53 protein-coding genes, 1 tRNA gene and 5 pseudogenes are annotated in these 55552 nt (G+C 50.9%); 42 read left to right on the top strand and 17 right to left on the bottom strand.

Annotated elements, in window-relative coordinates:
- Positions 1-129 precede the first annotated feature (129 nt).
- The 5 genes from BSZ32_RS20145 to BSZ32_RS12350 all read left to right on the top strand — a co-directional run bounded on the left by BSZ32_RS20145 (position 130) and on the right by BSZ32_RS12350 (position 4581).
- Positions 130-252 carry a hypothetical protein gene (locus BSZ32_RS20145; protein WP_276308435.1) on the top strand — a complete coding sequence of 41 codons (123 nt, stop codon included), beginning with the start codon at positions 130-132 and terminating at the stop codon, positions 250-252.
- A 181-nt stretch (positions 253-433) separates the two neighbouring features.
- Entirely contained in the window at positions 434-637 is a 204-nt protein-coding gene (locus tag BSZ32_RS12360) for a hypothetical protein (protein WP_165788820.1), read from the top strand.
- A gap of 7 nt (positions 638-644) precedes the next feature.
- Positions 645-833, top strand: a complete 189-nt coding sequence (locus BSZ32_RS18450; RefSeq protein WP_129589740.1) for a hypothetical protein — start codon at positions 645-647, stop codon at positions 831-833.
- Entirely contained in the window at positions 799-2394 is a 1596-nt protein-coding gene (locus tag BSZ32_RS12355; protein ID WP_105043698.1) for a phospholipase D family protein, read from the top strand. Before BSZ32_RS18450 ends, BSZ32_RS12355 begins: the two co-directional genes overlap by 35 nt.
- A 636-nt stretch (positions 2395-3030) precedes the next feature.
- Entirely contained in the window at positions 3031-4581 is a 1551-nt protein-coding gene (locus BSZ32_RS12350; protein ID WP_105043697.1) for a hypothetical protein, read from the top strand.
- A gap of 179 nt (positions 4582-4760) precedes the next feature.
- Here the strand turns inward: BSZ32_RS12350 and BSZ32_RS12345 are convergent, their stop codons facing one another.
- The 3 genes from BSZ32_RS12345 to BSZ32_RS12330 all read right to left on the bottom strand — a co-directional run bounded on the left by BSZ32_RS12345 (position 4761) and on the right by BSZ32_RS12330 (position 9147).
- Positions 4761-7058 carry a DUF6288 domain-containing protein gene (locus BSZ32_RS12345; protein WP_129589739.1) on the bottom strand — a complete coding sequence of 766 codons (2298 nt, stop codon included), beginning with the start codon at positions 7056-7058 and terminating at the stop codon, positions 4761-4763.
- A gap of 471 nt (positions 7059-7529) precedes the next feature.
- Complete coding sequence (locus BSZ32_RS12335) at positions 7530-8573, bottom strand: hypothetical protein (RefSeq protein WP_105043694.1); 1044 nt, start codon at positions 8571-8573, stop codon at positions 7530-7532.
- On the bottom strand, positions 8548-9147 hold the full coding sequence (locus BSZ32_RS12330; protein WP_129589738.1) for a DUF6036 family nucleotidyltransferase: 600 nt from the start codon (positions 9145-9147) through the stop codon (positions 8548-8550). Before BSZ32_RS12330 ends, BSZ32_RS12335 begins: the two co-directional genes overlap by 26 nt.
- Before the next feature lie 527 nt (positions 9148-9674).
- Between BSZ32_RS12330 and BSZ32_RS20625 the strand changes: the two are divergent.
- A pseudogene (locus BSZ32_RS20625) lies at positions 9675-9839 on the top strand (transposase); the annotation flags it as partial.
- A gap of 15 nt (positions 9840-9854) precedes the next feature.
- Complete coding sequence (locus BSZ32_RS12320) at positions 9855-10187, top strand: substrate-binding domain-containing protein (RefSeq protein ID WP_105043691.1); 333 nt, start codon at positions 9855-9857, stop codon at positions 10185-10187.
- 382 nt (positions 10188-10569) lie between these two features.
- Here the strand turns inward: BSZ32_RS12320 and BSZ32_RS19830 are convergent, their stop codons facing one another.
- From BSZ32_RS19830 to BSZ32_RS19825, 4 genes and pseudogenes are all read right to left on the bottom strand, one after another.
- Complete coding sequence (locus tag BSZ32_RS19830; RefSeq protein WP_240610723.1) at positions 10570-10920, bottom strand: c-type cytochrome; 351 nt, start codon at positions 10918-10920, stop codon at positions 10570-10572.
- Between the two features lie 8 nt (positions 10921-10928).
- Complete coding sequence (locus BSZ32_RS18445; protein WP_129589737.1) at positions 10929-13787, bottom strand: PVC-type heme-binding CxxCH protein; 2859 nt, start codon at positions 13785-13787, stop codon at positions 10929-10931.
- A gap of 80 nt (positions 13788-13867) precedes the next feature.
- Entirely contained in the window at positions 13868-15340 is a 1473-nt protein-coding gene (locus tag BSZ32_RS12305; RefSeq protein ID WP_206018834.1) for a sialate O-acetylesterase, read from the bottom strand.
- Positions 15337-16245: pseudogene (locus BSZ32_RS19825) on the bottom strand (sialate O-acetylesterase). Before BSZ32_RS19825 ends, BSZ32_RS12305 begins: the two are co-directional and overlap by 4 nt.
- Positions 16246-16523: 278 nt before the next feature.
- Between BSZ32_RS19825 and BSZ32_RS12290 the strand changes: the two are divergent.
- Positions 16524-17342 (top strand): NTP transferase domain-containing protein, encoded by an 819-nt coding sequence (locus BSZ32_RS12290; RefSeq protein WP_105043686.1) that lies wholly within the window; start codon positions 16524-16526, stop codon positions 17340-17342.
- Here the strand turns inward: BSZ32_RS12290 and BSZ32_RS12285 are convergent.
- The 3 genes from BSZ32_RS12285 to metK form a co-directional block, all read right to left on the bottom strand.
- The gene (locus BSZ32_RS12285; protein ID WP_105043685.1) at positions 17339-18133 is read right to left on the bottom strand and encodes an HAD family hydrolase; all 795 of its coding nucleotides are present in this window, start codon (positions 18131-18133) and stop codon (positions 17339-17341) included. The two genes, BSZ32_RS12290 and BSZ32_RS12285, sit on opposite strands and share 4 nt — an antisense overlap.
- 311 nt (positions 18134-18444) lie before the next feature.
- Positions 18445-19875 carry an adenosylhomocysteinase gene (ahcY, locus tag BSZ32_RS12280; protein ID WP_105043684.1) on the bottom strand — a complete coding sequence of 477 codons (1431 nt, stop codon included), beginning with the start codon at positions 19873-19875 and terminating at the stop codon, positions 18445-18447.
- Positions 19876-19908: 33 nt separating this feature from the next.
- Positions 19909-21081 (bottom strand): methionine adenosyltransferase, encoded by a 1173-nt coding sequence (gene metK, locus BSZ32_RS12275; protein ID WP_105043683.1) that lies wholly within the window; start codon positions 21079-21081, stop codon positions 19909-19911.
- Positions 21082-21145: 64 nt separating this feature from the next.
- Between metK and BSZ32_RS12270 the strand changes: the two genes are divergently transcribed.
- The 12 genes from BSZ32_RS12270 (at position 21146) to BSZ32_RS12215 (ending at position 31131) form a co-directional block, all read left to right on the top strand.
- Positions 21146-22069 (top strand): metalloregulator ArsR/SmtB family transcription factor, encoded by a 924-nt coding sequence (locus tag BSZ32_RS12270; protein WP_105043682.1) that lies wholly within the window; start codon positions 21146-21148, stop codon positions 22067-22069.
- A 10-nt stretch (positions 22070-22079) separates the two neighbouring features.
- Positions 22080-22889: a phosphodiester glycosidase family protein gene (locus BSZ32_RS12265; protein ID WP_165788816.1), complete on the top strand. Its 810-nt coding sequence runs from the start codon at positions 22080-22082 to the stop codon at positions 22887-22889.
- Complete coding sequence (locus BSZ32_RS12260; protein WP_105043680.1) at positions 22886-23494, top strand: hypothetical protein; 609 nt, start codon at positions 22886-22888, stop codon at positions 23492-23494. Before BSZ32_RS12265 ends, BSZ32_RS12260 begins: the two co-directional genes overlap by 4 nt.
- A 95-nt stretch (positions 23495-23589) precedes the next feature.
- Positions 23590-23874 carry a hypothetical protein gene (locus BSZ32_RS12255; protein ID WP_105043679.1) on the top strand — a complete coding sequence of 95 codons (285 nt, stop codon included), beginning with the start codon at positions 23590-23592 and terminating at the stop codon, positions 23872-23874.
- Positions 23875-23923: 49 nt separating this feature from the next.
- Positions 23924-24721 (top strand): TatD family hydrolase, encoded by a 798-nt coding sequence (locus tag BSZ32_RS12250; RefSeq protein ID WP_105043678.1) that lies wholly within the window; start codon positions 23924-23926, stop codon positions 24719-24721.
- An 87-nt stretch (positions 24722-24808) separates the two neighbouring features.
- Entirely contained in the window at positions 24809-25666 is an 858-nt protein-coding gene (locus BSZ32_RS12245) for a carbon-nitrogen hydrolase (RefSeq protein WP_105043677.1), read from the top strand.
- Between the two features lie 6 nt (positions 25667-25672).
- Entirely contained in the window at positions 25673-26731 is a 1059-nt protein-coding gene (locus BSZ32_RS12240; RefSeq protein WP_105043676.1) for an agmatine deiminase family protein, read from the top strand.
- Positions 26732-26750: 19 nt separating this feature from the next.
- Positions 26751-27650 (top strand): ADP-ribosylglycohydrolase family protein, encoded by a 900-nt coding sequence (locus BSZ32_RS12235; protein ID WP_105043675.1) that lies wholly within the window; start codon positions 26751-26753, stop codon positions 27648-27650.
- A 95-nt stretch (positions 27651-27745) separates the two neighbouring features.
- Positions 27746-28408 (top strand): alpha/beta hydrolase family protein, encoded by a 663-nt coding sequence (locus BSZ32_RS12230; RefSeq protein ID WP_105043674.1) that lies wholly within the window; start codon positions 27746-27748, stop codon positions 28406-28408.
- 15 nt (positions 28409-28423) lie between these two features.
- On the top strand, positions 28424-28780 hold the full coding sequence (locus BSZ32_RS12225) for a hypothetical protein (protein ID WP_105043673.1): 357 nt from the start codon (positions 28424-28426) through the stop codon (positions 28778-28780).
- 55 nt (positions 28781-28835) lie between these two features.
- Positions 28836-30221 (top strand): dihydrolipoyl dehydrogenase family protein, encoded by a 1386-nt coding sequence (locus tag BSZ32_RS12220; protein ID WP_105043672.1) that lies wholly within the window; start codon positions 28836-28838, stop codon positions 30219-30221.
- A 187-nt stretch (positions 30222-30408) separates the two neighbouring features.
- On the top strand, positions 30409-31131 hold the full coding sequence (locus BSZ32_RS12215; RefSeq protein WP_105043671.1) for an AIM24 family protein: 723 nt from the start codon (positions 30409-30411) through the stop codon (positions 31129-31131).
- 12 nt (positions 31132-31143) lie between these two features.
- On the opposite strand, the gene BSZ32_RS12210 is transcribed toward BSZ32_RS12215, so the two are convergent.
- From BSZ32_RS12210 to sucC, 3 genes are all read right to left on the bottom strand, one after another.
- Positions 31144-31773, bottom strand: a complete 630-nt coding sequence (locus tag BSZ32_RS12210; RefSeq protein ID WP_105044848.1) for a MarC family protein — start codon at positions 31771-31773, stop codon at positions 31144-31146.
- A gap of 351 nt (positions 31774-32124) precedes the next feature.
- Positions 32125-33018, bottom strand: a complete 894-nt coding sequence (gene sucD / locus BSZ32_RS12205) for a succinate--CoA ligase subunit alpha (protein ID WP_105043670.1) — start codon at positions 33016-33018, stop codon at positions 32125-32127.
- Between the two features lie 34 nt (positions 33019-33052).
- Entirely contained in the window at positions 33053-34237 is a 1185-nt protein-coding gene (gene sucC / locus BSZ32_RS12200; protein WP_105043669.1) for an ADP-forming succinate--CoA ligase subunit beta, read from the bottom strand.
- A 224-nt stretch (positions 34238-34461) separates the two neighbouring features.
- On the opposite strand from sucC, the gene BSZ32_RS12195 reads away from it, so the two are divergent.
- The 10 genes from BSZ32_RS12195 (at position 34462) to BSZ32_RS12150 (ending at position 43074) form a co-directional block, all read left to right on the top strand.
- On the top strand, positions 34462-34740 hold the full coding sequence (locus BSZ32_RS12195; protein WP_105043668.1) for a BrnT family toxin: 279 nt from the start codon (positions 34462-34464) through the stop codon (positions 34738-34740).
- Positions 34741-34749: 9 nt separating this feature from the next.
- Positions 34750-35034 carry a CopG family antitoxin gene (locus BSZ32_RS12190; RefSeq protein ID WP_105043667.1) on the top strand — a complete coding sequence of 95 codons (285 nt, stop codon included), beginning with the start codon at positions 34750-34752 and terminating at the stop codon, positions 35032-35034.
- A gap of 14 nt (positions 35035-35048) precedes the next feature.
- Positions 35049-35492, top strand: coding sequence for a VanZ family protein (locus BSZ32_RS12185; RefSeq protein ID WP_105043666.1), 444 nt, complete (start codon positions 35049-35051; stop codon positions 35490-35492).
- Positions 35493-35599: 107 nt separating this feature from the next.
- On the top strand, positions 35600-35851 hold the full coding sequence (gene rpsU / locus BSZ32_RS12180; protein ID WP_105043665.1) for a 30S ribosomal protein S21: 252 nt from the start codon (positions 35600-35602) through the stop codon (positions 35849-35851).
- 141 nt (positions 35852-35992) lie between these two features.
- A complete protein-coding gene (locus tag BSZ32_RS12175) occupies positions 35993-36745 on the top strand; it encodes an ABC transporter permease (RefSeq protein WP_105043664.1) in 753 nt (250 codons plus the stop codon).
- Positions 36746-36754: 9 nt separating this feature from the next.
- Positions 36755-38362 (top strand): motility-associated ABC transporter substrate-binding family protein, encoded by a 1608-nt coding sequence (locus BSZ32_RS12170; RefSeq protein ID WP_105043663.1) that lies wholly within the window; start codon positions 36755-36757, stop codon positions 38360-38362.
- 18 nt (positions 38363-38380) lie between these two features.
- Positions 38381-40324 carry a DUF4340 domain-containing protein gene (locus BSZ32_RS12165; RefSeq protein ID WP_105043662.1) on the top strand — a complete coding sequence of 648 codons (1944 nt, stop codon included), beginning with the start codon at positions 38381-38383 and terminating at the stop codon, positions 40322-40324.
- 114 nt (positions 40325-40438) lie between these two features.
- A complete protein-coding gene (locus tag BSZ32_RS12160; protein ID WP_105043661.1) occupies positions 40439-41653 on the top strand; it encodes an aminotransferase class V-fold PLP-dependent enzyme in 1215 nt (404 codons plus the stop codon).
- Between the two features lie 164 nt (positions 41654-41817).
- Complete coding sequence (lpxA, locus tag BSZ32_RS12155) at positions 41818-42591, top strand: acyl-ACP--UDP-N-acetylglucosamine O-acyltransferase (RefSeq protein WP_105043660.1); 774 nt, start codon at positions 41818-41820, stop codon at positions 42589-42591.
- 300 nt (positions 42592-42891) lie between these two features.
- The gene (locus BSZ32_RS12150; RefSeq protein ID WP_105043659.1) at positions 42892-43074 is read left to right on the top strand and encodes a hypothetical protein; all 183 of its coding nucleotides are present in this window, start codon (positions 42892-42894) and stop codon (positions 43072-43074) included.
- 52 nt (positions 43075-43126) lie between these two features.
- Here BSZ32_RS12150 and BSZ32_RS12145 read toward each other — a convergent pair.
- Positions 43127-44567 (bottom strand): annotated as a pseudogene (locus BSZ32_RS12145) (FAD-dependent oxidoreductase).
- A 128-nt stretch (positions 44568-44695) separates the two neighbouring features.
- Here BSZ32_RS12145 and BSZ32_RS18910 point away from each other — a divergent pair.
- The 12 genes and pseudogenes from BSZ32_RS18910 to lpxA (BSZ32_RS12095) all read left to right on the top strand — a co-directional run bounded on the left by BSZ32_RS18910 (position 44696) and on the right by lpxA (BSZ32_RS12095) (position 52948).
- Positions 44696-44872, top strand: coding sequence for a hypothetical protein (locus BSZ32_RS18910; protein WP_165788815.1), 177 nt, complete (start codon positions 44696-44698; stop codon positions 44870-44872).
- Positions 44873-44875: 3 nt separating this feature from the next.
- Complete coding sequence (locus tag BSZ32_RS12140) at positions 44876-45124, top strand: hypothetical protein (RefSeq protein WP_105043658.1); 249 nt, start codon at positions 44876-44878, stop codon at positions 45122-45124.
- Between the two features lie 66 nt (positions 45125-45190).
- Positions 45191-45700 carry a peptidylprolyl isomerase gene (locus BSZ32_RS12135; protein WP_105043657.1) on the top strand — a complete coding sequence of 170 codons (510 nt, stop codon included), beginning with the start codon at positions 45191-45193 and terminating at the stop codon, positions 45698-45700.
- 162 nt (positions 45701-45862) lie between these two features.
- Positions 45863-45949: transfer RNA gene (locus BSZ32_RS12130), tRNA-Leu, on the top strand.
- Between the two features lie 109 nt (positions 45950-46058).
- Positions 46059-47509 (top strand): annotated as a pseudogene (locus BSZ32_RS12125) (protein adenylyltransferase SelO).
- 392 nt (positions 47510-47901) lie between these two features.
- A complete protein-coding gene (locus BSZ32_RS12120; protein ID WP_105043656.1) occupies positions 47902-49128 on the top strand; it encodes an MBL fold metallo-hydrolase in 1227 nt (408 codons plus the stop codon).
- Positions 49129-49145: 17 nt separating this feature from the next.
- Complete coding sequence (locus tag BSZ32_RS20620; protein WP_425500429.1) at positions 49146-49256, top strand: hypothetical protein; 111 nt, start codon at positions 49146-49148, stop codon at positions 49254-49256.
- A 111-nt stretch (positions 49257-49367) separates the two neighbouring features.
- A complete protein-coding gene (locus tag BSZ32_RS12115; protein ID WP_105043655.1) occupies positions 49368-50192 on the top strand; it encodes an FKBP-type peptidyl-prolyl cis-trans isomerase N-terminal domain-containing protein in 825 nt (274 codons plus the stop codon).
- A gap of 94 nt (positions 50193-50286) precedes the next feature.
- Complete coding sequence (locus BSZ32_RS12110; protein ID WP_105043654.1) at positions 50287-50967, top strand: metal-dependent hydrolase; 681 nt, start codon at positions 50287-50289, stop codon at positions 50965-50967.
- A 14-nt stretch (positions 50968-50981) separates the two neighbouring features.
- On the top strand, positions 50982-51467 hold the full coding sequence (gene ispF, locus BSZ32_RS12105) for a 2-C-methyl-D-erythritol 2,4-cyclodiphosphate synthase (protein ID WP_105043653.1): 486 nt from the start codon (positions 50982-50984) through the stop codon (positions 51465-51467).
- Positions 51468-51471: 4 nt separating this feature from the next.
- Positions 51472-52170 carry a RadC family protein gene (gene radC / locus BSZ32_RS12100; RefSeq protein ID WP_105043652.1) on the top strand — a complete coding sequence of 233 codons (699 nt, stop codon included), beginning with the start codon at positions 51472-51474 and terminating at the stop codon, positions 52168-52170.
- A 7-nt stretch (positions 52171-52177) separates the two neighbouring features.
- The gene (gene lpxA, locus BSZ32_RS12095) at positions 52178-52948 is read left to right on the top strand and encodes an acyl-ACP--UDP-N-acetylglucosamine O-acyltransferase (protein ID WP_105043651.1); all 771 of its coding nucleotides are present in this window, start codon (positions 52178-52180) and stop codon (positions 52946-52948) included.
- 131 nt (positions 52949-53079) lie between these two features.
- On the opposite strand, the gene BSZ32_RS12090 is transcribed toward lpxA (BSZ32_RS12095), so the two are convergent.
- The 3 genes and pseudogenes from BSZ32_RS12090 to BSZ32_RS12080 form a co-directional block, all read right to left on the bottom strand.
- Positions 53080-53853, bottom strand: a complete 774-nt coding sequence (locus tag BSZ32_RS12090; protein WP_105043650.1) for a hypothetical protein — start codon at positions 53851-53853, stop codon at positions 53080-53082.
- 194 nt (positions 53854-54047) lie between these two features.
- Positions 54048-54365: pseudogene (locus BSZ32_RS20615) on the bottom strand (hypothetical protein); the annotation flags it as partial.
- Between the two features lie 287 nt (positions 54366-54652).
- On the bottom strand, positions 54653-55552 hold a 900-nt coding region (locus tag BSZ32_RS12080; RefSeq protein ID WP_105043648.1), incomplete at its 5' end, for an IS630 family transposase.

Genomic DNA, 55552 nt, shown 5'->3' with positions numbered 1-55552 from the left:
GACTCCTATATTATCACCTAACTCATCCTCCCATCATAACTTAATAGCTAAATCTAACAGACGGAGAACGGGGTCCACCTCAATATTGGAATTCTTGTGGTATCGTCAATGTTGACCAGCTGCGGCGCCATGTGTGGCGCTTTAGTCGGTGGCGGTATAGGTGCCGGTATCGGCGCACTCGCTGGGGACACAGAAGCGGGCGCACTCATCGGTGCCGGTCTCGGTTTTGGTGCCGGATTGACCGGTCAGTGATCATCTTGAGTGCCGTCTCGGTCGTGGCCACACCTGATGCGCTCCATTTTCATGGTGGCCTTGACGCCCCGCAACCGCGCTCGATGCTCCATCGTCGGGAGTGAAGGAAAGTAAGCTCCGATCTCCCCTTTCCGATCTCCTCAACAACGTCCTCAGGGACACCCCTAAAAAAATCCTAACAATGCAATACGCCCTAACATTGAAGCATTTCACTGATATTGATGAGACTGGTTCTCTTGATCCTTGGCCGGTTGATGACTTCGCCTGTTCTGATGCGGCTCATCATCGTGTGACCGATATCCACAATCAGATGGAGAAACGATACGGCGACGAGCTTGATAGTCCGCAGGTGACAATCTCAACATCTCAGCTAGTAAAAAAATGATGATGAATTGGCATCTACACAATCATTCTTGTATTGGCAGATCGCTGCTGAGGGTGACACTTGCCGCAGTGCTTCTGTTATCGTCAAGTTGCATCAGTTTGCAGCCCCACGCGCACAGGTGTTGGACTTCCCATCCACCTGCAATCCGGTGATCACAGCGTATGTCTTCTGGACCAAGGAAGCGAAGCTCTACTAGCCCACGTTCACCTGATCCGCGAAGCGCAAACATCAGTAGACCTGCAAACATCTATCTACAACAACGACCGCTCGGGAAGGCTTATCACATACGAACTGTTGATGCTGCACTGCGCGGCGTCCGATGCCAAATTCTGGTGGATCAAATATTCTCAGAAGCAGATGCGGACCTGCTAGCCTATGTCGCGGGCCTCCACCCCAATCTCATCTTCAAAATTTATAACCCGGTGAGCCATCGACTTTCGCCCAACCTCGCTCAGTCATTTGGCGAAAGTCTGTTCAATCCTCATCGGCTTAATCAACGCATGCACAACAAAGTAATGATTGTTGATGGTAAGACCGCCATTGTTGGCGGTCGCAATATCGAAGATGCCTATTTTGACCTGGCCAAAGGGATGAATTTTCGAGATCGAGAACTGGTTGTCCGCGGTCCAGTTTTGGATGATATTCGGCGCTCGTTTGATAACTACTGGAAGCATCCCTTGGCTGTCGCCTGCATGGATCTCATCGATGTGCGTAAAAAAATGGTAGCTGGCGCTAGCCGTCCCAAAGACTTACCAGACAGTAGCAATAGTCCGCTGCGCCAGTTGGTCAGCACTAGGCTGCAGGGCTTTGACCGACAGTTTGAGGCAAAATTCCGGAGGGTCGAGCGCATTGCCTTTCTGACGGACGAGCCCGGCAAGAATGACGGCAATGGCTTTGACGATAGTGGCCGAATGAACGAGCAACTCGTGGGCTTGGCCCTAACAGCGAAGAAAGAGCTCCTCATACAGAGCCCCTATTTTGTTCTCACCAAGCGTGCAACAAAACTGTTCACGCAATTGAATCAAAAGGGGATTCGTATGACAGTTTCCACCAATAGTCTGGCCGCCACTGACAATTGGACCACCTACGGGATTTTTCACCGTCAGAAGCGCCGTCTCGTTCACAATCATGATCTACAACTTTACGAGTATAAACCCCTGCCGGATGACCTGCGAAACCTTTGGCCCGATTACGATAGCATCAAACAACAGATGCAAGCGCACAGCAAAAAAGGGAGGCCTAGTAATGTGTCATCGAGAGCCTCCTCGGATTTGACTAAAGTTCCCTATTTTTGTCTGCACGCCAAGTCGCTGGTGATTGACGGCAAGATTGCCTGTGTCGGCTCCTACAATTTGGACCCACGTTCAGCTAATTTGAACACCGAAGTGGCCCTTGTTGTTGAAGACGAAGCCTTTGCTGAAGAATTGACTGCAGTTATCCATAGCGACATAGCCGGCGGCAATAGCTGGCTCGTGGCCAAGCAGTATTGGCCGCGCCCCTTAAAACCCGCGGTCCAATTGCTTGAGCACAGCAACGAGTTGGTTTTTCGCATGACGACAATTGACCTGTTACCAAACTTCTACACAACGAACTACGCACTAAGAGATGGCCAATCACCTGTCCCCTGTAACCATGCCGATTTTCATACCTGCTACCACAGAGTGGGTAGCTTTCCCATGGTGCCCAGTTTCCAAGCGAAGTCGGTACTGGCAAGCCTCACACGCATATTCGGCAGTGTCTTAAAGCCCCTACTTTAAGTGGCGGCAGACTGCCCATATTTGCGACCAAATAAATTAATAGACAATTCATGAACGAGACTCTCAAGCTGAAAATCAGGCCCCTTGTTTGACGTGTTTTCAGCTTCACAGTTTCATATTATACCATTTGAACAGTCAGATTATCGTAATGACGTCGAATGATTGGATTGTAGCAAGGCGCAAGGAAGGAGCATAGCGAGCTATGTGACAATCGAGCGGAGCGAGATAGCCAATCCCGCAGGGGCCGAGCAGCAAACGCCGACGCCGCTAGAATCCAATCATTCGGCGCCCCTTCGGCCTCAGCTCCGCTGACTATCTCACCCAACCTTAAAAACCTATCATTATGGTAAGATGACTGTTCAGTTGGTATAACCACTCCCCTACCTCTCAGACCACACAATCAGCAACAGGCTTCATCCTATCGGTCGGAACACGGAAAGCTGAAATCCTCCTACCCCATGTGTCAAGCCACAGCCTCACCAGAGCTGCGTCAAGCCCCAGTACTCCGTGGTTTTGTCACACTGAGCGATCACATTGATTGTAGAATCCAGTGCTTAGATTTTTGTCGTGTAGTGTGATACTCCATGTAAGATATCCCTCATCTAAAGTGAATGAAACTGCTGCCATCTACATCTCATGAAATCGATCAAATCTCAATCCCGCTTACCATCCCACTCTCGATCCAAGTTCACCGCCGCTCGTCAATTGAGTGACAAAATGCAAACTGCCAAGGTGAAACTTCCACAGAAATTGGCATTCTTTTTTTTAATGATCACTCTCTCCCTTGGCGTTATGCTACCGATCCAGCTACAAGCAGGAGTGAATGTCCTTTTGATTGGTTCTAGTTATCACTTCGATCAGAAAGAAGGGGGGAAGCAAGGGAAGCGGCTCGATCCAAAATCAGTGGCTGAGGAGTTGGCCAAAATCCTCAATAAAGGTAAGAGAGATGGGTCATCCAAGGTCAAGTTTGAGGACATTTACCGCACCAAGGAGACGCCAATCGCTTTGGGCGCTGGTGGGAGAGTGGTTCCAACTGAGTTTCATTGTCACAGTCTAGCGCAGTATTATTTTTGGCCAGAGGGACGAGAGGCTCGCTTAAAGCAACTCAAAGGAGATGCTGGAACCAACTGGGATTATGCAGTGATTGTTGGGGATCCTTATTTGATCGATAAAATGCCCGGAATTTTTGCTGAAGGTGTGCACCTCATTGCAAACGATTTAATGGCCAATGGCAAAACCAAGACTGTACTACTTGCTCCATGGCTGGAAAATGCAGACGCCACGAGCCACCTCAGTGAGGTCGTTTATAGAGTCGGACAAGGGTTAGATATCCCAGTGGCGCCTGCTGGCGAGACTGTCACCAAAGCTGGCGCGATCGGTAGGGGTGATTCTGCATACCTCGCGGCAGCATCAGTATTCAGCACCCTCAGTGGCAGGGAATCATGGGGTAGTCGAGCCAACGCTAAGAGGGCCATGGCCACGATTCTTAAAAACCGATCCAAACCCGTGTTCACAAATCCATACTCGAAGCCTACTCCCTTCACCATGGAGTTTATGGACAAGTCTGTTCTCACATTTAATCAAACGGGTAGTAGCTCGGAACAGGGTATCAAGGGCGGTATTATCAATGCCATGAAACAATGCAAAATCACCCCGCAAGAGGTCAAAAATCTAGATCAAGGGCTGATCGATTTCAACTACGGCCGAGCCAATAGTAATTTTGAATCCAACAAGCGTTATAAAGTTGATCCCAGAAAATTCCATCGATCCTATGGATTCCCGATGCAGGAAGCAAAAGGAACTGCTGCGGTCTCTATGCTTTATGGAATTGATAAACGCTACTTTAACAAACAAAGTTATGATGATGGAACAGACCTTGGGGTTGCGTATGATATGTGTCGTGACAAAGAAGTTGAGAAAAATATCCGAGCAGTTCCGATTCGTCTAATGTGGGCAAAAATCCAGGACCTCGATCCAGTGCTGCGGCCGCTCCGTGATAATTGGCATATGAGCCGACTCGCCGACGCCGCAAGTGGTACATTTATCGTGACTCTCATTACAGGGAAAGATCCGCGCGGCGATGAGCCTAAGGATAAAGCTGCGCCAGAATGGAAGAGCTGGAAGGCGAGAGCGATTGGTTACGAGACGGCTATGCGGATGGGTCTTAATTTTGATTTCCAAAAGTAGTTAGCAACAGCCGTCGGTCCCACATAAATCGTTGAGGTCCAAGGACTCCCCCTAAAATGTAGTGTGTGTCAGCCACCCTTCCCCTCTCCGATCTCCTCAACAACGTCTTCAGGGGCACCCAGCAAAAAGCAAATTTCTAGCAATCTCTGTCTTCCTATTGTTAGTTTTTCGAAGCCTAGTTACTTGGCGAGCTTGCCCTTCTTTGCCTCTTCGAAGGAAATCATCGGCTTGGCTCCCTTGCCGGACTCGACTGCTTTCACCGCCGCGTTCCAGCCCTTGGACCAGCGGCCTCCCGACAACCACCCCAACAATTTTGGGTCAGCCTTGATCTCCTCGATCGTCTGCTTGGCATTGGCGCCGTAGGCATTGAGAACGCTGTTGACCGCGATGGCCTTGAAGCTGCCCTTGCCATCCTCGGTGCGCAACACTTCCAGGGCCCATTCCGGCCCCTCCTTGATGCCGAGGCGGGCCAGCAATTGGCCTCCGGGCAGCAGGGTCGAGCGCGGATTACTGTAAGAATGGGAGGACGGAGCCCGATTGAGGAACAAGATTTTCACGTCATCAGCCGCTCTGGAAAAGTCCTTGGCCGGCATGTGCACCAGCAAAGTCATCGCAGAACCACGGGCCTGCTGGCGGGGATGCTGGGAAAGTTTGTGAACGGCTTTATAGAACAAGTCCTTGTCGGTCACCAGACCATCGGCGAATGGGTTCTCCGAAGTAATCACCAGAGATTTGGCTACACCATCGTTGATCAACCCAAAGGGATCCCCCGGCTTGTCCTTAAGGACCAGGCGCAGCATGTCATTGAAGTAGGCCTGCCCCTGCGGCTTGTGCCAGCAGAGCGCGTAGGCGGCGGCCCGCACTTCCACATTTTCAGAAGAGTCACGCAGCACCTTGCCGATCATTTTGATGCGCGGCAGCGCCCATTCCGGAGGGCACCTGTATCCAAAAAATCCGATAGCACTTTCCTGCTCCAGATCCGTGCCCTTGAGAATCAGTTGCTCGATTTTTCGGAGAAAACTTCCCTTACGATCGCGCAGGGTCCACACCGCACCTCTGCGGACTTGCGGTGCCTCGTGGCCGAACATCGCCAGTAAATCGTCGATACTCAGCTTGGCGTAGTCGATCTGGCTGAGGTTCATAATTCCCTCCACTTCAGCCCCCTTCGCCCACAGCGACTGATCCGCCTTCTTGCCAGTGATAAACAACTGCTTGCGTGGCGTGCAATAGTTGAGCAGCAGAGTTCCGCTGGTGCAGAGCGCTTTTTGATTGTTGCCATCGTGGGTGAAGCGGTCGTCCCATGAACGGTAGAGCGTGTAGAGCCAGCGCGAGCGTTGATGGTATTCGCTGGTCACCTCGGGGCCGGCGACATTTGCGCCCAGCGGCGACCACAGCACGTTGAAGAAGTGGGTGGCATGGCCGGTCTCGAGCCGGTCATAGTCGGTGGCGACTTGGCGGGAGAAAAACTTCGCCGCTTTTTTGTCGCCAACAAAGGACATCGCGATAGCCGCCGAGCCGCTCATGCCGTTGTTGTTGTTGTTATAGGCTCCACTGTAAGCAGCGCTCACACCGGAGGGAATGGTGCCCTTGCCGACAAAGGTGTTGTAAAACCCGCGGTACTTCTCGATTGCCCTCTGCAGATCGGGGTCCTTCACCCCGCAGGCTTGGGCCAGGGTCAGCCCCATGAAACAGGTCAGGCTGGGTTGCTTGATGTGGGCGTAGCCGGGCAAGCGACCGCGCCGTTTTGGCGAAGTCATCCGGTGGCCCCAGATGCCGGAGGCATCCTGCCCCTTCGACAGCGCAATGGCGTAGGCCTCGATACCCGGCAGCACCGACTTGTCACCAGTCAGTAAATAATACTCGGAAAGTGCGATGAGTTCATAACCCCAATACCAGCCGACGTAACCCCCGTCCTTACCGCCATTGACGATATCCAGCATTCTGGCTCGATCCGGTTTCGCCCACTCCTGCTTGGGCAGGTTGGCTTTTACAAAATCGAGATACTTTTTCTCACCGGTCGCCATCAGGCCCATCCAACCAATGGCAAGGATGTCGCCCTGGAGTTGTTTTTCATCGGTGATCAATTGCTCGGCCACCGCCGTCACCAGGGCATCGGTCTTGGCGCAGTTAGCGGGTGCGGTGCGGCTGAAGTCGCCGAAAACTTTGAGCTTCAGCTCTGCCTTCTTGCCGCCCTTGAGTTCGACTGTGAGCCGGCCCCGCATCGCCTTGCCCTCGGACTTATCAATGGCGGCTGCTATTTCCCGGCGCGGGTTGTTCTGAAGTTTTGCGCCGTTCACCCCGATGATCACATCCCCCACCTTGACCTTGCCATCAGCGGGTGATCCCTTGTCGACCTTGGTCACTTTGATGTCCGTCTTGCTGTTAGTGCCAAGCATGCCGGTAGGCCCCAGCAGATGACCGGATGACTTGGCCTGCAGCAGGCCGGCACCCGCGATGAAGCACAGACTTAGGGGCAAGAGAATTTTTATCGGCGAGCTTAATTTAATAATTTGTTAGATTTTCTTGTTAGGTGGTTCACGCGAATCTATCCATTCGCGAATCCATAAGAAGCAGTCGAAGTCTCCACACCCAACCCCACACGGGAAGACAATTCTCCAGCGGAACATGGTCCCTTTGGATCCATGATGATCTTATGAAACCTTCGCTCACCGCTGCTCTGCGCGAGGTTTTCACCTTCGCTGCTTTCGAAGAGCGCCCCAGCCAAAGCCCTGCTTGCGCACATCATCACGGAACAAACCAGCGTGCCGCAAAAATGGATCTAGCAAACCCTTCACATGGGCAGTGCCCCCTATGTGAGCAAATTGGCGAAGGAGTTGAAGCTACCCATGCCAAGCAGCAAAGAATAGCGAGATGTTAAACAGAGAATTATAAGATTTATCACCTGACCCCTTTTTTTGCATCGATACTTGGAGCCATGAGCCATTACATTACGGTTCTGATAAGGCGTCGAGCATCGCGGTGATTCGGTCGATGAAAAATGGAATGAGTTCCTCGCCCGGGTAGCCGGAAAGATCGCCGAACGAGTAGTTCAGGCCGGAGGTTTCCGACCGGTCCACCACTGATTTGATCAAGACTCGCCGCAACGCCGATGCCTGTGCCAGAGCATCGATTTGGGTGAGGTCAGTGTCCTGGAAAAATATCCAAAGCACTTCGATCGCGCGGAATGAACGTGGCCACACAATCCAACGAGGTTGCTCGTGACCTAGAAATAGATCGTTCCAAATCCCGGGCGCCAGCCGGTGGTCCCTACGTCTACCCTGGATACGCGACGCCAAAAACCCCGAGTCGCGCATCTCGGCCATCGCCTTGGAAATCGTTAGTGAAAAATAGTAAGCGTCCCGAGCCAGTGGGCCGGGTGAGCCTTTCTCATGGAGCAGTAGGTAGGCGATGATCTCGCAACGGGCGTTGACACCTAGAAACGCCCGGAGGCGTAACATGAGATTGCACACCGGCTCGGGCCGGAAGAGCTGCGCCACGTTCCGTGTTTCATACCGGGTTCTCAACAGCCCGTGATCACTGAAAACCGGGTCGGGCTCCTGTATAACGGGCATCGGTTTGCCGTTGCTCAGGAAAAAAAGCAGGCAAGGCGGGGCCTCGGCTTCTCCTGGCTTAGCTTCCCCCGGCTTAGCCGTACCCGACCACTTCGCCGCCGAGACGGAATCACGCGTCATGGCGGCAACCGCCCGGACAACCTGCTCGCCGGCGAATTGCTCACTCGCCATGATCCGTTTCAGGCGTTGCACGTTGATATACCGACCATTGATGCCCATCCACTCGACCATAGCGTCAAACATCCGGGCATCATAACGCCCCACTGTACAGGTGATCAACAGTAAGGCTTCGGGGTCGATCAGTGAACCGCGCCACACGTCACCGTGGCCAGCGACCCCGAATGCACTCCATTGTCGCCAAAGGATGTCGAACACCCGGTCCTGAAACTCCTTTTTAAATTCGGTTAGCAACGTTTTCATAATCCAGTTCTTTTAACAAATGTTTGAGAATCATCTTAAAACCATCGGACACATCGTGAGTGGTGCACCATCGGCAGGCGGATTCCATTTCGTTGGGTGATGGGGCCAGGCTGAGGAGGTCCTCGATGTGGTAACCACCACGGTCAGCCGCCGCATAGAGTTTGAAAAAAATCTGGTCGAGGCGATCGATGAAGTGAGCCGTCAGCCGATCACCGTAGTCCACGGATGTCAACCGACCCGCAAAGCCGTCCGGAAGTCCCATTTGAAACAGTCCGCCATCAGCCCGGCTGGGTCCGTTGTTCAACCATTCCGGAGCCAGCGCCAGATCCTCGGCAACCTCAGCAGCAGCCAGAATAAGCTCGTCGGGTAACGGTGCCGGTGAGGTCAGTTCCCCCGAACAAATCAACGCAACAATATCCACATCCTTCGTGGTGCGCGGCACCATACCAGTAAGAATCAAGGCCGAGCCGCCGCAAATCACTATCTCAACCGCCGCCGCATGGTTGTCCTGCAAACGAATAGCCAGCGACCTCATCGCTTGGTCAAGCGCGCTTTTGTTGAGTGGTTTATTCATATAGTATATCTGTAGTAGCAAAAATAAGATATTTATAGTATGCATTATAACCATGCAAGGTCAACAAAAATACAGTGACGCAGGTTGGGAGATATCAGCGATAGGAACTTACAGTTCGTAGTCAATGCTTACGGATACCTATGTGTTTTAGGTGATTCGTGTGCTCCTTGTTCGGTTGGATATTCCTTGCTAGCTGTTGGATATTGAAAATAACGAAAAAACCCCACGCCCCGGTGATCGGGAGTGGGTTGGAATGATGGTTTGTTTTCCGCACAAGACACACAGAAAAAGAAACACAGAAAAAGAAACACAGAAAAAGACACACAGAAAAAGACAGACTAATAAAAAAGGAAGATGCTTCTATCCTATATTCCATATAGATTCTGCAAAATGATGACCCTCCTATAAGGCTCTATAGAGCACGAATCAACTTGATCTAAATCGCTGAATACGAGAGGTTTATAGAAATTTCTAAAGCTCGTTTATTGGCACCGTGAGTAGGGGAGGAAGATCGTTCCGCAAATTATCACGTTGTATCACGCATTGTGGGGCAGGACTTCCTGCTAGATAGTAAAGGCAAGGAAAAATTCGTCCGCTACATGCGAATGTATGAGGAGTACTACGGGGTTCGCGTGCTGACGTATTGCATCATGAGCAATCATTTTCATATTGTCGTAGTACCTTGCTACTAGTCTGTCTACTTTTATGTGTTCAGATGCCTGGAATCACTGTTTGCTAGGACCCCGCCCACCGCGATTCTCATCTACAGCGCGACACAATACTCCGCCACCACCCAATTCCTGCTCAACCGGAGACTCGGGGTGCCGCAGGATGTTTCGTTGATCTGCATCGAGAAGGCCCCGTATTTCAAGCGCTTCGAGCCGTCGATCTCGCATGGCCGCTGGAATGACCAACTCATGGTGAACCGGATCGTGCGCTGGGCTAATAACATCCGGCGCGGGAAAGAAGATACCCGCCAGAGTAAGATCGACGCCGAGTTCATAGAGGGCGGCACGGTGGGCGTAGTGCCGAAGTCTTGAAGTTCGGGAGACTTTTGGAGTACGGAAGTGTCTAAGGTCGGACGTGTCTGAGGTCGGAAAGTCTAAAGTCTGGTTAGATCGCGTGGTCGCGATGGTTATTTTTATAAATTGAAGTCACCAGACTTCCTAGTTTTTGACTTTGGGACTTTTGACTTTCGACAGCGGGAGGCGCTAGAAATTTGGGAGTTCGGGAGTGGGGAGTTTTGAAGTTGGGGAGACTTTTGGAGTACGGTTGTGTCTAAGGTCGGAGGGTCTAAGGTCTGGTTAGATCGCGTGGTCGCGATGGATTTTTTGAGATTGAAGTTACCAGACTTCTTAGCTTCGACTTTGGGACTATCGACAGCGGGAGGCGCCAGAAATTTGGGAGTTCGGGAGCCTACCACTAATTGAGGGTGGTTAGGTATTCCACTAGGTCGCGGATTTCGTGCTTTTTCAAAAGCAGACCCATCGGAGGCATAGCGGAAACAGTGCCGAAGCCTTCTGCGATCTTGGCATTGGGTGCGACGAGTGATTCGAGTAAGAAGAGTCGGTCACCGCGCTCGGCGACGCCATACAGATTTGGACCAGCCATGGCTGCATCGTGGTTTTTTGAGGTGGTGTGACAGCGTGAGCACTGGGCAGCGGGGTGTGAGCGGAAGAGGGCTCTGCCGCGCTTCTTGTCGCCACCTTTGAGTGCTACTAGGTAGGGTAAGAGTGGTTTTTTTGGGTCGAGCGATGCCTGGTATTTTTTCAGAGCTGCTGCTACCTGCGGGTGCTTTTCTGCGGCGTTGAGGATTTCGAGTGCGGCGTGTTGGTCGGCTTCAGCTGAAGCAACTTGGCAAGCTCGTGGTTGAGGCGTTCGGCTAGGCTGCTGTCGATTTTTTTCAAATCGGCAGTGAGTGACCATGCTGTTTGGCGAAGTGCGGCGGGTCTATCTGCAGCTGAGGCTTGTATCAGCAGGCTGTAGGATGCCTCGGGGTGGCGCTCGAGGTGGAGACGGAGTGCGGTGGCTGCTACTTCTGGTTGCTTGTCGGCTACGAATTCTTTGAGCAGTGAGTCGAAATTTACGGGTGGGTTGACGGCTGCGCTGCGCAGTGCTTCGGCGCGTGCGGCGCTGTTGATTTTTGGGTCGCGGGTGATGGCGAGCAATTTTTCTGCGGGGATGGAATTGAGGTGCGGTTTGAAATGACTGATGAGCGCGATGAGTTCGGCAACGGCGGGGTTGGAGACATCGATGAGTTTAGGCAGATCCTGCTGGAGAATTTTGATCAGATTGGGGTTGTTGCGCTTGGGCATGGGAGACCAGCGCCCGAGTGCTTGGTCGACCTGTGGTGGGGTGTTCCATAGGGAAATCAGGCGGACGGCCTCGCGGCGTTGCTTGGCGTCGATCTGGCTATTTTTTGAGCCAATATAGGCGAGCAGAGCGTGGATGTTTTTATCTCCTCCGATGCGGAAGGCTGAGTTGATGATGCGGCGCTGGGTCATGGGGGTGAAGGCGTCGGCTTTGCTGGTGGAGTTGGTTAGCTGGGGCAGGAGATCAGCTACTTTGTGGAGAGCTGACTCGATCTGGAGGTCGTGGATGGCACGGATAGCCTCGCGTGAAACTTGGCGTGACTTGCCTATGAATTTGGCAATTTGCGGGCTGCGGTGTCTGCGTAGAGCAACGATGGCTGCGAGCTGTACGGCGGGCGAGTCGTGGTCGCTGAGCTGAGCGATCTGATTTTCGTCGGCGGCTCCGAGGAGTCCCATAATGAGGGCGTGACGCAGGAAGGCGTCTTGGTCGTTGTTTTTGGCAATCAGGCTGACGAAGGTTTCAAATGCAGCCTTGTGTCCTCTTCTGCCGAGGGAAGTCGCGGCAAAGGACTGGACACGGGGGGAGCTGTCCACGAGCAGGTGCATGAGTGCGGCGTCGACTTTTTCACTGGAGCTGACCTCACCCAGACATTGGGCGATGCGTGCTTTGAGTTCGACGGGGTGGTCCTGGCTGGCGTGGTGGAGGAGACGTGCGGTGGCGGTGGCATCTCCCTTTCGGGCGATGATTCCCAGCCCCCAAATGCCGTGGAGTTGGGCGATGACCTTGCCTTGGTTTTTGCCGATAGAGTTGTCGAGGAGTGTGGTTTTCTTGGCATCGGCGAGGGCGAACTGGGCGCGTAGCCTGATGCGCATGTCGGCGTGCTGGAGCAGTGCCAGCAGTTTGGCGTCGCTTAATTTTGAGAAATCTTTGGTGACTAGGTCCTTAACGCTCTGGATGGTGGCGTCGTTTTTGCTACCATTTTTGCTGATAGAGTAGACGCGTCCTTGGGCTTTTGATGCCCAGCCTTTGATGAAGTCGGTGACGTAGACTTTGCCGTCGTATCCGTATTCTACGTCGGTGGCTGCGACACCATCGTTGAAGACTGAGTTTTCCGTGACGCGCATGCCTGCGCCTTCGTTGGTGACAGCGAATGAGTGGATGAGGGATTTACTGGGGGCGCCCTTGTAGTCGCAAAATAGGAAGTTTCCTTGCTTGCCAGGATAGGAGGCGGGGCCGGGATGGTAAGTGAGTCCGGAGGGGCCATTGCTCAGGTTCATCAGCGGTGGGAGAACGTAGGCTGGCAGGAGGTGCTTATTTTTCTCAGTGCGTGGTTGCCACATTTTCTCAAGCATCCAGCGGTTGGTCGGGAGTGAGGTGAATCCAGCTTGGCGGTTGAAGGTGTACATTACCTGATGCTCCATGCGCCAACCCGAATCAGCGCCCTCCATGATGTAAACGATGCGGGCCTGGTCACCTTGGTCGGAGTTGTTGTCGACGGTGATTGGGTTACCAAACTGGTCGAAGGCTATTTCCTTGGGGTTGCGCAGGCCGGTGTGGATGACCTCGATGTTTGAACCGTCTGGCTCAAAGCGAAGGATGGCGCCCTGATCTGGGTAGGCGTAGTGCTTGCCTTCCTTTGTTGTGAAGTTGAATCCGCGGTCGCCGATGGTGGCGTAGATCCTGCCGTCTGGGCCATAGGTGAAGCCGTTTAGGTCGTGACCAGAAAGTGAAACGCGCACGCCGAATCCGTCTTGCAGCGACTTGCGAGAGTCGGCGACGCCATCGTCATTCTTGTCATTGAGTAACCAGATGTTTGGAATACAGGCGACGTAAACATCGCCATTGTAGGAGTATATACCCGCTGCGGTGCCGTCGAGTGTCTTGTTGAAGCCTTCGGCGAAGATCGTGTGCTTGTCCGCTACCCCGTCGCCGTTCTCATCGACCAACATACGGATTTTCTCGGTGTGTGTGGTGTAGGTTTCTGGCGGGTGTTTGTGGTGCCACTTTTTGTACATCGCCAAGCGGTCATCGGTCGTCTGTGATGCAATGTCATCAAGCAGCCAGTGGGTGCGGCGGCGGTTGTCGTCAATGCCTAGGTTTTCTCCAAAACGCCACGTTTCAGTGATCAGTACGCGCCCTTTTTCATCGATTGTTAGAGCTGTGGGGGATGTGACTCCTTGAGATTTCTGGTCGGCAAATATTTGAAGTGTGGTATCCGGAAGAATTCCAAGACCCGGGACTACCTCGCTGGGAACGAGCTCGGTTTCGGCAAAGCTCGGGGTGATTGTTAGACAGATTGAGAAAATGGTGGTCGCAGCGTATTTCATAGGATCTGCAGACAATACGCTTCAGAAATCCAATTCTGTCAATGTGAAGTGAGGAGAAAGGAAAAAGGGGAAAGTGCTAACTACTGGCTACTAGCCTGATCGGTGCGGAATGAGGATGCGGGGAGGCCTTGTTTATTGATTAGGTTTGGGATGTCGGCACTGCCCCAGGCGAAGCGGACGGCCACGGGGCTCGGTACTGCGGGGCTTGATACAATGATGCTTTCGCCGTCGATCACGGCTGTTGCTTCAACAAATTGTTGGTCTTTGGCGGCGATGGTGAAGTGGCTCAAGGGCTTTCCATCCCGACTAACAAGTCCGCCGGCGACGTGGTCGAAGGTGAGTCGGATGCTATTTTTTTCGATGCTGCTTTGTTTGATGGATGGGCCGGAATAGACCAAGTTGTTTCTGCCGTAGTCCTTGGCCAAGGCGATTCGTGCGAGGCGTTCACCGACCGGTTTTTTCTCCGGCGGATGGATGTTTTTTTCATCCCCCAGATCCATGGTGACTGCCATGCCGGTATTGGGGACGGAGAGCGCCATCATCTGGGCTTCCCGCAGGTAGGCGGCGGATAGATCTTTGTAACCACAGGGGGCGATCTGGACATAGTAAAAGGGGAAGTCGCCCTGGTTCCAGTCGGCTCTCCACTGGCGAATCATCGCGGGAAAGAGTTTGCGATATTGCTCCGGTCTCTTGACGTTACTTTCTCCCTGATACCAGATCACACCGCGGATGGCGAAGGGAATCAGCGGGTGGATATAGCCGTTGTATAAAACACTGGGTGTAATCTGGGTGATCCCAAACACCTTGCTCTTTTTGCGGTGATCAAACACGCCACCAGTTTTTTTGATAATCGCCGGAAAGGTGTCGAGTTTGGTGTTAAATTCGGGAAACTCTTTACGTAAGTTTTTTTCACTCATCCACGCCTCCACCGGGGAACCACCTCTGGCGCATTCGACCAGCCCAATCGGCACGTCTAACTCACTGAGAAGTTTTGTGCCAAAAAAGAAGGCGACAGCACTGAACTCACGGGCTTGCTCCGGCGTGCATGCTTGCCACTTTTTTTCATTACGTTGCTGAGGTGCTGCGGCATAGATGTCGCTGACGACGCACAGTCGTAGTTTAGGGTTGTTAGCTTGGGCAATTTCTTTGTCGTAGCGGTCACCAAGTTGATTCATCTTCCAGTCCATGTTAGATTGGCCGGAGCAGATCCAGACTTCACCGACTAGAATGTTGTTAAGGGTTTGGGTGCTACCCGAGTCATCGGAAACCACCATGGCCTGCGGGTGGGCATTGGCTTTCAGTGGGTCAAGCTTGAGCATCCACTTGCCATCGTCGCCGGCGGTGGTGGTTTTTTTCTGATGGGCAAACTCGACGGTTAGGGCGGTGCCGGGTTCCGCCCATCCCCACACGGGGACAGGCATGTTCCGTTGCAGAACCATGTGGTCCTGAAACAGAGATCCGAGCTTGATCTCCGCTGTGACTGAAGTTGTTAGGATACCAAGAATAATTAACCCGATGCCCATCATCCGCGAGCGACATAATAGTGTGTTCATTTTTTTTCGATGAGTTCGATAGTTGCCTTTGCCAGAGCATCCCCTACCAGGAAATAGCTTTCGGCGTTTCCGAACCAGTGGTGACCGTGGCCAGTGTTAGGTGACAGATTATTGGGGCGGGCAAAGGCGGTGGTATTTACGAAGACTGCATTTTTTATACGGGAGGCTCCCTGCTGCTGGGCTTTTCTGAGGTCGGCCATCGCCCCGGCTTTTTTTACCGGCCCGCCATTGCCGAGTTCACCCACGATCATTGACAAGTTCGGTGCCTTGAACTCTTTGCGAACATCCTTGGCTAGATGCTCCAAGTTGTCGGGATATTCCGGGATCGCCGCTGGCGTGCACATGTCATTCCATCCCTACATCCAGATGAACCCGGCAAGTTCGTAATTGTCATTCTGAAGATCTGCCAGAGCGGCGTGGATTTCCTCGATCATTTTCTGATAGTAGGGCCCGACCTTGCCGCCGGCACTGGGCGGGCGGAAATCTGTGCAGAAGCTCTTGCCGCCCCATGCTGTCTTGATCAGCAAAACCGGCGCATCAAAGTGATCGCCGATGACATGGCCGAACTGAAGCTCCGGGCCGATATGGCTGTTGCTGCCGTACCCCGTGTAGCCAACCGTGAGGCCGCCCTTGCGCACCTTGTCACGGACTTTGTAGGAAATCTGCACGTCATCACGAACAGCCCACTCACCGTTTTTATCTTTCAAATGTTTCATTTGACCGGCACTTGCAGAATTTTTCATCGACCAAACCAGGTTCCCCTTACCACCGTTGTAGTGCTTGGCATGATCCAAGGAAACAACATCCTGACCTTCCATATTCGACTGACCGGCGAGGATAAACACCTTGACCGGAGGACTGCTGGTTTTCGTTTCGGCTGAAACATGGATTGGGGCAATGCCCATGAATAATATCCAAAGCATCACGGTGAATCTGGCGTAGTGGGTGAGCGTTATCATTATTGGCACTTCTTTTATCTCCGCGTGGTTTGTCTGTGAAGGTTAAAACTACCTATTGGCCAAAGGCCAATTTGATACCAGCCTATGCAAAGGGCTCTGCCCTTCCAATCGAAGACGCAGAACAAGATGAGAAGGTGATGACCGGCAACTTAGTGCATCTGATATCATTTCCTCTAAAATCACTATTGCTCGAAGTAGCTAGATAGCCCACTACTACTCTCATCATGGCAGCACCACTCTACGGACTCCTTCTCGTCGGCGGCAAATCCACCCGCATGGGTCAGGATAAGGCCCAGCTCATCTACCGTGACGACCAACCTGAGTGGATACGTTTGCACAGCCTGCTCAGTGAGCACTGCGAGAAATCCTTTCTGAGCCACCGTGCCGATCAAGAATTTGGTGTGGACGCCATCATCGACCCCGCTGAGGGCCCGCTCTGCGCCATCCATGCGGCGCAACAAGCCCACCCGCACGCCCGTTGGCTAGTGATTGCCTGCGACCTTCCACTACTCGAGTCTCCTACCATTGCCGAACTAATAGCCAGTTCAACGAGGGACAACCAAGCGACTAGCTACCGCAGCCGAGTGGACCACCGAGCTGAACCGCTTTGCGCGATCTACGAACCCAGTTCGGCCGAAGCCATCAGCCAGGCAGTCAAAAATGGATCTCGCTGCCCACGCAAGGTGCTAGAGACCATCGACACTAAACTCATCGTTCTAAAGTCGCCACACGCGCTCGATAATGCTAATAGCCCAGCTGACACATTAGAGGTCCGCAGTCATCTCACCCATTCTCGTATGTCTAAAACAATCACCGTCCGCTATTTTGCTCAACTTCGTGAACTTGCTGGTTGCGACGAGGAATCGGTCACCACTGACTCCGTCACGTCGTCCGGCCTCTACGAAGAACTCAAATCTCGCCACGCCTTTCCGCACAAACAAAAGCAGCTGATGCTAGCGATCAATGACGACTTTTCAGATTGGGCCACTCCACTCAAAGCAGGTGATGAAGTCGTCTTCATTCCACCTGTTGCCGGTGGCTAAGCTAAAAAGTAGTTGAGAGCTTCGACGCTGCCCAAGCTGCCGTGTGCCTTTGCCACGTAGCCACCATGGCTGCTGACATAGTCTTTCACCTCTTGTTGGGAATTTCCGACACAGGCAATCATCCCAGCGACATCTGGGTGGAGCTTATCAATGTCATTGTGGCCGTCGCCGATGGCAAAGACTCTCTCGACTGGCACCTGCAGCCTCCTTGCCAATTCCTGTAATGAAGTGCCTTTATGGTAATCCTTATGGGTGAAGCGCATGTAGATCGAATTTCGCAACACCCCAACTAGATCATAGCTCTTTCGTTGCTCTTCCACAAATTCCGCAATGACTATCATTTCATCTTCCGAACTTGCAATAATGCCAGCCGGATCCCCCTCTTCCTCAATCCACTGGGCTGCAGTCTCATCCTCAATGTATTGTTTCATAAGGTCGATGAATCCAGCTGATTCTTTCATAAAATGAGCGGTATCTCTCATGTAATTTTCATGCCAATCCTCTAGCCTATGCCATCGTCCAAAACGGTCACCCGGTGTGTAGATTTCACGCTCGCGCGCCACTAGGAAGTCAGGTGAAAAGGGGAAGCTACTTTGCTCAAACCCTTCTAGCATGAAGAGCAATGACCTACCCGTATTGATTGCCCAGAGCCATCCATCCTGACGCAGCTTTTCAATTGTCTCATAAAATACAGGCTCCAAAACCACCTCATTCTCAGGAAGAAATAGAGTGCCATCAAAATCAAATGATAAGATTCCTCGTACCTCTGCTGGATAATCCAATACGCGCATGCGCTGAAGTTAGCCCGACAATATTTAATATAAACTTAAAAAATCAGCAGCCGCTTTTGACAAGTTCCCTTCACGAAGCTCAGCTGAAGACTCCTCCCCTGCTAGCTTTCAATCTTTAAGGGAACCTTCGGGAACTACAATCGCTGCCGTTCTTGTAATTTTCGAGTAGAAGTCGGTTGAACTGAGAAGGCTCCATAAACCAACAATTAAAGAGGCTGGAAGCCTCTTCTACGAAAAAGCGCCAACTCGATCTAACGAGTTGACGCTGTTGATTGATGCTAGCCACTTGCTACTGACTACTCGTTACTTGATTAGTAACGATACGTCTCAGGCTTGAATGGGCCTTCGACTGGTACGTTGATGTAGTCTGCTTGATCCTGTGAAAGAGTTGTGAGCTTAGCTCCGATCTTGTTGAGGTGGAGGCGAGCTACTTCTTCGTCGAGGTGCTTAGGCAGCACTGTGACTTGGCCGGCCTTGTAGTTGTCTTTGTTCTTCCAGAGGTCGATCTGAGCGAGTATCTGGTTGGCGAAAGAGTTAGACATCACGAAGGATGGGTGGCCGGTTGCACAACCGAGGTTCACGAGGCGACCTTCAGCAAGCATATAGATGCAGTTGCCCGTTGGGAATGTGTAACGATCCACCTGCGGCTTGATGTTGAGCAGTTCAACACCGGGAGCATTGTTGAGGTTGTCGAGTTGGATCTCGTTGTCGAAGTGACCGATGTTGCAGACGATTGCTTGGTCCTTCATCTTCTCCATGTGCTCGAGGCGGATGATGTTGTAGTTACCAGTAGTGGTAACGTAGATGTCACCCCAGCCGAGTGTGTCTTCTACTGTGAGAACGCGGAAGCCTTCCATTGCAGCCTGAAGCGCACAGATTGGGTCGACCTCGGTCACAACAACCTGAGCACCTTGAGCGCGGAGTGCCTGAGCACAGCCCTTGCCCACGTCACCGTAACCACAAACAACGCCGACTTTGCCAGAGATCATCACGTCAGTAGCACGCTTGATGCCGTCTACGAGTGACTCACGGCAACCGTAGAGGTTGTCGAACTTTGATTTAGTAACAGAGTCGTTCACATTGATAGCTGGAACGAGGAGTTTGCCCTCTTCAGCCATCTGGATGAGACGGTGCACACCAGTAGTTGTCTCTTCAGAAACACCCTTCCAGTCAGCAATAATCTTAGCGAAGATTCCTGGCTGCTCAGCGTGCACCTTCTTGAGGAGATTCTTGATCACCTGCTCTTCAGCAGATTCTGCTGGCTCGTTTACCCAATCAGATCCATTCTCAAGCTCGTAGCCCTTGTGGATGAAAAGTGTTGCGTCACCACCGTCGTCGACGATGAGTTCAGGGCCTTCGCCCTTGAGGTTTACGATAGCATTCCATGTGCAGTCCCAGTACTCTTCAAGTGTCTCGCCCTTCCAAGCGAACACTGGAACACCAGCTTCAGCGATCGCTGCAGCAGCGTGGTCTTGAGTAGAGAAAATGTTGCATGAGCACCAACGTACGTCAGCACCGAGATCTACCAGAGTCTCGATGAGAACTGCTGTCTGGATTGTCATGTGAAGTGAACCCATGATACGTACGTCCTGCAGAGGCTTCTCTGCGGAGTACTTTTCACGGATCGACATGAGACCCGGCATTTCGTGTTCAGCTATATCGATTTCCTTGCGGCCAAAGCCCGCCAAGCTGATGTCAGCGATTTTGTAGTCGCTAGTTTTTTTTAGTGTTGCAGTAGACATAATAGTTTTAGTTTTTGTGAGTGTTAGAATGAGTTATTTAATTGCAGCTTTGAGGGCATCGACTTTGTCAGTCTCTTCCCAAGGAAGGTCTGCGTTTTCACGGCCGAAGTGACCGTAGTTCGTTGTTCTGCTGTAGATTGGGCGCAGTAGGTTGAGCTGAGATACGATGTCAGCAGGCTTGAAGGAAAACACTTCATTCACAGCTGCGATGATGGCGTCTTCATCAACTTTGTTAGTTTCAAAGCAATCGATGCTGATACTTACTGGGTGCGGGTGTCCGATCGCGTAAGCCACCTGGATTTCACACTTATCAGCCAACTCAGCGGCCACGATATTCTTAGCAACCCAACGGCACATGTAGGCTGCTGAGCGGTCCACCTTTGATGGATCTTTACCAGAGAAAGCACCACCACCGTGGCGGCCCATGCCACCGTAGGTATCTACAATAATCTTACGGCCAGTAAGACCACAATCACCAACGGGTCCACCGATAACGAAGTTACCAGTTGGGTTGATGAGTAGTTCAGTATTTTCTGAGATGAGTTCTTGTGGAAGCACCTTCTTGATTACCTTTTCAGTCATCGCTTCGACGATCTCTGCGTGGCTGATACCGTCTGCGTGCATAGTGGAAATCACTACAGCTGTAATCTCAGTCACTTTGCCATCAACATAGCGGCAAGAAACCTGAGTTTTAGCATCTGGGCGGAGCCAAGCTAGTTCGCCAGCCTTGCGGATACGTGTCACTTCTTGCGCGAGTCGGTGGCTGTAAATGATCGGAGCTGGCATCAGCTCCTTTGTTTCATTAGAAGCGTAACCAAACATGAGGCCCTGATCTCCAGCACCCTGTTCATCGTGATCCTTACCTTCAGCTTCCACATCATCCACACCTTGTGCGATGTCAGTAGACTGTTGGCCTAGCGCGTTGATGAATACAAATTTTTCAGCATGGAAATCGCAGTCATCGTGGGTGTATCCGATCTCCTTGATAGCTTCGTAAACTGCTGTCTGGTAGTTGAATTTTGCATCCGTGCGGATCTCACCAGCGAGCACAACCATATTGTCCTTCACCAGAGTTTCACACGCCACGCGGCTATTAGGATCCTGCTCGAGACAGCGGTCCACGATGTAGTCACTGATAGTATCACTGATTTTATCAGGATGGCCTTCAGTTACGGACTCCGAAGAGAAAATGTAGGATTGATTCATGAATTATAGAGTTGCATCATCAAATCTTGATGCGTTGATATGTGTAGCTATAACCCAGATCCTAATGCCGTCAATTTTAAATTCTCTAAAACTCATTTCCGATCCCACCCGTCTGCGTTTGCTTATTTTGTTGGAATCTGAGGAACTTAGTGTGGCTGAGCTGCAATCTATTTTAGGCATGGGCCAAAGCAGGATCTCCACTCAGCTTTCTCAGCTAAAGAAGGAAAGTCTCGTCAGCGACCGACGCGTTGGAAAGAACAACCTGTATTCGTCCAGCGCTCCGGATTCCTTGATTCAGGTCGCCCGCCAAGCCGCTGAGGAAATCCCTGAAATCCCCACTGACCGCGCCGCTCTTCGTCTCACGCTGCGCAAACGCAAGGATCGAGCTCGCACCTACTTTGACGAACTCGCGGGCAAATTCGGCCGCCAATACGTTCCTGGTCGATCATGGAAAGGACTGGCAGAAGCATTCCTCAAAATCCTCAACTACGATGTTGTCGCGGATCTCGGTGCTGGCGAAGGCACACTTTCCCAGCTCCTCGCCCAACGAGCAAAGAAGGTCATCGCCGTCGACAACTCGCAAAAGATGGTCGAGTTCGGCCAACAGCTCGCCAAAGACCACAAATTACCCAATCTAGAATACCGACTCGGCGACATCGAGAACCCACCGATCGACCCCAGCTCAGTCGATCTCGCGATTTTCTCCCAAGCCCTGCACCACGCTGAGCACCCTGAGCGCGCACTGCAAAAGGCTTTCGAAATCCTCCAGCCTGGAGGCACCTTAGTCGTCCTCGATCTACTCCAACACAACTTCGAGCAAGCGCGTGAAATGTACTTCGACACCTGGCTAGGATTTTCTGAGCTTTCTATCACCTCGATGTTAGAGGATAGTGGATTCGAGAACGTGGAAACTGCCATCGTCGACAAAGAAGATGAGCCACCACATTTCCAGACATTGCTCGCCACCGCGCGCAAGCCAAACACCTAGCTCTTACATCTTGGACAGGATATTACATTCAGTGAGTCGTCAGCACCCGCTGATAGCTGCAGCCATTAGCTTGGCTCTATCAGCCAGTATTCACGCAGCACCAAAGGCACTAGTCATTGACGAGGAAGACAACCAGCCACTACTCCAGCCTAGCTACCACAAGGTCACCAGCAATGGCGTGCGACTCCACCTCGTCAGCTTTGACACCCGTAACTGCGCACTACAAGTCATCGACCAAGCCTCTGGCCCAGCCAGCCAATGGTCGACTGCCTCAAGTGTAGGCAAAGCCAAAAGTGCTCACGCCTGCATCAATGCAGGATTCTTTAATCCCGATGGCTCACCACTCGGCCTCGTCATAGCTGACGGAAAACCCCGAGGATTGATCAACAACTCCTCGCTCGGTGCTGGCTTTTTTTACACCAACGGCAAGCAATCTGGTATCGCTCGGAAATCAGATCTTAGCCGCATCCGCAGCCAACTAGTTCCGACTTATTTATTGCAAACTGGCCCGATGCTCAGCTACCGCAAAGCAGCTATCTCTGGACTCTCCAGTAAAAACCCACGTACCAGATCATTTCTCGCCACCGATGGCTCTTACCACTGGCTCATAGGCTACGCCGAAAGTGCCACACTCGAGCAACTTGGCAAAGCCTTGACAGGAAAGCGCCTAGCCAACGTAAACATCTATCACGCCATCAACCTTGACGGAGGCCGCTCCTCTGACTTATGGGTCTCCCCGTCAGTTCAGAACGGCGACAAGACATTCCGCGCACTGTGGAATAAACCCGTTCGAAACTTCCTCCTACTCACTAAGAAATGAAAGCTCTGCTCTTCTTCCTCCTCAGCATCACCATCGCCTCGGCACAATATCAAAAGCTCGATGCCCCGGTGAACAATGATGGCCGCTCTCTCTCCTTTCATCTTTATCACTTCGATGCGCACAAAAACCCCGCCCAACTCCATTCCAAACCAAAGCGCATCGAATCAGCCATCCACACCCGCAGCCACCTCGCAGGTGTGGCCCTAGGTACTCCCTCACCTGAGCAGACATTCACCCTCATCACCCAACAAGGCATACTCAAAGTCACTGCTGGTAAAAATGCGGGATCAGCCATTGGCCCCTGTTTGCTCTCTCAAACCGGAAACCCAGCCGGACTCGATGGCAAGCACCACGCTCGACGCACCTTCCTGCTCCACAATGGAGCGAACCTATGGGCTATCGGATACGCTCCCTCCATCAGCCAACAGCAGCTGGCCAAAGCCCTTCAACACATCAGTAGAAAGGGCAATATCCGCTACACCACCGCCTACCAGCTCAACGCCGGAAACTCCTCAGGCCTCTGGGTCAGCAAAGGCAACTACCACCCATTCTACCTCAAAGAACTCCAATCACCGGCCTGCGTCCTCAGCGTTAGATTACGCTAAGTACAATTATTTAGAGCTTTAAGCTTTGAGCTCCCCCTCTTGAAAAGATGTAATTCTTCCGTGCTATTCACAAGAATCAGCACTAGAATAAAGCCATGCCCAGTAAGAAAGACATACTAGATCTCTACTTCATGCCCGCCCGACGTGACTTGATAGAAATAGCAGCCTATCTCGATCGCTTAGATCGTCACGAAGGAGAAGAAGACTTTCGCGTCGCTGGATTTTACAAAGCGCTCGTGGCTCTGCAGAACCCCGGTGACAAATCGCGGGCAGAAGCCGTCCTGCTAGCTCTCTCTGACCACAGCGAAACACCCATCCCGGCCGCCACCATTCAAGGAGCCTTCGGCGCCCCGGATGAGTCACTCATCAACAGCCAGTAGTCTACTATTCTCTTTATCCTCTCACCTTTTTCCCTTTTCCTTAATAGAAATGAAATACATCGAACCACACGGCCATATGGTCAGCCGCACCACGGATGACTATCAGAAAATGGCAATGGCTGGCTGTGAAGCTATTTGCGAGCCCGCATTCTGGGCCGGTTACGACCGCGCTTCAGTCCAAGGATTTTACGACTATTTCCGCCAACTCACCGAATACGAACCAGCCCGAGCTGCCAAATTTGGCATCCCCCACTTTTGCTGGCTCTGTATCAACCCAAAGGAATCAGAAGACGCCGGCTTTGCCCGTGAAGTTCTTTCTCTTATCCCTGAGTTCATCGACAGACCAACAGTACTAGGCATCGGTGAAATTGGTCTCAACAAGAACACCAAGAACGAACTCGCGATCTTTGAAGAGCATGTTGAAATCGCTAAAAAATACGACCAACCAATTCTCATCCACACCCCCCACCTTGAAGACAAACTCAAAGGGACAAAGCTGATCATCGATGCTCTAAAAAATGCCAACGTCGATTCCTCACGTGTGGTGATCGACCACGTAGAAGAGCACACCGCTGGCCTAGTGTTAGATAATGGTTTTTGGGCGGGAATGACCCTCTACCCAGAATCGAAGTGCACTCCAGCCCGCGCCGTCGATATCCTCGAAAACTTTGGTATGGAAAACATCTGGATGAACTCAGCCTGCGACTGGGGCGTCTCAGACCCACTCGCCGTCGTCAAAACAGCACTAGAAATGGGCAAACGCCAGTACGACAAAGCAACCATTGAGCGCGTCATCTACGACAACCCGAAAAGTTTCCTAGAAAACTGCCCAAACTTCAAAATCTAAGCGTCCACTAGTCCCTTTCCGCTTCATCAGCAGAGCCCCTTGACTATTGACCCTTGACCAATGACTAGAGCACCGCTGTAAAATACCATGCCACGCATTGCCTTGCTTCAGCTCACCGCCTTCGCTGAGCCTGAGAAAAATATTCGTAAAACCGAAGCAGCCATTCGTCAGGCTGCCTCTGAGGGTGCACAAATCATCTGCACCCAAGAACTCTTTACCACCGAGTACTTTTGCACCACTCAGGACACCAGCAACTTTGATCTAGCAGACAAATTGCCTGGACCTCTCACTGAGAGCCACCAAGCCCTAGCCAAAGAACTAGGGGTGGTCATTGTCGCCAGTGGTTTCGAAAAGCGAGCGACGGGTCTCTATCACAATACTGCATGGGTGATCGACGCCGATGGCTCCTACCTCGGCCATTATCGGAAAATGCACATCCCTCAAGACCCGGGATTTGAAGAGAAGTTCTACTTCACCCCAGGCGACACTGGATACAAGGCATTCGACACCCAGTTTGGAAAAATAGGAGTCTTGATTTGCTGGGACCAATGGTACCCAGAAGCCGCCAGACTCACCGCCCTCAAGGGGGCTGAAATCCTCATTTACCCAACCGCTATTGGATGGCTCCCTGAAGAAAAGGCCGAACTAGGCGAAGCCCAACACAACGCCTGGCAAGCTGTCCAGTGTGGTCATGCTGTTGCTAACAGTTGCTACGTCGTTGCCATCAACCGCACCAGCACTGAAGGTAACACAGAATTCTGGGGACAGTCCTTCGTCTCAAACCACTATGGACAAGTCATCGCTAAGGCACCGATCTCAGAAGAGAAAATCCTCACAGCCGACCTCGACATGGAGGCGTTAGAAGAACATCGCCGGATTTGGCCGTTTTTCCGAGACCGCAGAATCGGCAGCTACAGCCAGATCACTGAACGCTTCATCGACTAATTTCAAATGAGCCCACAAATCGAACACCTCCACTGGCCAGCGGAATGGGAGAAACAAGATCATGTGTGGTTCTCATGGCCGCACAGGTCAGACACTTGGCCGGCAGAAAAACTTGCGCAGATTCAGCATCAGTTTGCTCACATCATCACTATAGCTGCGCGATTTCAGCAGGTTTCTATCAATGCTCACGAGTCGTTACACAAAGGGATTTTAAAGACCCTAGCAGCTTCTAACTGCGAACTAAGTAACATCACTCTCCACAACCATGCCACCAATGATGTCTGGTGCCGAGATCACGGAGCTACCTTTGTCATCAACAAAAATACTCATAAGCTCAGAGCCGTCGATTGGAACTTCAATGCCTGGGGCGGAAAGTTTCCACCATGGGACCTCGACGATGCTGTCGCGGCTCAGATGGCTACCGCGACCAAAGCCGAACATTATCGCTCACCACTTTTCTTCGAAGGCGGAGCCATAGAAGGCAACGGAGCTGGAACTCTCATCACCACGGGGGCTGTCGCTCTCAATACTAACAGGAATCCTGAGTGGTCGAAGTCTGATGTGGAAACCGAGCTTCGCAAGGCTCTTGGAGTCAGCGACATTTTTTGGCTACCTTCAGGAATTGAAGGAGACGACACAGACGGCCATATCGATGATCTCACGCGCTTTGTCAAAGAAGACGCCATTGTCAGTGTTGTAGAAAAAAACAGCCAAGAACCGAACTATAAGATACTCCAGCGTAACTTAGAGATACTGCAAGATCTACGCACTGTCAGTGGCTCCAGAGTAGAAACAGTCGAACTAACAATGCCCGATCCACTGATCGCAGAAAACTGGAGGCTCGATCAGCTACCAGCAAGTTACGCCAATTTCCTCATCCTCAATGACGCCGTCCTTGTCCCCACTTTCGCGCAAGCTAAAAATGACGACCACGCTCTAGGAATCCTTCGCGAATGTTTTCCTGATAGATTAGTTGCTGGAATCGATTGCCGCGACATAGTCTGGGAAGGCGGTGCAATGCATTGTATCTCCCAACAACAACCGAGTATCCCCGAAGTCGAGTAACTCACATAAATATAACTCCATGATCCACCACCCAAATCTTTTAAAGGCAGCGCTGGTCGCTGATTCGCTCAATCTCGGCCCACATTGGGTTTACAATCAATCGGCGCTTGCGCGTAAGTTTGCTGATGGAGTGTTTACACTAGCGGCGCCAGCCACCAAGTATCATCCAGGGAAAACTGCTGGTGATTTTACTCACTACGGTGACGTTCTAACTCTCATCCTCAATACACATGCGCTGAGCGGAAAATGGAGTCACTCACTCTACAAGCACACTTGGCTAGAGTTCTGGAACAATACTGAGAGCTACGTCGATGGAGCAACTCAGCAAACCATCGATCACCTCAATTCTCCTGAGACCTCGCCCGCTTCCGTGGCGAACGACTCAGCTGGCGCAGCACTCGCTCTTTCACTCATCGCATTTTTAGATACTGCGGATCAAGCTGCGAGTATTGCAGCAGTTCGCCAGCACGTGAAATTTTCTCACAGCGATCCTGAGACTGTGGACAGCGCTGAGTATTTTGCTCGCGTCACTCTGCTCCTCCTCAATGGCTCCAGCCTCAGCGAGGCGCTAGAGTTCGCAGCGCAGCACAACTACGCTCACCTCGACGCATCGGCCTATTTAGAAAAAGCTAAAGCTGCTCTCGACTCAACAGAGCACCTCAAAGTCGCAGCTAACTTCGGCCTAACCTGCCAGCACCCAGAGGCATTCCCGCTGACACTTTTCTATCTTCTCAGAAACCCAACAGATCTCAGTCAAGCTCTAAACGAGAACGCGCTCGCTGGCGGTGACAACGCCGCTAGAGCAATCATCATCGCCATTATCCTGACAGCGGCTAACGGCTGGAGCGAAGAGCTCACTCCACTTTGGACGCAGCTCAATGTACATCAAAAACTCGAAGCTCAGCTAGCCAAGCTATAACACCTCGTAGAAAGACTCTCAGTTTCACCAATCAGCAAGGCAACTCGCTATAAGCAACTCTAGAGTTACCCGCCGAGACACCTCGAGCATACGCCATTTTTGCGCACTGCTTCACCTGTGGTCAATCCAGCCGTGGAGCCACACGCATCACTAATGCTCTAGCAAAGCAAGGCATCGCCACTCTGCGCTTTGACTTCACGGGACTCGGTAGAAGTGAAGGAGATTTCGCGGAGACCTCCTTCCTCACCAACACGCAAGACCTCGTCGCAGCGGCTAACTATCTAGAAGAAAAATTCGCCGCACCTAGCATCTTGATTGGTCACTCGCTCGGCGGCGCAGCAGTACTCGCCACAGCTCACCTTCTCCCTTCGGTGAAAACGATTGCTACTGTCGGGGCTCCTGCAGACCCAACTCACGTACAGCACCTTTTCTCTCAACATCTAGACGAAATTAAAACCAAGGGGAGCGCTGAGATCAGTCTCGCTGGCCGTCCTTTCAAAATCGGCAAACGCTTCCTCGACGATGTCGAAAACCACTGCCAACCATGCCATATAGGTAATCTCAAACGCGATCTCCTGATCCTGCACTCACCCACTGATGACATCGTCGGCATCGACAATGCTGCAGCAATCTACAGTGCCGCAAAGCATCCAAAGAGCTTCGTCTCCCTCACGAACACCGATCACTTGCTACTCAAGCCCGGTGCCGCTGAGCAAGCGGCCGATCTGATTGCGGCCTGGGCTAAACGCAGCATCTGACAACAAAATCATTCCATGTCGCAGTCTTCACTCTTTATCAAAACCGCTCTAGATCGGAGTAGTCTGCTTCGTGGTTTTTATACATCACTCATTGTCGGGAGACTACTTAACCTTATCAATTTAGACTTCGACTCGCCCAACATCCTAAAGGCACTTCTCACCTACTGTGTTCCCTTGGTGGTCTCCATCTACTCCGCCACCGCTGCTCGATTGCGTTTCGATTCTGGGATGCGCGCGGCAGAAGACGCTCAACTAAAATGCTCAGCATGCTCGGTTACAGAAATTGACTTACAGGAAAACGAAATCATTCCAGAGTGCCCTCACTGCAAGGATCATACCCAATGGAATAAATCAGCACACCTTCACTCATAACAAGGCATAAGCTAGATGAACCTAATGCCAAACTCTCTCTTTAACAAAAATTACCATGGAAAAATTTGATCTCATAATCATCGGTGGCGGCCGCGCTTCTGGACTCGCCATTGCTGCTGCTCAGGAAGGCAAAAAAGTAGCCCTCATCGAGCGAAATACATTGGGTGGCACCTGCCCAAATCGCGGCTGTGTGCCATCAAAATTGCTGATCGGTTATGCTGAGGCTGCTCGCCGCGTGCGCGAGGCCTCACGCCACCATATCGATGCCACAATCAACGGCATAGATCGCCAGAAGATGTTTGACGAAGTCGCAGAATGGATCAGCGGAGTCGATCCACGCTATGAGTCCCGTCTACCAGCCAACATTACCCTCTATCGCGGCACGGGCTCATTCCTATCTAACAATGAGGTCCTCATCTCTGGTAAAGACGGTGAAGAAGTCGCTCAGATCACCTCGGAGACTATCGTTATTGCGACTGGTACACGTCCACGTCCAGCACCTTATTCAGAGTACCCAGTCTGGACTAGTGATAATATTTGCCCACTAAAGAACACACCTCCAGCCTCACTCACCATCATTGGTGGCGGATTTATAGGCTGTGAACTTGGAGCGTTTTTCTCAGCCATCGGCACCGAGACTAGCATCCACGTGCGCGGAAAAACTCTACTGCCACGTATCGATCCAGAACTCGCTCCTATCTTCCAAGAGCAATTCGAACACCACACTCCAGTCTACTATGAATCGTCATTGAGCGATTTGACCTATGACGGGGAAATGTTCACCTGCACGTTCAGTCACCCAGATGGCTCCAACCATCAGCACGTCAGTGAGCGCATACTCTTCGCCACTGGCCGTGTCGCAAACTCTGATACTCTTCGACTAGAGAACACTGACATTGAAACAGATGATCGCGGCTTCATTAAGACTGATGACCACCTTCGCTCAACAGTTCCTGGTATCTATGCTGCGGGTGATATTGCAGGAAACTATATTCTCCAGCACACCGCTAGTTACGACATCCATTACCTACGCCAGTCCATCTTGAAAGGCTCGACTGAGGCTCTCGATTACGGTGCCGTGCCACACGCTATTTTCACGGAACCTGAAGTTGCATCTGTCGGCTTCACTGAAAAAGAACTCCAAGACAAAGGCATCAACTATGTATCCACTCTACGCGACTGGAAATCTAGCGCCCGCGCGATGGCTAGCAAACTGGACTACCCACGCACTAAACTGCTCATCAGCCCAGACACCTATGCAGTTCTCGGCTGCCACCTCATAGGCCCAGATTCGTCAACATTGATTCACCAGATCCTCATGCTGATGCACTTGAAAAATGACATCCGCGAGTTGCCAAAAATGATTCACATCCACCCAGCGCTTCCTGAGCTATTCCTCGACGCAGCCATCGACGTGATCAAGAAGGCTAAGTTTACCTAACTGACATATTCTAGGTGTCGATTGGCGCGATATAGTTTGGCGAGGGGAAGCCTCCCTCTGCATCAGCCAGCATCAAGTTAGAGTTAGAGTTAGCTGAATTTTAAATTACAAAATAGCCGTCATTTCACCATTGCTACTCATTGAACAATTGGTTCATCTAGCACCCTCAATTATACAAAATAAAACCATGACCCAACCTCCAACACTTAACGAACCATCACGTCGCTATAGCATCGCAGAATTTGTCGAAGCCACAGAACAACAAGACCGCGGCCACGGAGTTTTCGAACTGGAAACCCCTCGCATGCTAGAAGTAAATCTCAACGGCAGAATGCATACTAAGCTCGGATCGATGGTATCCTACCGTGGCGAGGTGAAATTCACCCGTGAGGGAATTCTAGACCAAGGCGTTGGAAGCCTTCTTAAAAAAGCTATTTCAGGAGAAGGAATGCGCCTTACCTATGCTGACGGCCAGGGCAAAGTTTACCTCGCTGATGCCGGCAAGAAAATCTCAATTCTTAACCTGGACAACGAAGGTATTGTTGTGAACGGAAATGATGTCCTCGCATTTGAACCCACTCTCAACCATAAGATCTCAATGATGAGGAAAGTTGCGGGAATGATGGCGGGAGGCCTGTTCAATGTAGCATTCAATGGTAGTGGCCTTTTAGCTATCACGAGCCACTACGAGCCTGTCACTCTGCGTGTCACTCCTGGCTGCCCAGTCTTTACCGACCCTAATGCCACCGTCGCTTGGAGCGCTGGACTCTCACCTAACATCAAGACTGATGTTTCACTGAAGACTTTCTTCGGCCGAGCCTCAGGCGAGTCTCTCCAGATGATTTTTGAAGGCGAAGGCTTCGTCGTCATCCAGCCCTATAAAGAAATCTACCTTAATCAAAAAGGTTAAAACACTGAGGGCCTAGCTAGCTGCGATGGCCCCTGCCACCCCCTCAATCAACATCTGCACACCGATCACCGCTAGGATAAGTCCCATCAAGCGAGTCACAATATTGATTCCACCGCGGCCGAGGTAGCGCACAATTTTCTCACCAGAAACAAAGAAGAAGTAAGTTACCACGCAAAGCAGAGCAAACATGGCGACTGTGATTAAAGATTCACTCCAGCCACCCGTGCTAGAGAAGTTGATGGTTGTCGCTATCGTTCCGGGGCCAGCTAAGATTGGAACCGCTAGAGGTGAAACAGCAACGTCTGCATCCTCTTCGTCCGCTTTGTCTTCACCTCGGGGTTTGTGCATTTTGGAACGTTCCCCATTGAGCATATGGTAGCCAATTAAGAAAACCAAGATTCCCCCAGTCACCCGTAACGCCGGTAATGTAATACCGAAAAGGTGGAAAATTGCGTTACCTAACAAAGCAAATGTAGTGATCACACAGAATGCGATCAACAACGATTTTCTCGCTATTTTCTTCTTTTTCTGTGCCGTCTCGTCTGCCGTGAGCCCTATAAAAACTGCCGTGTTAGCCACTGGGTTCATAATGGCAAAATAGCCAAGAAAGACTGTGAGTATGTGCCCTAGCAAATCATGTATCATATAACCTTCACGGTAGCGCCATAGATCAAAATGAACAGCAGATTTACAGCGCAGTAAAAGTACTCCCCCCCTGCACAACACAAAAAATACAGCAGTCACGCCGATATTTATCCAAGCTGATCTCTCTCAAACAGAGCTACAAGCCCTCTCACATTAGTTCTAACACAAACGCCCCTAACGAAGGATCGACGTTAGCAACGCTGATCCGCCAAGAAGCAGCGGCTACTAGCAAACTAACAAAAAAACGCTCTCACTTTAGTGAGAGCGTTTTGGAAATAAAGTCGTTAGCGCTTCATCTATCCAGTCTGAAAACTGAATTCTGAAAACTGCCAACTCCGCCGAAGGCGACTACTTAAGCATGTCGACGAGCGTGCGGCCCATCTCAGAAGGAGTCTCGGAGACTGCGATTCCGCACTCAGCGAGGATACGCTTCTTTGCTTCTGCTGTGTCGTCTTCACCACCGACGATAGCGCCAGCGTGGCCCATACGGCGTCCCGGAGGCGCTGTAGCACCAGCGATGAAACCAGCGATTGGCTTGGAGCAGTGCTCAGCAGCCCAACGAGCAGCTTCAGCTTCTGCGTTACCACCGATCTCACCGATCATGATGATTGCTTCAGTTTCGTCGTCGTCGTTGAACATCTTGAGAACGTCGAGGTGGGAAGTGCCGTTGATTGGGTCACCACCGATACCTACACATGTGGACTGGCCGTAACCGAGATGAGTGAGCTGGTAAACAGCCTCGTATGTGAGTGTGCCAGAACGGGACACAACACCAACGTTACCACGCTTATGAATGTAACCTGGAGCGATACCGATACGGCAACCGCCGTGTGAGTCTTTACCAGTTCCTGGAGTAACAACACCTGGACAGTTAGGCCCGATGAGACGAGTCTTCTTACCAGCCATAGCAGCTTTCACACGCATCATGTCAGCCACCGGGATTCCCTCAGTGATACAGATAACGAGGTCGAGATCTGCGTCAACAGCTTCGAGGATAGCATCAGCTGCGAATGGTGGTGGAACGAAGATTGCGGAAACAGTGGCGCCGGACTGCTTGGCAGCGTCGGAAACTGAATCGTAAATCGGAGTAGCCGCGCCGAATGTCTGACCGCCCTTACCAGGGGTCACACCAGCAACGATCTGAGTGCCGTAGTCGAGGGAAAGCTGTGCGTGCTTACCACCGAAGCCACCTGTGATACCCTGAATGAGTACCTTGGTGTTTTCATCTACTAAAATAGCCATATTAAATTATGAGTTAGAAATTAAGAATTAGGAATTAGCCTTTAACTGCAGCTACAATCTTCTTGGCTGCGTCGTTAAGGTTGTCTGCGCCGATAACAGCGAGGTCGGATTCAGCGATGAGCTTCTTACCTAGCGCTACGTTAGTGCCTTCGAGGCGAACAACGAGCGGGATGTTAAGTTCAAGCTCAGCTGCTGCTGCGAGGATGCCTTCAGCAATGATGTCACACTGCATGATACCACCAAAGATGTTCACGAGGATACCTTCGACCTTAGGGTCAGAAAGGATGATCTTGAACGCTGCAGAAACCTGCTCTTTAGTTGCCCCACCTCCTACGTCGAGGAAGTTTGCTGGATCACCACCGAAGTGCTTGATGATGTCCATTGTTGCCATTGCTAGGCCTGCACCGTTTACCAGACAAGCGATGTTGCCGTCGAGTCCGATGTAGTTGAGATCGAATGTAGAAGCTTCCACTTCACGTGGGTCTTCTTCTGATGTATCGCGCATTGCAACGATCTCTGGGTGACGGTAAAGTGCGTTATCGTCGAAGCCAAACTTGGCGTCGAGAGCGAGCACGTCGCCAGTAGGAGTTACCACCAGTGGGTTGATCTCAACCATGTCGCAATCACAATCGATGAAGAGCTTGTAGAGGTTTTTGATCAGCTTAGAAAATTGCTTAGCTTGGTCACCGGAGAGTTCAAGAGCACCTGCGAGTTTACGCACTTCGTATGGCTGGAGGCCTGCAAGTGGGTGAACGAACTGGCGAACCAATTTCTCAGGAGTCTTCTCAGCCACTTCCTCAATATCCATGCCACCTTCTGTAGATGCTACGATCACAGGCTGTGATGTTTCGCGGTCGAGAAGAATAGCGAGATAGAGTTCGCGGGAGATGTCAGCTGCTTCAGCTATCATCACCTTGGAAACAAGACGTCCAGCTTCACCTGTCTGGTGAGTGACAAGTGTCTGTCCGAGCATCTTGCTCGCAAGATCACCTGCTTCAGCTGGAGTTTTAGGGAAGTGAACTCCACCTTTAAAACCATTTGTGAAAGTGCCTTTACCGCGGCCACCTGCGTGGACTTGCGCCTTTATAACAAGGTCGTTGCCGCCAATTGCATTGGCTGCAGCTACCGCCTCTTCCGCTGTGCTTGCTACCATCCCATTAGGACTTGGCACACCGAACTTCTCGAACAGCTCTTTGGCTTGATACTCGTGAATATTCATGGATATGAACGCCTTCATGGCGTAACGTTCGGCTTCTAGTGGTATGACACAGAACGGTCAAGGTGAATCCGTACAACCATTGGAAAGTTCGTCTATTTCTTGATACTGCTAATCATCACAAGCATGAATCTTGTTAATGCTTCGAAACCATCTTGTTATAATAAGGCTTGTAGCAATTTTGTTGCCATTTGATAGATTTCATTAGAGTCTATCAATCAGCCGTTATGGAACTTGACCTTATTGATGCACAAATTGATCTCAACTCCTTTTCTCCAAGAGAAATTGAGGAAATTCTCGAAGACCCGTTTGCCGTACGTTTCTTACCCGATCACGACCGGCAGGATGGCGAGTCACGCTATTATATGCTAGGCCGTACAGTGGCCGACAGGTTCTTATTCCTAGCCTTCTCTACTGATGGTAAAAAGGCCCGCATCTATGCTGTTCGCGAAATGACCGATGGTGAGAATCGATTTTACGACCGTAAATACGCTCAATACAAATAGAATAGCACGATGAATACGATTTATAAGTGGTCCGAGATACCAGAATTTCAAGACGAGCTGGAAGAATCTGCTTTTTGGCAAACGCATGAGTTGGATGCAAAGCTGATGGTGGGTTCGGTCCACGAGCGCGACTCTAAAGAGTCCACGACCATCACCCTACGCTTTGACCCACGTATGCTTTCACGGATCAAGCGCATGGCCCGCTCACGCTACCTCAACTACCAATCGATGATGAAGCAATGGCTTTCTGAACGACTTGAGGAAGAAGCCCGTCGCGCTGACCAATCAGACTGAAACCATTCGTTAGAATGTTAAGACGCTTTACCCGCTTTGGTCAAAAACGGCCAAAAGCATGGATCTTTGCTTGGTCCTTATGGTTCGTCACCCTGTGGCTTCTATCTTCAGGCACACCTGCTCCAGAGAACGTTCCTAAAATCCCCCACCTCGACAAAATTGCCCACTTTGGGTTTTTCTTCGGCGGCGGCGGATTGCTCTGCGGCTGGCTCAGACACCAATTTAATAAGCTTAATGCTGTTTTATGCATTGGCATCACGACTCTAGTAGGCTCTCTAGTTGGCGTGATCGACGAATATCACCAAACCTTCACTCCTGGACGCTCAGGTAATGACATTGGTGATTGGACTGCTGACACCCTTGGTAGTTTCACCGGTGCCATCGTCATGATTCTCGTCCTAAAATACACGGCCACTTGGAGCAATCGAAAGAGTCAAGCTCTCAATCATTCGGATTGACCTCAACGAATCCGAATATTTCTCACTCACATGCTTGACAGATGCTGGAATCCTTTTTAGGTTCCGCCTCCCAACCTGAAATTAACAAAAATTTTCATATATATACCATGCGTGGAGTAACAATCAACAAAGGCGAGCCAGTAGATCGCGCCCTTAAGCGTCTCAAATCACTTCTCGATAACGAGGGCATCCTCGAAGAAATGCGCCGTCGTCGTGCATTCGAAACACCAGTACTTCGCGCTAAGCGCAAGTGCCGTACAGCTTCTAAGCGTAACCGCCAGCGTTTCCGCTACACTAGCCCAACACAAGACGCAGCAGCAGCAGCAGCAAAAGCAGCTCGCATCGCAGCTGAAGCTTAAGCAAACCTGATTTCAGGTCTCTTTCACGGGCATCCTTTTACGAGGATGCCCTTTTTTGTCTTCCTCGATACGCATTTCCCCAACTTGATGCTTGGAAAGGGAGTGCTTTAACTCTACAACTCTGCCCAGTAGTTGAACATCATGCGCACTCTATACATTCTTTATAAAAAAGAGCTTAAACACTTTCTCACCACACCGTTTGGTTGGGTTGTGCTTTCCTTTATCATGCTATTGCAGGGCTTCTCCCTTACATCGGTGTTAGAGCAATACGAGAAGGCTCCGATCCAGGTAAACATGCTCTATTCCTGTCTCTCTACGCCGATCTTCTGGTTCTACTTCATTTTCATTTTTCCATTGATCACAATGAAACAATTTGCCGAAGAAGAACGCAGCGGCACACTGGAAAGCCTGATGACTGCCCCAGTGACTACCTGGCAGGTCGTTTTCTCTAAATACCTTTCCTCATACACCTTTTACGCGATTCTCTGGATTCCAGTTTTCCTGCACGTCAAGGTCTTCACCTGGGTAACTGGCTCACCAGCCCCCGTCTCGACGCCTGAAATGCTAGGATCATTCGGCATCCTTTTACTTATCGGTTCCTTCTTTATTGCCGTGGGCATATTTGCCTCGGCGCTCACATCGAGCCAGATTATAGCCGCGATCATCACGTTTGGGCTGTTGGTCTTCCTCATCTTCATGGGTCTCATCCCAAGTATTGCAGGCGACTCTTTCCAAGGAGCTCCACTCTTCCATTATATTTCAGTACACGAGCATCTTTCTTACTTTTCTAGAGGCTTAATAGATCTGCGGCCGATTGTATTCTACCTCTCCATGAGCGTGCTCACCCTTCTTTTCACTCACCACCTCGTCGACTACCGACGCTGGAAACACTGATACCATAGCATGTCAGAAATATCTCAAAAAAATGAGGACGAACTCGATGAGTCGAACGGCTCTCCTGCATCTAGTCCTGTCAAAAAAATCAATCGCTTCGGCCTGGGCTCGCTCGCTATCTTCCAGCTTGTCCTCGCTGTGATCTGCGTCATCTTGCTCAATTTCCTTTCGTGCACGAACAACAAACGCTTTGACCTAACACGCCACGCTGACTTCACTCTCGCTGAGACTACGACTCAGTACTTAGCCAGTCCAGAAGTCCTTCAACGTCAGCTACCTATCAAAATGGTGGCAATCCTAAAACAAAAGTCGCCCTACTACCTCCAACTACGAGGACAGCTAGAGAACTACCAACTCTTTTCAGGCAACAACATTGAGCTCGAATTCATAGACCCGACACTTGACCGAGATCGCCTACAAGACTTCGTCACCACCTACCAGCGCGACATCACTGAGGAAACTATTCTCATCGACGCCAGGAACACCATCGCAGATGCGAAACTCTCTCCAGAAGAAGAGAAAATTGATCTGGTGAAACACATCCGCACAATCCCAGTAAAGTCCTTGTTCATTGAGGAGTTTGATAGATTCAATAAGAAGTTCATCTCGACCTGGAACGATGAATCCTACATCACCTCCTATCTGGTAAGCGCGGTAGAAGGCAATCCTCGTCGCTTCTACTTCATTGTCGATAAAGCCCGGATCGACGAAGCAAACAAAGGAACTCCAGCGTGGAAAAACTTCCAATCATTGCTTCTAGCTCAGAACATCCAGCTCTCTCCCCTCCAGATTTCCTCCACGCTGGAAATCCCTGACGACGCAGAAGGCATCGCTATTATCGGGCCAGCCTTCGACTTTAGTGAGCATGAGATCGGCAAACTCACCGAGTACTGGGGCCGCGAATCTGCTAGCCTTTTCATCACTCTCGACCCCAGTGCCAAACTCAAGCACTTCAACCGGTTCTTACGCGAGTACGGGATTTCACCGCAGGACAACCGCGTGATGAGCGTGAGTAAATCAGGTCAGTCACTGACGTCTGCACGGGCCTTCTTCACCCAGGGTCCCGAAGTCAACAAAGGTCTCGCCCACCAAGCCACGCAACTAGACGGCCCCAGCTTAGGCCTCGAAGTCATGAGCACCAATGACCGACTCGCCATCAGCAACATCTCCCCCTTCTCCTTGCTCAAAGCCGCAGACGGCTGGTGGGGAGAAAGCAAATACACTGAACTCAATCCATCCTTTGACCCGCGAGAAGACCAAGGAGTCATCAAAGGGGCAGTCAACCCAACTCCCGTGAACCTTGCTGCTGCAGTTGTCCGAGGCCGTCAGAATAGTGACCTCACCAACCCACTCACCTCTCGCATGGTCGTCATCGCCAATACTGATTTTTTACGTCCAGAGAACGCTCGCGAGGAGATGTCCTACTTCATCAACTCCACAATCAACTGGCTCGTCGGGCGCGAAAGCCTCATCGGCATTGGTCCAAAACCTGTATTTCGAAAGAAAATCACGGTCCAATCCGCCCACAAATCATTCATCGATCAAATCATTTTGATCTATATGCCATTTGCCTCGCTACTCTTTGGTCTGGTACTCTGGAATAGTCGCAGATCCTAACCTCTCTAGTCAGATATTTTGAAGATCTTCGTCTCCATCATCCTCATTCTTTGCACTGCAGGCTTAGCTACTCTAAGCCTGCAACAACTTGGGCGCGTAGATTTCCTCGATAGCTTCTCCACCGAGCCAGCCAAAGAAGACTTCGCCCCGCTCTTCGATCATAATCTGCTGGCCACCTCCAGCGTCGTCATCAAAACTGCCGACCAAGCCAAAATGAAATTTTCCTTCGATCCTGAAAATAGATTATGGTTTGGCACCGAGCCTTGGCAGGACAGAGCCGATGGACCTAAAGCCATCGAGTCTCTGATACTCTTTGCTCACAATGCTGAAATCCAAGACCACATCGAAGTGAACGCTGAGACCATCAAAGAGCTCGGATTTGATGAAAAAGCCATCCATGCCCGGTTCACTAACAGCCTAGGCGACACCATAGCCGACTTCAGCATTGGCAAGTCATCAGCCTGGAAAAAGAAAATCAAAGGAGAAAAAGAAATCCTCCTGCCCACCGTCTATCTCCGCCTAAAGGGCCCAGATGCAGACGATCACATCTACCTTTGCACGGACACCACGGGTGACATCCACTCACTATTCGAAGATAAATTTCGCGCCTTCCGCGATCATCGCCCCTTCGCACTCAACAAATCCACACTCCAGCAAGTTCGACTACTGCGCGGCAAGACCGAGATAGTCCTGAGCCACCCGCGACCTGATGCCCCTTGGGTGTTAACCAAACCACTGGAGCTGGCCACCGACGGCAATGCAGTCATGAAGTTTCTAGCTAACCTCTCGAAACTCGAAGCCATTGCTCTCCACCCTACCGGATCTATCACCCTTCCCGACACCCCAGAGGACACGCTCGAAGTCGCAGTCACTAGCTTTGGCGCTGATGAGGAAATCACTCTCAAAGTTTATCCACCATCCGAAGGTGCTGGTTCCAGCTACGCCACTATCAGCAACCGAGACGTCGTGTTTGAGCTCCCACTCATAGCAACCCAGAAGACATCTAACTACATCACCCAACTTCCCAATTCAGTGAACGAACTACGCTCCCGCCAAATGATGCAGTGGTCCAAGCACACACGGTCCGACCTTCGCTCCATCATTGTACGCAGCCCTCAAACCCCAGCAGAACCAGTCATCGTCGCGCGCATTCCGGGCTCCCCCTACAAACTCATCACTCCTAGCAACAAGAAAGAAGCCATCGACGAAAGCGTGTTTGCTGAGCTGATGCAAAAAATTGCCCTCACACCGATCAAAGATTTCGCCAGCGATGCTGCCGTAGACCTTTCACCTTTCGGACTGGATAAGCCGTCTATCATCGTTGACTTCTTATTCTTCGAATCCAAGCACATGCAATTGCTTTTCGGCAAAGTCACACGCAAAGCCGAGGACGGAACCAACACCGAAAGCTACTACGCCAGCCTCCGTGGCACACAAATAGTCTGGGAAGTCACACCCGAGATCGTCTCCAGCATTCCAACCCGCTATTGGAGTTGGCAACCCAAGGATATCTGGAACCTCCCAGTCATCGACATCAAACAATTCACAGCCCAACAAACCGGCAAAGAAAAACTCACAGTCGACTACAATTACTTAGAGGACAGCCTCGTTGCTAAACTCGGCGACAAAGACATGAGTGACCAGCTTCTCCCCGAACGCGCCAAATTCTTCCTCAACGCAAACCATCTTCTCATCGCCCAAAAACGCCTCAGCCCGAACAATACCGCTGCGATCGAAGCCCTAAAAACTCCAGCATTCACCGCCTCGATCAGCGTCCAAGAATTTGACAACGAGGGAATGCCGTCGCAATTGTCCACCTACACACTCACACTCGGAAAATCCTCAAAATCTGGCAGAAGCGCATTCTATTACGCCAAAGCGAGCAACATCGACGGCTATTTCATCCTTAGCCTCTATACGGTTGGTAAGCTCGCCGCCCTCGACCTTTTCGAAGAAGAGTAACCCACAGGAAGTCATCAGTCATCAGTCATCAGTCAAGAGTCATTGGGCCATCAAGTTGAAACCAAATGAATGCTCCTCTTGTACCAATCTTAAATTTCCAATCTTAAATTCTTAATGAACGCAGACCTTCGTGCACAATTCCCGATCCTCCACCAAGAGATCAATGGCAGACCACTCGTCTACCTAGACAATGCCGCCACAGTCCAGAAGCCCCAAGCCGTGCTCGACGTCTCCCGCGCATACTACTCTGAGCTCAATGCCAACATCCACCGCGGCGTTCACTACCTCTCGCGCAAGGCCACCGATGCCCACGAGAAAGCCCGCACCAGCATCGCGAAACACCTCAACGCACCACACGAGCACGAAGTCATTTTCACCTCCGGCACCACCGATGGCATCAACCTCGTCGCCGACACACTCAGCCTTTCAGGTAAAATCACCACCGGCGACCGCATCCTCATCTCTGGGCTCGAACACCATTCTAACATAGTCCCTTGGCAAATGCTCTGCCAGCGGACAGGAGCCACACTCGATGTCATCCCCGTCACCGATTCTGGAGAATGCGACCTCAGCGACATCGACTCACTACTCACCGAAAAGACCAAGCTCGTTGCAGTCAGCCAAGTCTCCAATGCCCTCGGAACCATCAACCCGATCGACATCCTCATCGCCAAAGCGAAAAAAGTCGGAGCCTGGACGCTTATTGATGGCGCCCAGTCCGCTCCGCACATGGCGATCGACGTCCAAGCGATTGGATGTGACTTCTTCGTATTCTCAGGCCACAAGACCTACGCCCCAACCGGCATTGGCATCCTATGGGGACGCACAGAGCTACTCGAGATGCTGCCACCATGGCGTGGTGGCGGTGAAATGATCAAACAAGTCACCTTCGAAAAAACCACCTACAACGAACTTCCATTCAAATATGAGGCTGGCACACCGAACATCGAGGGTGGAATAGCTCTAGCAGCCGCTCTCGAATGGATGCAAGACATCGGACTCGACACCATTACCGCGCACGAAGACAAACTGCTCATGCTCGCAACTGAAGCAATTTCAGAAATTGATGGTATCAAAATCTACGGCACCGCTCCCAACAAGGCATCCGTCCTCTCCTTCGGTATTGAAGGCATCCACCACTTTGACCTCGGCACGCTGATGGATCAAATGGGAGTCGGCGTCCGCACCGGCCACCATTGTTGCCAGCCGCTGATGCAGCGCTTCGGCATCACCGGCACCACCCGAGCCTCATTCGCCATCTACAACACCGAGCAAGAAGTAGAAACTCTCATCAACGCCGTCAGAAAGGCAGCCACGATGTTGCGGTAGCAGCGGAGTTGCTGTCATTAGTCACGGGTCATTAGGCCGGCTAGTTGAAACCTAGAGAAAACCCCCACATAGCGCCTGAACGGAGATAACCAAAGAGATGAGTTTTCCTAATCTTAGAGTTTTTTACTTTCTCCTTCCCCCCTTTCTCCTACTAACTAAATCCCATGATTCACCCGACAGCCGTCATTTCAGATTCTGCCACCATTGGTAACGACGTTACCATTGGCCCCTTTTGTATGATTGGTGACAACGTCTCCATCGGCGACCGATGTGAGCTGAAATCACACGTTGTGATCGATGGAACCACAGCCATTGGCGAAGAGAACATCTTCTATCCATTCTCCGCCATCGGCCAGCGCACCCAGGACCTCAAATACATCGGTGAGCCCACCCATCTCAAGATTGGTAACCGCAACACCTTCCGCGAGAACACCACCATCCATCGCTCTACCATTGAGGAAACGCCCACCACCATCGGTGATGATAACAACTTCCTCGCCTACTCGCACGTCGCACACGACTGCATCATCGGCAACAATTGCATCTTTTCTAACAACGCCACTATTGGCGGGCATGTCGCAGTCGAAGACTACGTCATCATTTCTGGACTCTCCGGCGTCCATCAGTTCTGCAGACTCGGTGCCCATTCGCTCATCGGCGGCTGCACCAAGGTCGTGCAAGACGTGCCACCATTCACCATCGTCGATGGCGCACCCGCAGCCGTCCGCTCGATCAACCAAATCGGCCTCCAGCGCCGAGGCTTCACCGACCAAGACATCGCCTACCTGCGCCGTGCGTATAAAAGGATCTTCCTCAAGAAGAACACCAACCTCGCAGTATCACTCGCCGAACTAAAAATCGCCGACAGCGCCAACAACAAGCACGTCAAGCACCTCATCAAGTTCCTCGATACCGCGGAACGCGGGGTTATTCGGTAGTGTGCATTCTGCATAGTAGCTGGTCACAAAGTAGCGCGACCGTCTCGCTCGCTTAAACGTCTTCCGGCGCAGCGCTATCTGTTGGCTGAAAGCCAGGCTACACTAGAAGATTAAAGCGACCGAGACGGTCGCGCCACGGAAAACATCCGCCGCTTTCTACTGATAAAAGTCATGTAACCCGTCGACACCATTCCATCAATAACTCGTAGTATTGGACGTCGCCGATACACATCATCAGGCTGCAACCTCAGTCAGCACCAAAACCAACTCAATGAGCGTCAGCTAAAAATGGTGCATCGAATGTTTAGAGAAGGCGTTGAGGGCTTCGAAGGCGGACTAAGCGCTAAAATCTACATGACTAACACGCAGATATCCCAGCCAAACGCGACCCGTGATCTACCAGACCTCGCTGAAAAAGGCGCCTTTAAGAAGACTGGTGAGTTACGCTACACACGCTACACACGCTACCAGCTCAATATCTGACTTCACCTCAGTGGCTGTCACACTTACCGTTTCGTTTTCAAATGACCAATGACTAATCCCGACACCGCCCTCTCGGCGCATCACTTTCGTGGATGGCGACTTCGGAGTGGAGGAACTCTGCGGCTTCTGCTGAATCCTTCACTTTTGTAGCACTACGCTCCAACATTTCTGACTCGAACTCTGTTAACACAGCTTCCCTCAAGCTTCTTTTTTCTCCATCAGCGAATGGCCCACAGCCTTTGGTGATAGCCCGAGCCAATGCCAGCGCATCTAGCAGCGCCTGATTCGCTCCCTGTCCTTTGAAGGGACTCATCGGGTGCGCAGCGTCTCCTATCAAAGTCACCTGAGATCCACTCTCCAACAGTTCAGGCTGGAGCAATGCTCGATCATACACGGGATAGCCAGAGATCAGCGAGTGATCAGTGGCTGCTAGAATCTGAGGGATCGGATCATGCCAATCGCATCTACGACAGGCTTCGTCCTTGAGAGCTTGAGCTCCACGAGCACTGAGCACTTTCGCCTGCTCTTCAGGCATAGGGAAGCTGAGCTGCCACATCACAGAGTCCGACGAATAAGGCATCATATACATCCGCTCATTGCCATTGGCCGTTTGAAACACCGTAGCTGAGTCCAACAGAGGATTCTCAATACCTCCGAGATTCTCCAAAGGACAAATCCCTAAGATCACAATACAACCAAGGTAGCGCAATAGTGAAGCCTCCTCGCCGATAAGAAGCCTCCGCACCGAGCTACGAATCCCATCCGCCCCCACTACAAGATCTGCCTTGATGCTCTTTATCTCGCCCTCCACTTGGAAATGGAGATCTACCCCTTCGCCCTCGTTTTCTTTAAAATCGACCAACTGGTGTCCCCACTGCACCGCATCGTGCCCACCGAGTTCCTCAAGCAGAGCTGCGCGCAACGACTGCCGCGCTATGTGGACATTGGTACGTCTCGATGCAGCCTTAGAATCGGACCTTCCCCATTTCCTCATCCCCCATTCTCCGACCACTTTACCCTCGGTAGTATGCACCACATGCCTTGTCGAAATAACTCCCTCCTCTAGGGTGAAAACCCCCAGCCCCTCTATCGCTTTACTCGCCTGCTGCAGAGTCAGCCCATACCCCTGAGAGCGCACACCAAAGCCACCGTCACGCTCATAGATAGTAAAAGGAATACCACGGTGCAAGCAAGCCACAGCAAGAGCTATCCCACCAATTCCCCCACCAATAATCGCAACATGTGGATAGTTCTCAGTATCAACTACAGGGAAATGGGCAGCAGGAACTAGCCCTGATCCATTACAGATTAAGCAAGCATCGAGGTGCCCCTTGGGCCGTATCGGAGCCAGCCCGCCACTGTTATTTTTTTCAAACTCATCCAACTCCCTCTGGTAGTTCCGCCGCACTTTTTTTTGAAAGCCTGCGGCTTCTCCTCCCTCGCCCCTGGCAGTCCGGACACATTGCCCAGCACTCCCCTGCATTTTTCTCCATATCCACCTCCGTCTTATACCAGTTCTTTATCTACCCTCAACAAGAGAAATTCCCGGTGACGGAGGTTTCCAACCTACTGGTCAAAGATAAGGCTTGGCGGTTAGAAACCGCCGCCACACACTTCCCCCATGGAGTTAGAAACTATCAAAGAAGCCATCCGCGAGCTTCCCGCCGAGCAACGTGGTGAGCTGGGGATCTTTCTCACCCACCTAGAGTTAGTCGACGACAGCAACTACTTTGAGACCCTGCGCAGCCGGATGAACGACCAGTTAGAACAATCTTGGAAAGACCTCGACGACCTTTAAGCCATGCAGGGACTCCCCAAACTATTGTTGCACAGCAAAGCGCTCGCGCAGTTACCCCCCACCGGCCAACGCCGCGACATGCTGCTCAAGCAACTACGCCAGATCCAAGTAACCCCCGAACGTGGCGGAGATTTCCAATGGTCAGTGTTCCTCGCACCCAGCCCCACTCAAGTCACCGTTGTTGTCGGCTACGCCATCAGCTGGATCATTCAAGACGGCCACATTTCAATCCTAGACATCCGTGGCCAGTAAATCACTTCTCACTTCTCACCCTTTTTCCTTTATCCTTTGCCCATCCCACTCTAAATTCCCGCCACTATGAGCGATCTCGCAGACATCAACATCACAGTCACCACCAACAAGGGTGACATCGACATCACACTTTTCTCAGCCGACGCACCTGTCACATGTGCCAGCTTCCTTAATCTTGCTTCACGCGGATTCTACGATGGCATCGTTTTCCACCGCGTAATCGACAACTTCATGGTCCAAGGTGGCGACCCGACTGGTACAGGCATGGGTGGCCCAGGCTACAAGTTCGAGTGTGAGTGCAAGCCCGCAATTCGCAAGCACGACAAGCCAGGTATCCTTTCCATGGCGAACGCTGGACCTAACACCAACGGTTCTCAGTTCTTCATCACTCACGGTCCTACTCCACACCTCGACGGCAACCACACGGTCTTCGGTGAGACAACCAAGGGTCAAGACGTGATCAACTCCATCGTCCAAGGCGACAAGATCGAAAGCATCAAGATCCACGGCGACACAGCAGCACTCTTCGCAGCGCACGCTGACCGTATCACTGATTGGAACAAGCAACTTGGCTAATCCCTTGATCCACTAAATTTCATCTAGTTACTTTACTAAAGCCCACCTACTACCATTGGTGGGCTTTTTCACGCCCAGAACACTGCTCTTCTACTTTTTTAGCAGAAATCCCTTGCCAACAGGCGGATATCGCCTAGAAACCACCCAGACCAAACAACACCTGCTCGGGTGGCGGAATTGGTAGACGCGCTAGACTAAGGATCTAGTGGCCGTTAAGGCCGTGGGGGTTCGATTCCCCCTCGAGCACCATTTAAAAAAGTCTCACATATGTGAGGCTTTTTTGCGCCACGTATCCATGGCGAAAAACGCTCTCGCATAAGCTGAGTCAGCCGTCCAGACTTCGGTAGCTATCCATACGATGCCTGCAATTCATTTCGACAACACCTACGCTCAGCTGCCTGAGTCATTTTTCACCAAGCTTTCGCCAGCCCAAGTTCCCGCCCCGAAACTTGTGCGCGTGAATTCTGAGCTCGCAGAAAAACTCTCGGTCGACGCCGATTGGCTCCAATCCCCAGAGGGTATTGCAGTTCTCTCAGGCAACACGATCGCCGATGGTTCAGAGCCGCTAGCTCAAGCTTACGCCGGCCACCAATTTGGCGGCTACAACCCACAGCTCGGTGATGGCAGAGCAATCCTACTGGGTGAAATCATAGGAACGGATTCTAAGCGCTACGATATGCAGCTCAAGGGTTCCGGTCGCACTCCCTACTCCCGTGGTGGAGATGGCAAGGCGGCGCTCGGCCCAGTGATTCGGGAATATATTTTAAGTGAAGCCATGGCAGCTCTCGGAGTTTCCACTACACGAGCCCTCGCGGCAGTCACCACTGGCGAAACTGTTGTCAGACAGGATGGACACTGCCCGGGGCCATTTTCATCCGGGTAGCTTCCAGTCACATTCGCGTGGGCACCTTCGAGTACGTTGCAGCCCGAAAAGACACCTCCGAGCTGCGCGCTCTCGCTGACCACTGCATTCAGCGCCATTTCCCACAAGCTCTAGAATCTGAAGCTCCCTACACAGCTTTCCTTAATCACGTCATCACTGCTCAAGCCGATCTCATAGCCCATTGGATGTCGCTCGGATTCATCCATGGGGTGATGAATACGGATAACACTGCTGTCTCAGGGGAAACTATAGATTACGGCCCCTGCGCCTTCATGGACACTTTCCACCCACAGTGCGTATTCAGCTCAATCGATGCCAATGCGCGCTACAGTTGGGGAAACCAACCCAATATAGCCCTGTGGAACTTGACCCGCTTTGCCGAGACTTTACTGCCCTTGCTTGCTGACGACACCGATCAAGCCATTGCTATCGCTCAATCCTCACTCGACACCTTTCAAGAATATTTCAGTTCCCAATACATGGCCCGGTTTAGAGCTAAATTTGGCTTGGCCGATAGAGCTGCAGATTCTCTGGTGCAAGATGGTCTCACCCTGCTCGCCAACCAACAAGTCGACTTCACACTCTTTTTCCGCCACTTAACTCAAGTCGCCAGCGGAGCTCCCAAGGACTGTTTGCTTGAGCTATTTAACGACGCAACCGAAGCTAATCAATGGATTGCTCGTTGGGAGGAAGCAACGGCCCAAGCATTGCATCTAGAAAGAATGCGCACGAGTAACCCAGTACTCATTCCGCGAAACCACCGAGTCGAACAAGCAATCCAAGCTGCTTACGATAATGATTTCGCTCCATTTCACAGACTAGTAGACGGACTCGGTAATCCTTATTCCGAACAAGAAGAATACGCAGACCTAGAACGAGCACCATTTGCTGATGAGATAGTCCATGAAACATTCTGTGGCACCTAGTCAGCCAGACACAAAGAAAAACCTTTCAAGCTTTCACCTGAAAGGTTTCAAAATAAATTAGAAGGTCTACGCCTTTTAGTCTGATTTACATGCGTTACTGTATCCTGCATGATCCTGCACCACTGGCCAGAGATCACAGTCACCCTTACTACAGGATGTGTTTGTGCTGCCCCAGTTGCAGCATGAAGTTGTAGATAGAGCCAACGCCACTGCGCTAACACCGATAAGTAGTTTAAATATAGCCATAACCCTACTTCTATCACGAATTCGGTGAGAGGCAATACATCTCTTTGCCTTTATACGGGCCGACCATAGAAGAGGCTGGAATTTAGTACCAAAAAAAACCACTCGCTTTTGCTAGAAACCTCAACCAGACTGCGTCCGATCAATTTATGTTTTTTCAAAATCTAGCACGCAAAAATGAAATCGGAGCCAACTGCTACCTCCTAGAAACGAGCGACAGTAAGGTTGTGTTAGATTCGGGGATGCATCCGAAGGAAGAAGGTATCGCTGCGCTTCCAGCTCACCACGAACTCTCACCTCACAGCGTAGACGCTATCGTCCTAAGCCACGCACACCTTGACCACACTGGGACGATCCCAGTGCTGATGCGTGACCAGCAAGACGCCCCACTCTACCTCACTGAAGCTACAGCAGCTTTAGCCAAAGCACTTTTGCATAACTCAGTGAATGTGATGCAAAGTAAGCGCTTAGAACTCGGCATCACGGAATACCCACTTTACGGTCACCGCGAACTCGACCGCCTTGCGACACGCTGGGAGCCAAAAAAGTACAAAGAACCGTGGAAAATAAATCGCGACACCCAACTCACACTCCACGACGCTGGTCATATTTTAGGCTCTGCAGGGGTAATGATCGAGTCCGACAACAAGCGTGTTTTTTACACTGGCGACATCCAGTTTGACGATCAAACCCTGATCAGCGGCGCACGTTTCCCAGAGGAGAACATCGACACTCTCATCGTAGAAACCACTCGTGGAGCTGCGCCTAGAAAACCAGATTATGACCGCGACACAGAGGAAAACAATCTCTGTCAGGCGATTCTCGACACACTCGAGCGCGGTGGCTCAGCCCTCATACCAGTATTTGCCATGGGCAAGACTCAGGAAGTCATGACGATGATTCACAAGTTCAAGACAGATGGACGCATCCCGGCAAAGACACCCGTCTACATGGGTGGGCTCAGCACCAAAATGACCTTACTCTTCGACGAACTCTCCGACTCTACCAGCCGCAAGGTTCCTGATTTCAAGATTCTTGAAGACATGGACATCAATACTGGCTCGAAGAATCAAAAACGCGCACCCATCACTTACCGACCAGGTGCCATTTTCTGCCTCTCTAGCGGCATGATGACGGAGAAAACCACCTCTAATAACTTCGCACAAACATTCATAAGCAACCCAAACAACAGCTTACTCTTTGTCGGCTATTGTGACCCGCAAACACCTGGTGGAGTCATCCGCCAAACGAAGAAGGGTGACACAGTAAAACTCAACAAGGAACACCCAGCTGTCGTCCTTAACTGCCCAGTGGAGATCTTTGATTTCTCAGGACATTCTACCGCGATGCCATCCTCGACTACATCCTCCGGGTAGCACCTAAGCAGGTCTTCTTGGTACACGGGGATATTGCCGCGATCGAGTGGTTCCACCAGCAAATCACCCTCAAACTTCCGCAAACAGATTGCATTATTCCAACCCCTGGGAAGAAGTACTCCATCTAAATCATTTTTAAACAATGTTTCAGCTCTCCACCGCTCTAGGTAAAAGGACACGCTAAACTCTCGACAGACTACTAGGTGAAACCTATTTTCCTATTTCCTCAAATTCATATCATGAAAAAGCAACTAAGCATCGCCGCAATCGGCCTCGCCTTCACGGCAACATCATTCGCTCAAGAGCCAAAAACTCCTGCAGCTCCAGCTGCAGAAAAAAAAGCTGAGCAACTCTCTCCTGAAGTCGTCAAATCACGTACTTTCTATGGAATTGGCTATCAAAGCGCTCTCCAACTCGCTGACGCGGGCTTAATCGTATCCGACTTTGATAAAGACGCATTTTTGAGCGGCTTCACCGAAGCTCTCTCAGGAGCAGAGCGCAAGTTCACCCCTGAGCAACTCGATGCAGCCATGCAAACAATGCAGGCATCGCTGATGGCGCGCGACAAAAAGATCGGTGAAGAAAACCTCGAAAAAGGCACTGCTTTCCTCGCAGAAAACGCGAAGAGAGATGGCATCAAAACGACTGAAAGCGGCCTCCAGTACCTCATTCTTGAAAAAGGTGGCGACAAAAAATACGAAGTACCAAAGGACGCTCCCGGTGGAGCAGACACGCAGTCAGAATTCTTCGTCAACTACCGCGGCACATTGATCGACGGAACAGAGTTCGACAAGTCCCCTGAAGGCCAGCCAGTCCCATTCACCCTACAGGTTGTCCCAGGTTTCTCTGAAGCATTGAAGATCATGCCAATTGGCTCCAAATGGAAGATATTCATCCCAGCTAAGCTCGGCTACGGCGAGCGTCGCTCAGGCGCAAAGCTTGGACCAAACTCAACACTCATTTTTGAAGTCGAGCTCACCAAGATCGGCAAACGCCCAGCACCACAAGGCATGCCATTCCAGATGCCTCCAGGAGCAATGCCTCAGGGACAACCTAGACGATAGTCGACCCACATTTATAAAACAACTTCAAAGCCGCTGATGATGAATCAGCGGCTTTTTTTCTTCTAAAATATCTATTCCGCTTCATATTCCTAACATGAACACAACCTTTTATGGTCACTCATGCTTCTCAGTCGAAATCAATGGATACAAGATCCTCTTCGACCCTTTCATTTCACCCAATCCAAAAGCTGAAAGAATAAACATAGAGGACATCGAAGCAGATTTCGTCTTCATTTCACACGGTCACGAAGACCATATTGCTGACGCTGAAGAAATCCTCAAGCGCACGGGTGCCACCCTCATCTCCAATTATGAAATTGTCTGTTGGTTTGGTGAAAAAGGCCACGAGAAAAGCCACCCGCTCAACCACGGAGGCTCGGTCCAACTCCCCTTCGGTAAAGTCAAATTCGTCAATGCCGTGCATTCATCCGTCCTGCCTGATGGAACATACGGCGGCAACCCTGGTGGCTTTGTTATCGAGTCCGACGAAGGTAACTTTTACTTCTCTGGAGACACCGCGCTCACTTATGACATGAAATTACTCGGTGAGTTCCACAAGCTCGACTGGGCGGTCCTCTGTATCGGCGACAACTTCACCATGGGCTATGGAGACGCGGCCATCTGTGCTGATTGGATTGGCGTCGATAAAGTATTGGGCACCCACTTTGACACCTTCCCCTACATCGAAATTGATCACTCTGCCGCAAGCGAACATTTCGCCAGCAAAGGCAAGCAACTCTTTCTCCCAGCTATTGGGGAAACTATCACAATCTAACTCACTTTTATCTTATGAAAATCCGTACAGGCATCGGCTACGATGTCCACCAATTCGCCGAAGGTCGCAAGTGTATCCTCGGAGGTGTCGATATCCCACATTCCGTAGGATTGTTAGGCCACTCAGATGCTGACGTGCTTTGCCACGCCATTGCCGATGCCGTACTCGGCGCTCTAGGCCTGCCAGACATCGGCTTCTATTTCCCACCTGAAGACGCCAGCATAGAGGGCATCTGCTCGCTCGACATTCTCAAAAAGTGCCGAGCTCTCGCTGACGAAAAAGGAGCCGAACTACAGAACGTCGACTCAGCCATTGTTGCCGAGGCTCCAAAAGTCATGCCACATCTCACAGCCATGAAGAAAAATATTTCAGCAGCTCTCGGTATAGAACCTGAAGACATCGGCATCAAAGCCACGACTAACGAGACCATGGGATTTGTCGGCAGAAAAGAAGGCATCGCCGCCATGGCCACCTGTTGCCTCATCATTCCTAATAAATAATCTAATGCAAAGTAGCCGCATCAGCGACCTCCCAGAGGAAGATCGCCCGAGAGAAAAACTCGCCAAATGGGGGCCTGCGGCACTCAGCAATGCTGAACTCATCGCCATCTTCCTCAGGGTTGGCGTGGCTGGCCAGAGCGCCATCGACATAGCGCAAGAATTACTCACCTCCCACGGCAATCTCCGAGCCCTTGGTCGTAGCCCGCTCAAAGAAATTGCTAAGCAACACGGAATTGGCCCCGCCAAAGCCGCCCAAATCGCAGCAGCCTTTGAGCTAGGTCTGCGCTCCGCAAAGGAAGAGATCAACAACGCCTCGATCGCAACGCCTGAAGAAATCTACAATCTGATGCGTCCCATTGTGGATCATCAAAACTATGAGAAACTCTTTCTCCTGTTAGCTGACGCACGCCTAAAACACATGCGCACCATCGAGCTCTCTCATGGTACGATCAATGAGACTCTCTGCCACCCAAGAGACGTACTCCACCACGTTATCCTCCACCAAGCATGGGGGTTTATACTTGTACATAACCATCCATCTGGTGACCCAAGCCCCAGTCAGGCCGACAAACAAATGACCCAGCAGGTTCATGCAGCAGCTGAGCTCCTTCAGGTCCGTTGCATAGACCACCTCATCATTGGCTCACCCTCAGCCCAGCGTGATGCCTACTTTTCATTCCGTGAACACGGACTCATCCACTAACATTTCCATGATCCACCCTACTGCTATCATTCACCCGGACGCCACGATTGGCTCTAACCTCAGCATTGGAGCATTCACCATCATTGATGCCGACGTAACACTCGGCGATGACTGCACCATCGATCCCCACGTATGGATAAGCGGCCACACCACCCTCGGTAAAAAGAACTTTGTTGGCTTTGGCTCACACATTGGAGGAAACCCACAAGACACGACCTTCGACAAATCTATCAACTCAGGCGTCATCATCGGAGAGAATAACACCATCCGTGAGCACGTTACCATTCACCGAAGCACCAGCGAAGGAGGCTTCACTGCAGTCGGTGATAACAACATGCTTATGATCAATAGCCACCTTGCACACGATGTACAAGTCGGTGACAGCAACAACCTCGCCAATAACTTGCTCGTTGCTGGTCATGTCCAAATCGGCAGCTTTTGCTTTCTTGGCGGTGGGGCTGGTTTCCACCAATTCCTTAAGATTGGAGATTACTCATTTTGCCAAGGTAATGCCTCCATCAGCAAGGACATCCCACCCTACTGCATGGTCCACAGCCAAAATCAGCTGGTCGGCCTCAATGTCATTGGACTACGCCGTGCTGGCTTCAATGCTGAGCAGCGCAAAGAAATCAAAAGCGCCTATAGCCTGTTGTTTAAAAGCGGCATGAGCATGACTGACGCTCTCGCTGAGGCTGATCGACGCACTTGGGAAGAGCATACACTCTTACTCATCAACGCTGCTAAGTATCCATCGCGCAAAGGCATCATGATGACCTAACTGACGCACTCTTTATTCTAATAGAAAAACCGTAACGGATACTCTCCTTTGCGGTTTTTTATTGGGCTAAAAAAATACGGGCAAGACCGAAGTCTTGCCCGCAAAAATTAATGTTTACTAATTAGCTTGGATTAGAAGCTAACTGTGAGAGCTACACCACCGTGGAAACGGTTTTGCTCTGAACCAGTCAATGAAGCACCGTGCTCTTCAAGAGCGTCAAGCTCCCAAGTGTAAGCGAGGTATGGTGTGATTGTTGCGTTCTCAGAGAGAGCGTAATCGTAACCAAGTGTGGTTGTGTTGTGGTTGAGTTGACCTTTTTCAACGAGGTAACCGAGGTCGTTGCTGAGTGTGAGACCTTCAAGGAAGAGGTCTGACTTAGCGAGTGAGAGCACTGAGTAGCCGTTGTTATCATACTCACTGTCTCCACCAAGATCACCAGATGTGTTGATGAAGTAAGTGAGGCTTGAGCTAAGGCCGTAGCAAAGCTCTTTGCTGAAACCTACGTAAATTTCAGACGCTTCATCGTTACCGATGAGTGTGTCAGTGTTGTAGTAGATGTAGCCAGTGTTGAAACGAGCAAAACCGAAGTCCTTGCTTACACCGAATGTAAGGTCAAGCTCGTCAAGGTTTGAGTCATAACCTGAAACTTCTTCTTCGAAAGAACCGTACCAAGCACCAGCAGTGAAGTCGAGACCCCAAGCTGACTTAGAAAGGTTAACTGCAGCATCAACAAGATTAGAACCTTGACGTGCGCCACGCCAGATGTAGTCAGAGTGTGCACCGACCATAACGTCAGCTTCGTAACAAGGAGCTGCTTCAACAACTGGAGCAACTACTTCGCCTGCGAAAGCAGAACCAGAAACAAGTGCACCACCGAGTAGGGATAATGTAATATTGTTATTCATAACGAGTTCTTGTTAGCACATCTGGCTCTCACGTAAAACAAAAAAGTAACATTTTTTTCATATTTATTTTAAAAAATTACCTCAGAACCCCTAGCTCGATCGACTACCTAGTTAACATTCACCGACTATCTTGATCGTTTAAAGAGCACTTTAACTATCTGATCCATAGGTTTCTTCACAGTGACAACTCAGGTCTAGCCCAACATATTCCACGTCGCCATCAACGCGAAGACCATTACATATATATATATGCCATCAATATAGCGACGCTCACTGCTAGCAGCACTCCAAAGAGCCATAAACATCACACTTTTAGCCTGAACCCAGAACTGTTGACCGCAACCATTAGTATCAACGTAGCTTTCTCTGATAAACGCTCTCGTTAGAAGAGCACCAACAATACCACCGACTCCATGTACACTGAAGACATCTAGGCGATCATCGTAATTGAATGCGAGCTTGAGCTTAGTAGCAGCTAGATAACAGACAACGGTAGAGGTAGAGCCAATATAGAATGCTCCCCATTACATCAATAGATCCTGCAGCAGGAGTAATAACCACAAGTCCAACAATTACTCCAGCAGCAGTACCGACTGCTGTAGGTTTGTTAGAGATGAGCCCGATCAATCTTTTCCAAAAAAACAGCTAATACTATTTGAGCTGTTATATTTTCGGAATGACTCTGAGAACTTGAAAGGCTCAGAGCCCCTCTTCGATTCAGCTCTGCTGCTTAAATCTAACTAACAAACCCATCATTCCGACAATATATTAACTCGCCGCCTATTTAGGTGGGTCTAACTTATGCCGCGTACGCTATGTGCTTAGATTTAAAATACGATTTCAGTCTGAGTGGCTTATCTTCCATTTCGACAAGGCAATCTGTGACTGTTGAACTCCACTTACCCTTCGTTCTCCTCTCTGGCCGCTTGGATAGCTCGGTTTTTAAGTCGTAGTTAAAATATTCATCGGGGTTCAAATCAGGAGAGTAGCTGGGAAGGTACTTCAACTCGATCAGTGTCGGGTAGCGGCGAGCCCAGCGCTTAATAAGCTTGGAGTGATGCACTCTGAGATTATCTAGTATCACGTATTGCTTGCGGCCAACAGCTTTCTCAATGAGTTTCTTCAAGTATTGGTGAAACACCTTGGTTGTAAAACTCTCCTTGTAGCACATCCATGTGAGCTCTCCCAAATTGGTAACAGAACTAATAATGTTTATCTTTTCGTAACTTGGGTTGGGCTTCCGTATAGGAGTCTTTCCTTTTGGTGCATAACCTCTGCCACGATGATCGTGACTTTTCATCCCAGCCTCATCAGTCCATTGAATTTGGGCTCCTTCTTTTTTTGCTGCTGCTTCAATCTCGGGATACTGCTCCTCCAGCCAAGCCTTCACTTTTTTGTCATCACGTTGGTACGCTCTCTTCGTTGGTCGTTGAGGGGTGAAGCCCCATCTCTTTAAATAGCTCCCAACTAATCGACGGTCGAGTTCCAGGCCTGTCTCCTGTTTGATGAGTTCTGAAACAGCCTCTCTAGTCCATAACGCAAACTCTAACCTATATTGCTCTGGGGTCTTGTCGATTAGCTTAGCTCGGATAAGAGCTTGCTGCTCGACGCTAATTTTAAGTTTAGTCGTCAACTTGGGACCTCGTTTACGAGGCCTCAAGCCATCGATGCCACTCTCACCAAATTTAACAATCCAGTT

Origin of the sequence: Rubritalea profundi (assembly GCF_002954445.1) — a bacterium.
In the GTDB taxonomy this organism is placed as follows: Bacteria; Verrucomicrobiota; Verrucomicrobiia; order Verrucomicrobiales; family Akkermansiaceae; genus Rubritalea; species Rubritalea profundi.
The sequence above is the reverse complement of the archived record's forward strand: the minus strand, read 5'-3'. Positions and strand labels throughout refer to the sequence as shown.

What these genes read in the sequence shown, in the direction of transcription:
- BSZ32_RS20145 (WP_276308435.1), top strand. Translation starts at nt 130, where the DNA reads ATGTGTGGCGCTTTAGTCGGTGGCGGTATAGGTGCCGGTATCGGCGCA.
- BSZ32_RS12360 (WP_165788820.1), top strand. Translation starts at nt 434, where the DNA reads ATGCAATACGCCCTAACATTGAAGCATTTCACTGATATTGATGAGACT.
- BSZ32_RS12355 (WP_105043698.1), top strand. Translation starts at nt 799, where the DNA reads ATGTCTTCTGGACCAAGGAAGCGAAGCTCTACTAGCCCACGTTCACCT.
- BSZ32_RS12350 (WP_105043697.1), top strand. Translation starts at nt 3,031, where the DNA reads ATGAAATCGATCAAATCTCAATCCCGCTTACCATCCCACTCTCGATCC.
- BSZ32_RS12335 (WP_105043694.1), bottom strand. Translation starts at nt 8,573, where the DNA reads ATGAAAACGTTGCTAACCGAATTTAAAAAGGAGTTTCAGGACCGGGTG.
- BSZ32_RS12330 (WP_129589738.1), bottom strand. Translation starts at nt 9,147, where the DNA reads ATGAATAAACCACTCAACAAAAGCGCGCTTGACCAAGCGATGAGGTCG.
- BSZ32_RS18445 (WP_129589737.1), bottom strand. Translation starts at nt 13,787, where the DNA reads ATGAAATACGCTGCGACCACCATTTTCTCAATCTGTCTAACAATCACC.
- BSZ32_RS12305 (WP_206018834.1), bottom strand. Translation starts at nt 15,340, where the DNA reads ATGAACACACTATTATGTCGCTCGCGGATGATGGGCATCGGGTTAATT.
- BSZ32_RS12290 (WP_105043686.1), top strand. Translation starts at nt 16,524, where the DNA reads ATGGCAGCACCACTCTACGGACTCCTTCTCGTCGGCGGCAAATCCACC.
- BSZ32_RS12285 (WP_105043685.1), bottom strand. Translation starts at nt 18,133, where the DNA reads ATGCGCGTATTGGATTATCCAGCAGAGGTACGAGGAATCTTATCATTT.
- ahcY (WP_105043684.1), bottom strand. Translation starts at nt 19,875, where the DNA reads ATGTCTACTGCAACACTAAAAAAAACTAGCGACTACAAAATCGCTGAC.
- metK (WP_105043683.1), bottom strand. Translation starts at nt 21,081, where the DNA reads ATGAATCAATCCTACATTTTCTCTTCGGAGTCCGTAACTGAAGGCCAT.
- BSZ32_RS12270 (WP_105043682.1), top strand. Translation starts at nt 21,146, where the DNA reads ATGCCGTCAATTTTAAATTCTCTAAAACTCATTTCCGATCCCACCCGT.
- BSZ32_RS12260 (WP_105043680.1), top strand. Translation starts at nt 22,886, where the DNA reads ATGAAAGCTCTGCTCTTCTTCCTCCTCAGCATCACCATCGCCTCGGCA.
- BSZ32_RS12255 (WP_105043679.1), top strand. Translation starts at nt 23,590, where the DNA reads ATGCCCAGTAAGAAAGACATACTAGATCTCTACTTCATGCCCGCCCGA.
- BSZ32_RS12250 (WP_105043678.1), top strand. Translation starts at nt 23,924, where the DNA reads ATGAAATACATCGAACCACACGGCCATATGGTCAGCCGCACCACGGAT.
- BSZ32_RS12245 (WP_105043677.1), top strand. Translation starts at nt 24,809, where the DNA reads ATGCCACGCATTGCCTTGCTTCAGCTCACCGCCTTCGCTGAGCCTGAG.
- BSZ32_RS12240 (WP_105043676.1), top strand. Translation starts at nt 25,673, where the DNA reads ATGAGCCCACAAATCGAACACCTCCACTGGCCAGCGGAATGGGAGAAA.
- BSZ32_RS12235 (WP_105043675.1), top strand. Translation starts at nt 26,751, where the DNA reads ATGATCCACCACCCAAATCTTTTAAAGGCAGCGCTGGTCGCTGATTCG.
- BSZ32_RS12225 (WP_105043673.1), top strand. Translation starts at nt 28,424, where the DNA reads ATGTCGCAGTCTTCACTCTTTATCAAAACCGCTCTAGATCGGAGTAGT.
- BSZ32_RS12220 (WP_105043672.1), top strand. Translation starts at nt 28,836, where the DNA reads ATGGAAAAATTTGATCTCATAATCATCGGTGGCGGCCGCGCTTCTGGA.
- BSZ32_RS12215 (WP_105043671.1), top strand. Translation starts at nt 30,409, where the DNA reads ATGACCCAACCTCCAACACTTAACGAACCATCACGTCGCTATAGCATC.
- sucD (WP_105043670.1), bottom strand. Translation starts at nt 33,018, where the DNA reads ATGGCTATTTTAGTAGATGAAAACACCAAGGTACTCATTCAGGGTATC.
- sucC (WP_105043669.1), bottom strand. Translation starts at nt 34,237, where the DNA reads ATGAATATTCACGAGTATCAAGCCAAAGAGCTGTTCGAGAAGTTCGGT.
- BSZ32_RS12195 (WP_105043668.1), top strand. Translation starts at nt 34,462, where the DNA reads ATGGAACTTGACCTTATTGATGCACAAATTGATCTCAACTCCTTTTCT.
- BSZ32_RS12190 (WP_105043667.1), top strand. Translation starts at nt 34,750, where the DNA reads ATGAATACGATTTATAAGTGGTCCGAGATACCAGAATTTCAAGACGAG.
- BSZ32_RS12185 (WP_105043666.1), top strand. Translation starts at nt 35,049, where the DNA reads ATGTTAAGACGCTTTACCCGCTTTGGTCAAAAACGGCCAAAAGCATGG.
- rpsU (WP_105043665.1), top strand. Translation starts at nt 35,600, where the DNA reads ATGCGTGGAGTAACAATCAACAAAGGCGAGCCAGTAGATCGCGCCCTT.
- BSZ32_RS12175 (WP_105043664.1), top strand. Translation starts at nt 35,993, where the DNA reads ATGCGCACTCTATACATTCTTTATAAAAAAGAGCTTAAACACTTTCTC.
- BSZ32_RS12170 (WP_105043663.1), top strand. Translation starts at nt 36,755, where the DNA reads ATGTCAGAAATATCTCAAAAAAATGAGGACGAACTCGATGAGTCGAAC.
- BSZ32_RS12160 (WP_105043661.1), top strand. Translation starts at nt 40,439, where the DNA reads ATGAACGCAGACCTTCGTGCACAATTCCCGATCCTCCACCAAGAGATC.
- lpxA (WP_105043660.1), top strand. Translation starts at nt 41,818, where the DNA reads ATGATTCACCCGACAGCCGTCATTTCAGATTCTGCCACCATTGGTAAC.
- BSZ32_RS12150 (WP_105043659.1), top strand. Translation starts at nt 42,892, where the DNA reads ATGTTTAGAGAAGGCGTTGAGGGCTTCGAAGGCGGACTAAGCGCTAAA.
- BSZ32_RS18910 (WP_165788815.1), top strand. Translation starts at nt 44,696, where the DNA reads ATGGAGTTAGAAACTATCAAAGAAGCCATCCGCGAGCTTCCCGCCGAG.
- BSZ32_RS12140 (WP_105043658.1), top strand. Translation starts at nt 44,876, where the DNA reads ATGCAGGGACTCCCCAAACTATTGTTGCACAGCAAAGCGCTCGCGCAG.
- BSZ32_RS12135 (WP_105043657.1), top strand. Translation starts at nt 45,191, where the DNA reads ATGAGCGATCTCGCAGACATCAACATCACAGTCACCACCAACAAGGGT.
- BSZ32_RS12120 (WP_105043656.1), top strand. Translation starts at nt 47,902, where the DNA reads ATGTTTTTTCAAAATCTAGCACGCAAAAATGAAATCGGAGCCAACTGC.
- BSZ32_RS12115 (WP_105043655.1), top strand. Translation starts at nt 49,368, where the DNA reads ATGAAAAAGCAACTAAGCATCGCCGCAATCGGCCTCGCCTTCACGGCA.
- BSZ32_RS12110 (WP_105043654.1), top strand. Translation starts at nt 50,287, where the DNA reads ATGAACACAACCTTTTATGGTCACTCATGCTTCTCAGTCGAAATCAAT.
- ispF (WP_105043653.1), top strand. Translation starts at nt 50,982, where the DNA reads ATGAAAATCCGTACAGGCATCGGCTACGATGTCCACCAATTCGCCGAA.
- radC (WP_105043652.1), top strand. Translation starts at nt 51,472, where the DNA reads ATGCAAAGTAGCCGCATCAGCGACCTCCCAGAGGAAGATCGCCCGAGA.
- lpxA (WP_105043651.1), top strand. Translation starts at nt 52,178, where the DNA reads ATGATCCACCCTACTGCTATCATTCACCCGGACGCCACGATTGGCTCT.
- BSZ32_RS12090 (WP_105043650.1), bottom strand. Translation starts at nt 53,853, where the DNA reads ATGAATAACAATATTACATTATCCCTACTCGGTGGTGCACTTGTTTCT.